The organism is Streptomyces sp. NPDC085946 (assembly GCF_044540485.1).
Classification (GTDB): Bacteria; Actinomycetota; Actinomycetes; order Streptomycetales; family Streptomycetaceae; genus Streptomyces.
The window spans coordinates 1-40,988 of sequence record NZ_JBITSF010000018.1 but is presented as its reverse complement, the minus strand read 5'-3'; the positions used below and the strand labels follow the sequence as shown (position 1 = coordinate 40,988).

Annotated in this window: 43 protein-coding genes, 1 tRNA gene and 1 pseudogene; 22 read left to right on the top strand and 23 right to left on the bottom strand. The window is 70.1% G+C overall.

The genetic code is table 11. The annotated features are described in order from the left end of the window. Window positions 1-697: 697 nt before the first annotated feature. From acs to ACIF8T_RS29350, 5 genes are all read left to right on the top strand, one after another. The gene (gene acs, locus ACIF8T_RS29370) at window positions 698-2,653 is read left to right on the top strand and encodes an acetate--CoA ligase (RefSeq protein WP_400039127.1); all 1,956 of its coding nucleotides are present in this window, start codon (window positions 698-700) and stop codon (window positions 2,651-2,653) included. Between the two features lie 264 nt (window positions 2,654-2,917). Beyond that, a complete protein-coding gene (gene nhaA / locus ACIF8T_RS29365; protein WP_400039126.1) occupies window positions 2,918-4,351 on the top strand; it encodes a Na+/H+ antiporter NhaA in 1,434 nt (477 codons plus the stop codon). Window positions 4,352-4,440: 89 nt separating this feature from the next. Beyond that, on the top strand, window positions 4,441-4,929 hold the full coding sequence (locus ACIF8T_RS29360; protein WP_400039125.1) for a phage holin family protein: 489 nt from the start codon (window positions 4,441-4,443) through the stop codon (window positions 4,927-4,929). Beyond that, complete coding sequence (locus ACIF8T_RS29355) at window positions 4,926-5,900, top strand: alpha/beta fold hydrolase (RefSeq protein WP_400039124.1); 975 nt, start codon at window positions 4,926-4,928, stop codon at window positions 5,898-5,900. The genes ACIF8T_RS29360 and ACIF8T_RS29355 overlap by 4 nt, the downstream gene beginning before the upstream one ends. 128 nt (window positions 5,901-6,028) lie before the next feature. Further along, complete coding sequence (locus tag ACIF8T_RS29350) at window positions 6,029-6,211, top strand: hypothetical protein (RefSeq protein WP_400039123.1); 183 nt, start codon at window positions 6,029-6,031, stop codon at window positions 6,209-6,211. Window positions 6,212-6,257: 46 nt separating this feature from the next. Here the strand turns inward: ACIF8T_RS29350 and ACIF8T_RS29345 are convergent, their stop codons facing one another. The 3 genes from ACIF8T_RS29345 to nth all read right to left on the bottom strand — a co-directional run bounded on the left by ACIF8T_RS29345 (window position 6,258) and on the right by nth (window position 9,268). Then, window positions 6,258-7,457 (bottom strand): MarP family serine protease, encoded by a 1,200-nt coding sequence (locus ACIF8T_RS29345; RefSeq protein ID WP_400039122.1) that lies wholly within the window; start codon window positions 7,455-7,457, stop codon window positions 6,258-6,260. A 13-nt stretch (window positions 7,458-7,470) separates the two neighbouring features. After that, window positions 7,471-8,166: an NUDIX hydrolase gene (locus ACIF8T_RS29340; protein WP_400039233.1), complete on the bottom strand. Its 696-nt coding sequence runs from the start codon at window positions 8,164-8,166 to the stop codon at window positions 7,471-7,473. Between the two features lie 112 nt (window positions 8,167-8,278). Further along, window positions 8,279-9,268 carry an endonuclease III gene (gene nth / locus ACIF8T_RS29335; protein WP_400039232.1) on the bottom strand — a complete coding sequence of 330 codons (990 nt, stop codon included), beginning with the start codon at window positions 9,266-9,268 and terminating at the stop codon, window positions 8,279-8,281. A 392-nt stretch (window positions 9,269-9,660) separates the two neighbouring features. On the opposite strand from nth, the gene ACIF8T_RS29330 reads away from it, so the two are divergent. After that, window positions 9,661-10,335, top strand: a complete 675-nt coding sequence (locus ACIF8T_RS29330; protein ID WP_029382547.1) for a Crp/Fnr family transcriptional regulator — start codon at window positions 9,661-9,663, stop codon at window positions 10,333-10,335. A gap of 471 nt (window positions 10,336-10,806) precedes the next feature. Beyond that, on the top strand, window positions 10,807-11,247 hold the full coding sequence (locus tag ACIF8T_RS29325; RefSeq protein ID WP_400039121.1) for a hypothetical protein: 441 nt from the start codon (window positions 10,807-10,809) through the stop codon (window positions 11,245-11,247). Between the two features lie 193 nt (window positions 11,248-11,440). Here ACIF8T_RS29325 and ACIF8T_RS29320 read toward each other — a convergent pair whose 3' ends face one another. From ACIF8T_RS29320 to ACIF8T_RS29305, 4 genes are read right to left on the bottom strand one after another with little or no spacing between them, the layout of a single operon-like run. Next, window positions 11,441-12,271: an MBL fold metallo-hydrolase gene (locus ACIF8T_RS29320; RefSeq protein ID WP_400039120.1), complete on the bottom strand. Its 831-nt coding sequence runs from the start codon at window positions 12,269-12,271 to the stop codon at window positions 11,441-11,443. Then, window positions 12,268-13,146, bottom strand: coding sequence for an NUDIX hydrolase (locus ACIF8T_RS29315; protein WP_400039119.1), 879 nt, complete (start codon window positions 13,144-13,146; stop codon window positions 12,268-12,270). The genes ACIF8T_RS29320 and ACIF8T_RS29315 overlap by 4 nt, the downstream gene beginning before the upstream one ends. Window positions 13,147-13,196: 50 nt before the next feature. Further along, a complete protein-coding gene (locus ACIF8T_RS29310) occupies window positions 13,197-13,658 on the bottom strand; it encodes a RidA family protein (protein WP_400039118.1) in 462 nt (153 codons plus the stop codon). Beyond that, window positions 13,658-13,816, bottom strand: coding sequence for a DUF4177 domain-containing protein (locus ACIF8T_RS29305; protein ID WP_003991873.1), 159 nt, complete (start codon window positions 13,814-13,816; stop codon window positions 13,658-13,660). Before ACIF8T_RS29305 ends, ACIF8T_RS29310 begins: the two co-directional genes overlap by 1 nt. A gap of 107 nt (window positions 13,817-13,923) precedes the next feature. Here ACIF8T_RS29305 and ACIF8T_RS29300 point away from each other — a divergent pair, with 107 nt between their 5' ends. Both ACIF8T_RS29300 and ACIF8T_RS29295 read left to right on the top strand, forming a co-directional pair. Further along, window positions 13,924-14,901: an ArsA family ATPase gene (locus tag ACIF8T_RS29300; protein WP_400039117.1), complete on the top strand. Its 978-nt coding sequence runs from the start codon at window positions 13,924-13,926 to the stop codon at window positions 14,899-14,901. Between the two features lie 127 nt (window positions 14,902-15,028). Next, complete coding sequence (locus ACIF8T_RS29295; RefSeq protein ID WP_400039116.1) at window positions 15,029-16,420, top strand: ArsA family ATPase; 1,392 nt, start codon at window positions 15,029-15,031, stop codon at window positions 16,418-16,420. A 234-nt stretch (window positions 16,421-16,654) separates the two neighbouring features. On the opposite strand, the gene wblA is transcribed toward ACIF8T_RS29295, so the two are convergent. Beyond that, window positions 16,655-16,993, bottom strand: coding sequence for a transcriptional regulator WblA (gene wblA, locus ACIF8T_RS29290; protein ID WP_208818272.1), 339 nt, complete (start codon window positions 16,991-16,993; stop codon window positions 16,655-16,657). Window positions 16,994-17,475: 482 nt separating this feature from the next. Between wblA and ACIF8T_RS29285 the strand changes: the two are divergent. Beyond that, window positions 17,476-18,246: pseudogene (locus ACIF8T_RS29285) on the top strand (transglycosylase domain-containing protein); the annotation flags it as partial. A gap of 261 nt (window positions 18,247-18,507) precedes the next feature. Beyond that, entirely contained in the window at window positions 18,508-19,803 is a 1,296-nt protein-coding gene (locus ACIF8T_RS29280) for a transglycosylase domain-containing protein (protein WP_400039231.1), read from the top strand. Window positions 19,804-19,911: 108 nt separating this feature from the next. Here ACIF8T_RS29280 and ACIF8T_RS29275 read toward each other — a convergent pair whose 3' ends face one another. Further along, window positions 19,912-20,376 (bottom strand): GatB/YqeY domain-containing protein, encoded by a 465-nt coding sequence (locus ACIF8T_RS29275; RefSeq protein WP_400039115.1) that lies wholly within the window; start codon window positions 20,374-20,376, stop codon window positions 19,912-19,914. 119 nt (window positions 20,377-20,495) lie between these two features. Here ACIF8T_RS29275 and ACIF8T_RS29270 point away from each other — a divergent pair, with 119 nt between their 5' ends. The 3 genes from ACIF8T_RS29270 (at window position 20,496) to ACIF8T_RS29260 (ending at window position 22,447) form a co-directional block, all read left to right on the top strand. After that, window positions 20,496-21,422: a metallophosphoesterase gene (locus ACIF8T_RS29270; protein ID WP_400039114.1), complete on the top strand. Its 927-nt coding sequence runs from the start codon at window positions 20,496-20,498 to the stop codon at window positions 21,420-21,422. Window positions 21,423-21,544: 122 nt separating this feature from the next. Further along, complete coding sequence (locus ACIF8T_RS29265) at window positions 21,545-22,339, top strand: Pr6Pr family membrane protein (RefSeq protein WP_400039113.1); 795 nt, start codon at window positions 21,545-21,547, stop codon at window positions 22,337-22,339. 34 nt (window positions 22,340-22,373) lie between these two features. Then, window positions 22,374-22,447 (top strand) — tRNA-Pro (locus tag ACIF8T_RS29260). A 97-nt stretch (window positions 22,448-22,544) separates the two neighbouring features. On the opposite strand, the gene xerC is transcribed toward ACIF8T_RS29260, so the two are convergent. The 13 genes from xerC to ACIF8T_RS29195 all read right to left on the bottom strand — a co-directional run bounded on the left by xerC (window position 22,545) and on the right by ACIF8T_RS29195 (window position 31,046). Continuing rightward, the gene (xerC, locus tag ACIF8T_RS29255; RefSeq protein ID WP_400039112.1) at window positions 22,545-23,714 is read right to left on the bottom strand and encodes a tyrosine recombinase XerC; all 1,170 of its coding nucleotides are present in this window, start codon (window positions 23,712-23,714) and stop codon (window positions 22,545-22,547) included. Then, window positions 23,714-23,896 carry a helix-turn-helix domain-containing protein gene (locus ACIF8T_RS29250; protein WP_189405396.1) on the bottom strand — a complete coding sequence of 61 codons (183 nt, stop codon included), beginning with the start codon at window positions 23,894-23,896 and terminating at the stop codon, window positions 23,714-23,716. The genes xerC and ACIF8T_RS29250 overlap by 1 nt, the downstream gene beginning before the upstream one ends. Next, on the bottom strand, window positions 23,889-25,193 hold the full coding sequence (locus tag ACIF8T_RS29245; RefSeq protein ID WP_400039111.1) for a replication initiator: 1,305 nt from the start codon (window positions 25,191-25,193) through the stop codon (window positions 23,889-23,891). Before ACIF8T_RS29245 ends, ACIF8T_RS29250 begins: the two co-directional genes overlap by 8 nt. Before the next feature lie 132 nt (window positions 25,194-25,325). Next, window positions 25,326-25,583 (bottom strand): SpdD protein, encoded by a 258-nt coding sequence (locus ACIF8T_RS29240; protein ID WP_400039110.1) that lies wholly within the window; start codon window positions 25,581-25,583, stop codon window positions 25,326-25,328. 14 nt (window positions 25,584-25,597) lie between these two features. Further along, window positions 25,598-25,792, bottom strand: a complete 195-nt coding sequence (locus tag ACIF8T_RS29235) for a hypothetical protein (protein WP_023588145.1) — start codon at window positions 25,790-25,792, stop codon at window positions 25,598-25,600. Window positions 25,793-25,802: 10 nt separating this feature from the next. Beyond that, window positions 25,803-25,994 carry a mobile element transfer protein gene (locus tag ACIF8T_RS29230; RefSeq protein ID WP_355562024.1) on the bottom strand — a complete coding sequence of 64 codons (192 nt, stop codon included), beginning with the start codon at window positions 25,992-25,994 and terminating at the stop codon, window positions 25,803-25,805. Next, window positions 25,994-26,185 (bottom strand): hypothetical protein, encoded by a 192-nt coding sequence (locus ACIF8T_RS29225; protein ID WP_004985516.1) that lies wholly within the window; start codon window positions 26,183-26,185, stop codon window positions 25,994-25,996. Before ACIF8T_RS29225 ends, ACIF8T_RS29230 begins: the two co-directional genes overlap by 1 nt. Before the next feature lie 18 nt (window positions 26,186-26,203). After that, window positions 26,204-26,833, bottom strand: coding sequence for a DUF2637 domain-containing protein (locus ACIF8T_RS29220; RefSeq protein ID WP_400039109.1), 630 nt, complete (start codon window positions 26,831-26,833; stop codon window positions 26,204-26,206). A gap of 82 nt (window positions 26,834-26,915) precedes the next feature. Then, the gene (locus tag ACIF8T_RS29215) at window positions 26,916-28,289 is read right to left on the bottom strand and encodes an FtsK/SpoIIIE domain-containing protein (RefSeq protein WP_400039108.1); all 1,374 of its coding nucleotides are present in this window, start codon (window positions 28,287-28,289) and stop codon (window positions 26,916-26,918) included. A 5-nt stretch (window positions 28,290-28,294) separates the two neighbouring features. Beyond that, entirely contained in the window at window positions 28,295-28,645 is a 351-nt protein-coding gene (locus ACIF8T_RS29210; protein WP_400039107.1) for a hypothetical protein, read from the bottom strand. Between the two features lie 126 nt (window positions 28,646-28,771). Further along, on the bottom strand, window positions 28,772-29,500 hold the full coding sequence (locus tag ACIF8T_RS29205; protein ID WP_400039106.1) for a GntR family transcriptional regulator: 729 nt from the start codon (window positions 29,498-29,500) through the stop codon (window positions 28,772-28,774). A gap of 89 nt (window positions 29,501-29,589) precedes the next feature. Then, window positions 29,590-30,027: an ATP-binding protein gene (locus ACIF8T_RS29200; protein WP_400039105.1), complete on the bottom strand. Its 438-nt coding sequence runs from the start codon at window positions 30,025-30,027 to the stop codon at window positions 29,590-29,592. Window positions 30,028-30,305: 278 nt separating this feature from the next. Further along, window positions 30,306-31,046 carry a GntR family transcriptional regulator gene (locus ACIF8T_RS29195; RefSeq protein WP_400039104.1) on the bottom strand — a complete coding sequence of 247 codons (741 nt, stop codon included), beginning with the start codon at window positions 31,044-31,046 and terminating at the stop codon, window positions 30,306-30,308. Window positions 31,047-31,131: 85 nt separating this feature from the next. Between ACIF8T_RS29195 and ACIF8T_RS29190 the strand changes: the two genes are divergently transcribed. From ACIF8T_RS29190 to ACIF8T_RS29165, 6 genes are all read left to right on the top strand, one after another. Continuing rightward, entirely contained in the window at window positions 31,132-32,220 is a 1,089-nt protein-coding gene (locus tag ACIF8T_RS29190) for a DUF1152 domain-containing protein (protein WP_400039103.1), read from the top strand. After that, the gene (locus tag ACIF8T_RS29185; RefSeq protein WP_400039102.1) at window positions 32,217-32,468 is read left to right on the top strand and encodes a hypothetical protein; all 252 of its coding nucleotides are present in this window, start codon (window positions 32,217-32,219) and stop codon (window positions 32,466-32,468) included. Before ACIF8T_RS29190 ends, ACIF8T_RS29185 begins: the two co-directional genes overlap by 4 nt. Before the next feature lie 365 nt (window positions 32,469-32,833). Further along, window positions 32,834-34,198: a hypothetical protein gene (locus ACIF8T_RS29180; protein WP_400039101.1), complete on the top strand. Its 1,365-nt coding sequence runs from the start codon at window positions 32,834-32,836 to the stop codon at window positions 34,196-34,198. Next, on the top strand, window positions 34,195-34,692 hold the full coding sequence (locus ACIF8T_RS29175) for a hypothetical protein (protein WP_400039100.1): 498 nt from the start codon (window positions 34,195-34,197) through the stop codon (window positions 34,690-34,692). The genes ACIF8T_RS29180 and ACIF8T_RS29175 overlap by 4 nt, the downstream gene beginning before the upstream one ends. 530 nt (window positions 34,693-35,222) lie before the next feature. Next, on the top strand, window positions 35,223-35,711 hold the full coding sequence (locus tag ACIF8T_RS29170; RefSeq protein WP_400039099.1) for a hypothetical protein: 489 nt from the start codon (window positions 35,223-35,225) through the stop codon (window positions 35,709-35,711). A gap of 488 nt (window positions 35,712-36,199) precedes the next feature. Beyond that, window positions 36,200-36,400 carry a hypothetical protein gene (locus ACIF8T_RS29165; RefSeq protein ID WP_400039098.1) on the top strand — a complete coding sequence of 67 codons (201 nt, stop codon included), beginning with the start codon at window positions 36,200-36,202 and terminating at the stop codon, window positions 36,398-36,400. 363 nt (window positions 36,401-36,763) lie between these two features. On the opposite strand, the gene ACIF8T_RS29160 is transcribed toward ACIF8T_RS29165, so the two are convergent. Continuing rightward, window positions 36,764-39,655, bottom strand: coding sequence for a helix-turn-helix domain-containing protein (locus tag ACIF8T_RS29160; protein ID WP_400039097.1), 2,892 nt, complete (start codon window positions 39,653-39,655; stop codon window positions 36,764-36,766). An 802-nt stretch (window positions 39,656-40,457) separates the two neighbouring features. On the opposite strand from ACIF8T_RS29160, the gene ACIF8T_RS29155 reads away from it, so the two are divergent. Beyond that, the gene (locus ACIF8T_RS29155; protein WP_400039096.1) at window positions 40,458-40,889 is read left to right on the top strand and encodes a hypothetical protein; all 432 of its coding nucleotides are present in this window, start codon (window positions 40,458-40,460) and stop codon (window positions 40,887-40,889) included. 22 nt (window positions 40,890-40,911) lie between these two features. Further along, on the top strand, window positions 40,912-40,988 hold a 77-nt coding region (locus ACIF8T_RS29150), incomplete at its 3' end, for a transposase (RefSeq protein ID WP_400039230.1).

Genomic DNA, 40,988 nt, shown 5'->3' with positions numbered 1-40,988 from the left:
GGGGGCGGCCGCGGGGGGGGGGGGGCGGGGGGGGGGGGGGGGGGGGGGGGGGGGGGGGGGGGGCGCCGCGGGGGCCGGCCCCCCCCCCCGCCGGCGGGGCAGCCGGCTGCCCCGCTCCTTGAGGGATCCCTCCCCCGGCCGTGGTCCCTTCTCCCGGCCCCTTCTCCCGGCCGCGGCCCCGCGCCGCCGGCACGCCGGGAGCCGGCCCGGCCGGCGGCCGGGGGGCGGCGGCCCTCCGGACCAGCAGGACAACCCAACCGGCAGAGCCAGCAGGGCCGACAGGGCCGACAGGGCCGACAGGGCCGACAGGGCCGACAGGGCCGACAGGACATCCCAGCCCGGCAGAACGCCCCGTACCAGTGGGACCCCGACCCGGCAAAACACTCCGGCCCGGCAGGACACCCCCACGCGAATCCCAGCCCCGCTCCCGGCAAGCGGCCCGCCCCGCCCGCTCCTCCCCCAGCACACCCGCGCCCGCCCCGCCGGCCCCCGGATGTGAGAGGCGTTACAGACCTGAACCGGCTGTTCACGCCGCCCGTGGACAGGGGTGACCCCATGCCGCGCACGGACCCGGAGCACCCCGCACCACCCGCCTGACAGGTCTAAACCAATTATCGATCGGCCCTTGTCAGCGCACCCCCGGGTCTGATGAGCTGTGGCCTGGGACACAACGGACACCCTGGGAAAGGCAGATGCCGTGAGCAACGAAAGCCTGGCCAACCTGCTCAAGGAAGAGCGCAGGTTCGCACCCCCCGCCGACCTGGCCGCAGGTGCCAACGTCACCGCGGAGGCGTATGAACGGGCCACGGCTGACAGGCTCGGTTTCTGGGCCGAGCAGGCCCGTCGGCTGACCTGGGCCAAGGAGCCGACGGAGACGCTGGACTGGTCGAATCCGCCGTTCGCCAAGTGGTTCCAGGACGGCGAGCTGAACGTCGCGTACAACTGTGTGGACCGGCACGTGGAGGCCGGGCACGGCGACCGGGTCGCGATCCACTTCGAGGGGGAGCCCGGCGACAGCCGTGCGATCACCTACGCGCAGCTGAAGGACGAGGTCTCCAAGGCGGCCAACGCACTGCTGGAACTCGGCGTGCAGAAGGGCGACCGGGTCGCCGTCTACATGCCGATGATCCCGGAGACCGCGGTGGCGATGCTGGCCTGCGCCCGGATCGGCGCCGCGCACTCGGTCGTCTTCGGCGGTTTCTCCGCGGACGCGCTCGCCACCCGGATCCAGGACGCCGACGCCAAGGTGGTCATCACCGCCGACGGCGGTTACCGGCGCGGCAAGCCGTCCGCGCTCAAGCCGGCCGTGGACGAGGCGGTCGAGCGCGTCGGCACCGTGGAGCACGTCCTGGTGGTGCGCCGCACCGGCCAGGAGGTCGCCTGGCACGAGGGCCGCGACCTGTGGTGGCACGACCTCGTCGAGCGGCAGTCCGCCGCGCACACCCCGGAGGCGTTCGGGGCCGAGCACCCGCTGTTCATCCTGTACACGTCGGGCACGACGGGGAAGCCGAAGGGCATCCTGCACACCTCCGGCGGCTACCTCACCCAGACCGCCTACACCCACTGGGCGGTCTTCGACCTCAAGCCGGAGACCGACGTCTACTGGTGCACCGCTGACGTCGGCTGGGTCACCGGGCACTCCTACATCGTGTACGGGCCGCTGGCCAACGGCGCCACCCAGGTCATGTACGAGGGCACGCCGGACACCCCGCACCAGGGGCGCTTCTGGGAGATCGTGCAGAAGTACGGCGTGACCATCCTCTACACCGCGCCGACCGCGATCCGCACGTTCATGAAGTGGGGCGACGACATCCCCGCCAAGTTCGACCTGTCCAGCCTGCGGGTGCTGGGCTCGGTGGGCGAGCCGATCAACCCCGAGGCGTGGGTCTGGTACCGCAAGCACATCGGCGCCGACCGCACCCCGGTCGTGGACACCTGGTGGCAGACCGAGACCGGCGCCATGATGATCACTCCGCTGCCGGGCGTCACCGAGACCAAGCCCGGCTCGGCACAGCGCCCGCTGCCGGGCATCAGCGCCACGGTCGTGGACGACGAGGCCAACGAGGTGCCGGACGGCGGGGGCGGCTACCTGGTGCTGACCGAGCCGTGGCCGTCGATGCTGCGCACCATCTGGGGCGACGACCAGCGGTTCCTCGACACGTACTGGTCGCGTTTCGAGGGCAGGTACTTCGCCGGTGACGGCGCGAAGAAGGACGACGACGGCGACATCTGGCTGCTGGGCCGGGTGGACGACGTGATGCTGGTGTCCGGCCACAACATCTCCACCACCGAGGTGGAGTCGGCGCTGGTCTCCCACCCGTCGGTGGCCGAGGCGGCCGTGGTGGGCGCGGCGGACGAGACGACCGGGCAGGCGATCGTCGCCTTCGTGATCCTGCGCGGCACGGCCGCGGAGACCGAGGACCTGGCCGCCGAGCTGCGCAACCACGTCGGCGCCGCACTCGGCCCGATCGCCAAGCCCAAGCGGATCCTGCCGGTCGCCGAGCTCCCCAAGACCCGCTCCGGCAAGATCATGCGGCGCCTGCTGCGCGACGTCGCCGAGAACCGCCAGCTGGGCGACGTCACCACCCTGACGGACTCCACCGTCATGGACCTCATCCAGGCCAAGCTCCCCGCGGCACCCAGCGAGGACTGAGCACACCACGTCAGGGGCACTCGGCAGCACACCGGCGCCGGGTGCCCCTTCGGCGTCCCGTGCGCGGCCGGGCCGGTCCACGGCCCTCGCCCCGCCGTGCGACGGCCCGGGGCTGCTCGGGGCAGGCCTCGGGGCGGCCCGGAGCGCCGTGCGCACAGGTCGGGCGATGCGCCCGGCCTACACGTTAGATAAGCTAAACATCAGGTGAGCCGGGAAGTCTGGTCGGCACGTGTTCCGTCCTGCCCCCGACCGGAGGTTCCGCCCGTGACCGCCCCCCGCACCACCCCCCGCAAGGTCCTCGGACGCCTCTCCCTCCCGGAGCGCACCTTCGTCGCGGACGCGCTGCGCACCGAGACCGTCGGCGGCGTGCTGCTGCTCATCGCCGCGATAGCTGCGCTGACCTGGGCGAACATCCCCGCGCTGCACGACGGCTACGAGACGGTCAGCCACTACCACCTGGGCCCCGCGTCCCTCGGCCTGAACATGTCCGTCGCCCATTGGGCCGCCGACGGACTCCTCGCCGTCTTCTTCTTCGTGGCCGGCATCGAGCTCAAACGCGAACTCGTCGCCGGCGACCTCAAGGACCCCAGGGCCGCCGCGCTGCCCGTCGTCGCCGCGCTGTGCGGCATGGCCGTACCGGCGCTCGTCTACACCCTCGTCAACGTCACCGGCGGCGGCTCCCTGGCCGGCTGGGCCGTGCCCACCGCCACCGACATCGCCTTCGCGCTCGCCGTCCTGGCTGTCATCGGCACCTCCCTGCCGAGCGCGCTGCGCGCCTTCCTGCTCACCCTCGCCGTCGTCGACGACCTCTTCGCGATCCTGATCATCGCCGTCTTCTTCACGGACGACCTGGACTTCGCCGCGCTCGGCGGTGCCGCCGCCGCCCTGGCGGTCTTCTGGCTGCTGCTGCGCAAGGGGGTGCGCGGCTGGTACGTGTACGTGCCGCTCGCCGTAGTCGTCTGGGCGCTGATGTACAACAGCGGCGTCCACGCCACCATCGCCGGCGTCGCGATGGGCCTGATGCTGCGCTGCCACCGGCGTGACGGGGAGGCGCACTCCCCCGGCGAGCGCATCGAGCACCGCGTGCGCCCGCTCTCGGCGGGTCTGGCCGTGCCGCTGTTCGCGCTGTTCAGCGCGGGAGTGCCGGTCTCCGGCCGCGCGCTCGGCGAGGTGTTCGGCCAGCCGGAGACCCTCGGCGTGGTCCTGGGGCTCGTGGTCGGCAAGGCGGTCGGCATCTTCGGCGGCACCTGGCTGACGGCCCGCTTCACCCGGGCCTCCCTCAACGAGGACCTGGCCTGGGCGGACGTGTTCGCGGTGGCGGCCCTGGCGGGCATCGGCTTCACCGTCTCGCTGCTCATCGGCGAGCTCGCCTTCGAGGGCGACGCGGCCATGACCGGCGAGGTCAAGGCCGCCGTCCTGGTCGGTTCGCTGATCGCCGCGGCCCTGGCCACCGTCCTGCTGAAGATCCGCAACGCCCGGTACCGCCGGCTGTGGGAGGCCGAGGAGCGCGACGAGGACGACGACGGCGTCCCGGACGTCTACGAGGAGGACGACCCGGAGTACCACCTGCGGATGGCGCGGCTGCACGAGCGCAAGGCCGCCGAGCACCGCCGGATCGCCGAGGAGAAGGCCGCCGAGCGACGCGCGCTTGCCGAAGTGCCGGGCGGGGCAGGCGATGACCACGACGGTCCGGCATGATCTGACGAGACGGTACAGAAGACGGGACCGTACGCAGTCAGACACGCGACGACCGAACGACGGAACCGCACGCACAAGAGGAGACCGCGATGAGCGCACCCGACGGCAGCCCGGTCGGCGCCGAACGCAGCATCGGCCAGCTGTTCGCCTCGGCGACGGCGGACTTGTCGGCCCTGGTGCACGACGAGATCGCGCTGGCGAAGGCGCAGCTCAAGCAGGACGTCAAGCGCGGCGCGACGAGCGGCGGCGCGTTCTCGCTGGCCGGTGCCGTCCTGGTGTTCTCCCTGCCGATGCTGAACTTCGCGCTGGCCTACGGCATCCGCACCTGGACCGAGTGGAACCTCGCCCTCTGCTTCCTGCTGTCCTTCGCGGCGAACGTCCTGGTCGCGCTCGTCCTCGTGCTGATCGGCGTGACCTTCGCGAAGAAGGCCAAGAAGAGCCAGGGCCCGCAGAAGGTGGCGGCCTCCATGAAGCAGAGCGCGGGCGTGCTGCAGAACGCCAGGCCGCACCCGCGCCCGGAGCCGGCGCGGGACCGGGGCCCCGAGGCCATCGAGGCTGTGGCACGCTCGTCGTCATGACGGACCCCGCCCTCCCCCCGGCGCAGCCCTCCCTCCCGGCGCCGCACGCCGCGTCGGCACAGCCCACCTCGGTCGTCCGGCCGGAGGGCCCCTGGACGCACCGGGACGTCGCCGCGAACGGCGCCCGCTTCCACATCGCGGAGGCCGGCGACGGCCCGCTGGTGCTGCTGCTGCACGGCTTCCCGCAGTTCTGGTGGACCTGGCGGCACCAGCTCGTCGCGCTCGCCGACGCGGGCTTCCGGGCCGTCGCCATGGACCTGCGGGGCGTCGGCGGCAGCGACCGCACGCCGCGCGGTTACGACCCCGCCAACCTGGCGCTCGACGTCACCGGCGTGATCCGCTCCCTCGGCGAGCCGGACGCCGCGCTGGTCGGCCACGACCTGGGCGGCTACCTCGCCTGGACGGCCGCCGCGATGCGTCCGAAGCTGGTGCGGCGGCTCGCGGTCGCCTCCATGCCGCACCCGCGGCGCTGGCGCGCGGCGATGCTCAAGGACGTCAGGCAGACCCGCGCGGGCTCCTACATCTGGGGGTTCCAGCGGCCCTGGATCCCGGAGCGGCAGCTCACCGCCGACGACGGCGCGCTCGCCGCCCGGCTGATCCGGGAGTGGTCCGGGCCGCGCCTGCCGGACGAGGAGGCTCTGGAGACCTACCGGCGTGCCGTGTGCATCCCCTCCACGGCCCACTGCTCCATCGAGCCGTACCGCTGGATGGTGCGCTCCCTGGCCCGCCCGGACGGCATCCAGTTCAACCGCCGGATGAAGCGGCCCGTGCGCGTGCCGACGCTGCACCTGCACGGCTCGCTGGACCCGGTGATGCGCACGCGCAGCGCCGCGGGCTCCGGGGAGTACGTCGAAGCCCCCTACCGCTGGCGGCTGTTCGACGGACTCGGGCACTTCCCGCACGAGGAGGACCCGGTGGCCTTCTCGACGGAACTCATCAACTGGCTGAAGGATCCCGAACCCGACCGGTGACCGCGCGGGCGCGTCCGGTGCCCGCCGGGTGAACACCTGTCCTGCGCACGGCCACTTGCCCGCCGCATAGGCCAATTGGGTTCCCCCCGAACGGTTATCGACCTTGGGGCGGGGGCACACGTCGGGGTATGGGCTGGACGCACGACTACAGTGACGCAAGCCGCAATCGCCGCTCGGCGAGCGGCGCGGGTACCCACCAGCGAGGCGGTGCACCGCAGATGGCGGGCACGGACCTGAGGGTGGGGATCCCGCGCATCCTCCGCCGCCGGGCCCGCTGGGTCTCGGTACGTCTGCGCCATCCGCGCGGCTGAGCCGGCACCGCTCCCGGCAACCGCCGCGCACTCCACGCCGTACGCCTCACAGGGCGCAGCTGTCGCTGCCCACCTGCTGGTCGGCGGTGCGCCCCTTGGCGATGTCCTCCCGGATCTCGTCCACGGTCAGCGCGTACCCCGTCTCGGCGTCGTCGAGGGACTTGGCGAAGACCACGCCGTAGACCTTGCCGTCCGGAGTGAGCAGCGGGCCGCCGGAGTTGCCCTGGCGGACCGTCGCGTACAGCGAGTAGACGTCGCGGCGGACGGTGTCGCGGTGGTAGATGTCCGGGCCGTTGGCGGTGATCCGCCCGCGCACGCGCGCGGCGCGCACGTCGTACGCCCCGTTCTCCGGGAAGCCCGCGACGATCGCGCCGTCGCCGCTGTTCGCGTCCTCGTCCGTGAACCGCAGCGCGGGCGCGTCCAGGTCCGGGACGTCGAGGACGGCGATGTCGCGCCGCCAGTCGTACAGCACGACCGTGGCGTCGTACTTGCGGCCCTCGCCGCCTATCTGCACGGTCGGCTCGTCGACGCCGCCCACCACGTGCGCGTTGGTCATGACGCGGCGCTCGGCGAAGACGAAGCCGGTGCCCTCCAGGACCTTGCCGCAACTCTGGGCGGTGCCCATCACCTTGACGATGGAGCGCTGGGCGCGGGTGGCGACCGGGCTGGCGGCGAGCGCCGGATCGGGTGGACGGACGTCGGTGATGGGCTCGTTGGCGAACGGGCTGAAGACCTGCGGGAAGCCGTTCTGCGCGAGGACGGCGGAGAAGTCCGCGAACCAGGTGCCCGCCTGGTCGGGCAGTGCCCGCGAAACCCCCAGCAGCACCTTGGAGTTGCGGACCTCCTTGCCGAGCGTGGGCAGGGTGGTGCCGGCGAGCGCGGACCCGATCAGCCAGGCGACGAGCAGCATGGCGACGACGTTGACCAGCGCGCCGCCGGTGGCGTCCAGGGCGCGGGCCGGGGACCAGGTGATGTACCGGCGCAGCTTGTTGCCGAGGTGGGTGGTCAGCGCCTGGCCGACGGAGGCGCAGACGATGACGACGACGACCGCGACGACGGCGGCGGTCGTGCTCACCTCCGCACTGTCCGTCAGGGCGTCCCAGATCACGGGCAGCACGTAGACGGCGGCGAGACCGCCGCCCAGGAAGCCGATCACCGACAGGATGCCGACGACGAACCCCTGGCGGTACCCCACGACCGCGAACCACACGGCGGCGACCAGCAACAAGATGTCCAGCACGTTCACGAAGGCCACCCTGTCATGACCGCCAGTCGAGCGGGACCTGCTTCTCCCGGTCCCAGGGCCGCTCCCAGCCCGCGTAGTGCAGCAGCCGGTCGATGAGTCCCGCCGTGAAGCCCCAGACGAGGGCCGATTCGACCAGGAATGCCGGACCCCGGTGGCCGCTGGGGTGGACGGCGGTGGCGCGGTGGGCGGGGTCCGTGAGATCCGCCACGGGGACCGTGAAGACGCGGGCCGTCTCGTTGGGGTCGACGACCCCGACCGGGCTCGGCTCGCGCCACCAGCCCAGCACCGGCGTCACGACGAAGCCGCTGACCGGGATGTAGAGCTTGGGCAGGACGCCGAAGAGCTGCACCCCGGACGGGTCCAGTCCGGTCTCCTCCTCGGCCTCGCGCAGGGCGGCCCGCAGCGGCCCGTCGGCGTGCGGGTCGCCGTCCTCGGGGTCGAGGGCGCCGCCGGGGAAGGAGGGCTGCCCGGCGTGCGACCGCAGCGAGCTCGCGCGCTCCATGAGCAGCAGCTCCGGCCCGCGTTCGCCCTCCCCGAACAGGATGAGGACGGCCGACTGGCGGCCCGTGCCGTTCTCCGGCGGCAGGAAGCGGCTCAGCTGGCCGGGGGCGACCGTCTCCACGGCGCGCACCACCGGGTCCAGCCAGTCGGGCAGGCCGTCCTTGCCGATCGCCACCGGGCCGCCTTGGGCATTGCTCGCTCGCGTCATCGTCACCCCCGTCGTCCTGCCCGTTCCAACGCCCGGCCATCCGCGGATCGTTCCGCGGACCGTGTCCGGGGCCGCCCGCGGAGCCGCCGGCGGGCGGCCCCCGGCCCGCGCGTCACCCGGCCCCCAGCGGCGGGGCCGGCCTGCCGCCCGCGTCGAGGTAGGCCTGCGGGGGCTTCAGGCGCTGCCCCGGGAAGCCGCCCTTCTCGTACTTGAGCAGCTTCTTCGCCTTCTCCGGATCGGTCTCGCCCTCTCCGTACGCCGGGCAGAGCGGGGCGATGGGGCAGGCGCCGCAGGCGGGCTTGCGGGCGTGGCAGATGCGGCGGCCGTGCCAGATCACGTGGTGCGAGAGGTCCGTCCAGTCGCTCTTGGGGAAGAGCGCGCCGACGGCGGCCTCGATCTTGTCGGGGTCCGTCTCCCCGGTCCACCGCCAGCGGCGCACCAGGCGCTGGAAGTGGGTGTCCACGGTGATGCCGGGCCGCCCGAAGGCGTTGCCCAGCACGACGAAGGCGGTCTTGCGGCCGACGCCGGGCAGCTTGACCAGGTCCTCCAGCCGGCCGGGCACCTCCCCGCCGAAGTCCTCCGCCAGGGCCTTGGACAGCCCTATGACCGACCTGGTCTTGGCGCGGAAGAAGCCGCACGGGCGCAGGATCGCCTCGACCTCCTCCGGGTCGGCGGCGGCCAGGTCCTCGGGGGTGGGGTACTTGGCGAAGAGGGCGGGGGTCGTCTGGTTGACGCGCAGGTCGGTGGTCTGCGCGGACAGGACGGTGGCGACGAGCAGTTGGAAGGGGTTCTCGAAGTCGAGCTCGGGGTGGGCGTACGGGAAGACCTCGGCCAGTTCGCGGTTGATGCGGCGGGCGCGGCGGACCAGGGCGGTGCGCGACTCGCCGCCCGGCGGCTTCGCGACGGTCCGCGCGGGGCCGCCGCCGACGGCGGCGCCGGCCTTCCGGGGCGCGGCCGCGGCCTTCTCGGGAACGGGAGCCTTTTCCGCGGAGGCTTTCCCCGCGGGGACCTTCCCGGCAGTGGCCTTGCCGGCAGTGGCTTTGCCGGCCGGAGCCTTCCTCGCCTTCGCGCTCCCCTTCCGCTCCGGGGGCGCCTCCTCCACCGGCTCCTCGGGGTTCACCGACGACTCCTCGGGGTTCACCGACGGCTCCTCCCGGACCGGAGCCCGCTTTGTCGCTTTCGTCGTTTTCCTACCTCCATCGGGGCCTCGTTCGCCCACAGCGGAATCACGACGTACACCCACCCGCGCAGCCCCCTCGGCCTGTGTTCTCACCGGCGATTTGGACACCCGGCCAGCCTACGACCCGGTACCGACATCCGCCCCGGACCCCGAAGATCGGCGTCCAATTGGACCCCTGCCGCGTACCCCGGGACACCTGTGCGGCATCCTTGTGACAGATCACACTGTTTGGACCGTCCGGCAAAATGGGCACCACGGTCCCCTGGTAGACGGGGGAGCAAGATCCCCTGAGCAGGTCGACAAGGAGAGAACTCGTGGACGACGTTCTGCGGCGCAATCCGCTCTTCGCGGCTCTCGACGACGAGCAGGCCGCGGAGCTTCGCGCCTCCATGAGCGAGGTGACCCTCGCGCGGGGCGACTCCCTGTTCCACGAGGGCGACCCCGGCGACCGGCTCTACGTGGTCACCGAGGGCAAGGTCAAGCTCCACCGGACCTCCCCCGACGGCCGCGAGAACATGCTGGCCGTCGTCGGACCCGGCGAGCTCATCGGCGAGCTGTCGCTGTTCGACCCGGGCCCGCGCACCGCGACGGCCACCGCGCTGACGGAGGTCAAGCTGCTCGGCCTGGGCCACGGCGACCTCCAGCCCTGGCTGAACGCCCGCCCCGAGGTGGCCGCGGCGCTGCTGCGCGCGGTCGCGCGCCGGCTGCGCAAGACCAACGACGCCATGTCGGACCTGGTCTTCTCGGACGTCCCGGGCCGTGTCGCCCGCGCCCTGCTGGACCTCTCGCGCCGCTTCGGCGTGCAGTCCGAGGAGGGCATCCACGTCGTGCACGACCTGACGCAGGAGGAGCTGGCCCAGCTGGTCGGCGCCTCCCGCGAGACGGTCAACAAGGCGCTGGCGGACTTCGCGCAGCGCGGGTGGCTCCGCCTGGAGGCCCGCGCGGTGATCCTGCTGGACGTGGAGCGCCTGGCCAAGCGCTCGCGCTGACGCCCCACCGGTTCCGCGCTGTCGGGCCCCGTCTCCTTCCGAGGCGGGGCCCGATGCCGTACCGGCACCGGAAACGGGCCGCGCCCGCACGTCGCCTCGCGGCACAGGAGCCGTACGGCCGATTCCACCGCTCGCCCCGGACTCGACGCCCGGGGGTTCCCTCGCCCGGGGGTTCCCTCGCCCGGGCCCCCGGTCCCTTCCGTCCCGTCGTCGCCGCCGCGCGGGACCGGCTCGGGGAGGTGTCCGGGGCGCGGCCGCACAGCGCGTACCTCCACGACTCGGTTCCGCGCGGGACACAGCGACCCACCTGCCGGTGGCCCCGCGCGAGGAGCCGGCCGACGCGGACCGGGCCGCCGCCCGCGCGCTCGACGCGGCGCTGGACGAGGAGTTCCCGCGGATCGACGGGGCCGCCACGCTGCTGTCCGGCCGGGCGCGCCTGCCGGGCGCGAGCGGTACGGCCCGGGCCGGTCCGTGGCCTGCCTGTGCACGCCCCTGCCGGGCGAGGACCCGGCCGCGCGGCTGCCGCCCTGCCGGCCCCGCTCCCTGCCGTCCCGCGAGCCCGGCGGCGGCCTCACCGCGCTCCTGCCCGGCCGGCGCGAGCGCATCGCCGCCGCAGGCGACGCCGCGGAGGCCCCGCGGCCCCTGGTCCGCTCCCTGTCGCGGCACCTGGTGCGCACCGCCTTCACCCTCGTCGTGCCCCACCGCGGCGGCCGGACCGGTGAGCCGCACGAGACGGCCGAGGCGTTCGCCCCGCACGGCCCCGAACGGGCCCGGCAGGTGTCGCCGCGGCCGTCCGCGGCCGTCCGCCGGCCGGGGGGACCGCCGCGCTCCGCTCCCCCGTCGACGATCGGGCCCTGGCTCGCGCGCGTGCACGGCGCCGAAGCGCCGCGTCCGGACCGGCCGGACCGGTGAGCCGCACGAGACGGCCGAGGCGTTCGCCCCGCACGGCCCCGAACGGGCCCGGCAGGTGCCGCCGCGGCCGTCTTCGGCCGTCCGCCGGCCGGGGGGGACCGCCGCGCTCCGCTCCTCCGTCGACGATCGGGCCCTGGCTCGCGCGGGAGCACGCGCGCGTGCACGGCGTCGGGGCGCCGCGTCCGGACCGGCCCTAGATGAGCCCGTGCTCCTCCAGGTAGTCCATCTGCGCCCGCACCGACAGCTCCGCCGCCGGCCACAGGGAGCGGTCGACGTCGGCGTACACGTGGGCGACGACCTCGGCGGGGGTGCGGTAGCCGTCCTCGACGGCCGTCTCGACCTGGGCGAGGCGGTGGGCGCGGTGGGCGAGGTAGTACTCGACGGCGCCCTGGGCGTCCTCCAGGACCGGGCCGTGGCCGGGCAGGACGGTGTGGACGCCGTCGTCGACCGTGAGGGACCTCAGGCGCCGCAGGGAGTCCAGGTAGTCGCCGAGGCGGCCGTCGGGGTGGGCGACGACGCTGGTGCCGCGCCCGAGGACCGTGTCGCCGGTCAGGACGGCCCGGTCGGCCGGCAGGTGGAAGGAGAGCGAGTCGGCGGTGTGCCCGGGGGTCGGCACGACCCGCAGCTCCAGGCCGCCGACGGTGATCACGTTCCCGGCGGACAGGCCCTCGTCGCCCAGCCGCAGCGCCGGGTCGAGGGCACGCACGCGCGTGCCGGTCAGCTCGGCGAAGCGGGCGGCGCCCTCGGCGTGGTCCGGGTGACCGTGCGTCAGCAGGGTCAGGGCGACGCGCTTGCCGGCCCGCTCGGCCGTGGCGATCACGTTGCGCAGGTGCCCCTCGTCGAGCGGACCCGGGTCGACGACGACCGCCGACGCGGAGTCCGGCTCGGACAGGATCCAGGTGTTCGTGCCGTCCAGGGTCATCGCCGAGGCGTTGGGGGCCAGGACGTTGACGGCCCGTGCGGTGGCGGGGCCGGAGAGGACCCCGCCGCGGGGCCGGCCGGGAAGGGCTGCTGCGTCCGTCATGCGAGGGCTCCACCGGTCGGAGGCGTCGGGATGTGCCGGGTGAACTCGTCGTGGCCCGGCCAGGACAGCACGATCTCGCCGTCCTGGAGGCGGGCGGCGGCCAGGACGGGCGTCAGGTCCCGCTCCGGCGCCGCGGCCAGCGCGTCGGCCGCCGTGCCGTACGGCAGCAGCTGGCGCAGGGTGGCGATGGTGGGCGGCATCATCAGCAGCTCGCCCTTGTCGTACCCGGCGGCCGCCTCGCCCGGCGTGATCCACACCGTGCGGTCGGCCTCCGTGGAGGCGTTGCGGGTGCGCTGCCCGGCGGGGAGCGCGGCGACGAAGAACCAGGTGTCGTAGCGGCGGGGCTCGAACTCCGGGGTGATCCAGCGTGTCCAGGCGCCCAGCAGGTCCGAGCGCAGCACCAGGCCCCGGCGCTCCAGGAACTCGGCGAAGGACGTCTCGCGGGCGACCAGCGCGGCGCGGTCGGCCTCCCAGTCGTCGCCGGTGGTGTCGCCGACCACGGTGTCGGGCGTCGGGCCGGCGAGCAGGACGCCCGCCTCCTCGTACGTCTCCCGCACGGCCGCGCAGACGATCGCCTGGGCCGCCGCCCCGTCCACCCCGAGCCGCTCGGCCCACCAGGCGCGCGGGGGGCCCGTCCAGCCGATGCGGCGGTCGTCGTCCCGCGGGTCGACGCCGCCGCCCGGGTACGCGTACGCGCCTCCGGCGAAGGCCATGGAGGCGCGTCGGCGCAGCATGTGGACGGCGGGTCCGGTGCCGGTGTCCTTCAGGAGCATGACGGTGGCCGCGCGCTTCGGGACCACCGGGGTGAGGGTGCCTGCCGCGAGCGCGCGGATGCGGTCCGGCCACTCCGGGGGGTACCACTGCCCATTCGCCATGGCCGGAGGCTATCCCGTGGTGCGCGGATGTTCGAGAGGGGCCAGGGGCGCTACGCGAGCTCGACCTGGATCTCGACCTCCACCGGCGCGTCCAGGGGCAGCACCGCGACGCCCACCGCGCTGCGCGCGTGCACGCCCTTGTCCCCGAGGACGGCGCCCAGCAGCTCGCTCGCGCCGTTGAGGACCGCCGGCTGGCCGGTGAAGTCGGACGCGGAGGCGACGTAGCCGACGACCTTCACCACGCGCGCGACGCGGTCCAGGTCGCCGGCGACGGACTTCACCGCGGCCAGGGCGTTCAGCGCGCAGGTCCGCGCCAGCTCCTTGGCCTCCTCGGGCGTGACCTCGGCGCCGACCTTGCCGGTCACCGGCAGCTTGCCCTCGACCATCGGCAGCTGCCCGGCCGTGTACACGTACGGGCCGGACTGCACGGCCGGCTGGTAGGCGGCGAGCGGCGGAACCACCTCGGGCAGGGTCAGGCCGAGTTCGGCCAGTTTCGCCTCGACGGCGCCCATCACTGCTTCTCCCGCTTCAGGTAGGCCACGAGCTGCTCGGGGTTGTTCGGCCCGGGCACGACCTGGACGAGCTCCCAGCCGTCCTCGCCCCAGGTGTCCAGAATCTGCTTCGTGGCGTGGACGAGCAGCGGCACGGTTGCGTATTCCCACTTGGTCATGCGGCCGACTCTAGCCGCTGCCGGGCACGGTTCCGGTGGCCGACCACGACCCCCGTTGTCCACAGCCTCCCGCCCGGTCCGCGCCCGGACTGGTTACGCTCGAAGACGTGAGCAGGCTCCAGGTCGTCAGCGGCAAGGGCGGTACCGGCAAGACCACGGTGGCCGCGGCCCTCGCGCTGGCCTTGGCCACGCAGGGGAAGCGGACGCTTCTCGTCGAGGTCGAGGGCCGCCAGGGCATCGCGCAGCTCTTCGAGACAGAGGCGCTGCCTTATGAGGAACGGAAGGTCGCCGTCGCTCCCGGGGGCGGGGAGGTGTACGCCCTGGCCATAGACCCCGAGTTGGCCCTTCTGGAATACCTCCAGATGTTCTACAAGCTGGGGAGCGCCGGACGGGCCCTGAAGAAGATCGGCGCCATCGACTTCGCGACCACCATCGCGCCGGGTGTCAGGGACGTCCTGCTGACCGGCAAGGCGTGCGAGGCGGTCCGGCGCAAGGACAAGGACGGACGGTTCGTCTACGACTACGTGGTCATGGACGCGCCACCGACCGGGCGCATCACCCGCTTCCTCAACGTCAACGACGAGGTCGCCGGGCTCGCCAAGATCGGCCCGATACACAATCAGGCGCAGGCCGTGATGCGGGTGCTCAAGTCGCCCGAGACGGCCGTGCACCTGGTGACGCTGCTGGAGGAGATGCCCGTCCAGGAGACCGCGGACGGCATCGCCGAGCTGCGGGCGGCGCGGCTGCCGGTGGGGCGGGTCATCGTGAACATGGTGCGGCCGGAGGTGCTGGACGAGACCGACCTCGACCTCGTGCGGACGGTCCCGCGCTCCGACGTCGCCCGGGCGCTGTCGGCGGCCGGGCTCGGCGGGGCCCGGCGCGGCGGGCACGCCGAGCGGCTGGTGGACCCGCTGCTCGCGCAGGCCGAGGAGTACGCCGAGCGCTACACGCTGGAACAGGAACAGCGCGCGGTGCTGGGCGAGCTGGCCCTGCCCCTGCACGAACTGCCGCTGCTCGCCGAGGGCATGGACCTGGCGGGCCTGTACGAGCTGGCCCGCGCGCTGCGCGACCAGGGCGTGTCATGAGCCGCCGCACCGGGGCCGCGACGAGCCCGGCACGGGTGCCGGGGCCGTCACGGCCCGCCGTGAGCCATCGGGAGAGGTCCGTCAGCCACCGGGCGAGGCCCGTCAGAAGTCGGAAGCAGGGGATGTCATGAGTCGTCCGGACCCGGCGCACACGCCCGACCCGGCCCGTCACCAGCTCGCCCCGGCGCGCGTGCTCGACGTCGATCCGCTGATCGCGGATCCGGCGACGCGGATCGTGGTGTGCTGCGGCTCGGGCGGCGTCGGCAAGACGACCACGGCGGCGGCCCTGGGCCTGCGCGCGGCCGAGCGCGGCCGCAAGGTGGTCGTCCTCACCATCGACCCGGCGCGCCGGCTGGCCCAGTCCATGGGCATCGACTCGCTGGACAACATCCCGCGCCGGGTGAAGGGCATCGACGACTCCGCGGGCGGCGAGCTGCACGCGATGATGCTCGACATGAAGCGCACCTTCGACGAGATCGTCGAGGCGCACGCGGATCCCGCGCGGGCGGCCGCGATCCTGGGCAACCCCTTCTACCAGTCGCTCTCGGCGGGCTTCGCGGGCACGCAGGAGTACATGGCGATGGAGAAGCTGGGGCAGCTGCGGGCCCGGGACGAGTGGGACCTGATCGTGGTCGACACCCCGCCGTCCCGTTCCGCGCTGGACTTCCTGGACGCCCCCAAGCGCCTCGGGTCGTTCCTGGACGGGCGGCTGATCCGGCTGCTGACGGCCCCGGCGAAGCTGGGCGGCCGGGCCGGCATGAAGTTCCTCAACGTCGGCATGTCGATGATGACCGGCACCCTCGGCAAGCTGCTCGGCGGGCAGCTCCTGAAGGACGTCCAGACGTTCGTGGCCGCGATGGACACCACCTTCGGCGGCTTCCGCACGCGCGCGGACGCGACGTACAAGCTGCTCCAGGCGCCCGGGACGGCGTTCCTGGTGGTCGCGGCGCCGGAGCGGGACGCACTGCGCGAGGCCGCCTACTTCGTGGAGCGCCTGGCCGCCGAGAAGATGCCGCTGGCCGGTCTGGTCCTCAACCGGGTGCACGGCAGCGGCGCCGACCGGCTGTCGGCCGAGCGGGCGCTGGCCGCCGCGGAAAATCTTGAGGACTCCCGCATTGTGGATCAGGAGGCCGGGAAAGCTGGACTTCGTAACTCCCCCGACACGTACGACAGTTCAGCCTCTCCCGTGTCCGGCGCACCGGTTCCCGACGACGGCTCCCCCGCCGAGACGGACCAGGCCGCGGCCGCCGGCGCGGAGACCGGCGCGGACGCCGTCGCCACGGACCCGGAGCGGTCCGTCGACCGGCTCGCCGCGGGTCTGCTGAGGCTGCACGCCGACCGTATGCAGTTGCTCGCCCGCGAGCAGCGCACCCGGGACCGGTTCACCGCGCTGCACCCCGAGGTGGCGGTCGCGGAAGTGGCCGCGCTCCCCGGTGACGTGCACGACCTCGCGGGACTGCGCGACATCGGCGAGCGGCTGGCGGACAACCGGCCGGAGCTGCCCCAGGCGAGCGCCTGAGCCCGGGCGGCCTCGGAGCGCGCCCGGCGCCCGAGGCGTACGCGTACGCGCGCGCCGAGGCGTCCTCACGCCCCGTGCCCTGACGCGTGCTCAGGCACGGGGAGACCGTACGCCGTGCGGACCTGGGGCGGGCCCCCGCGGACGGCCGCGAGGGGCCGACGGACGCGCCCAGGGTGCGAACCGCGGGAAGGCCGGAGACCAGGGGGGAGGCCGAGGAGGGACCCGGTGGGGCCCTCAGCTCACCGCCGCGTAGTTCTCGTACACCTCGTCGTCGTTGAGGGGCACCACACCGGTCCCCCGCTCGTACTCCGACCGCGCGGTCTCCAGGAGACGGCGCCAGGAGGTGACCGTCGGCCGCCGGCGCAGCAGTGCGCGGCGCTCCCGCTCCGTCATCCCTCCCCACACGCCGAACTCGACGCGGTTGTCCAGCGCGTCGGCCAGGCACTCCGTGCGCACCGGGCATCCGGTGCACACCGCCTTGGCCCTGTTCTGCGCTGCTCCCTGAACGAACAGTTCATCCGGATCGGTAGTGCGGCAGGCCGCCTGCGCACTCCAGTCGGTTACCCAGCCCATACCGGCGCCGTCCTCTCCCGAATCGAGGCTCCCCCACGGCGGCAGCGGCATATTCACCGCCGCCAGTTGAGGACGTTACGGAAGGCGGGCACAGCGCAACACCCCCAGCGGGCCCAATCTTGAATGGTCCGAACGGACTATGGGTAAGCGGCAGATCACCCGGGGGAGTGACCTGGCGACATACGCGACCATCCCGGCACACCAGGACAGTTCTGCTGCGTCACAACGGACGCCGGGTGACACACGAGGCGGATTCGGACACGCCCCGCCAAGAAAATCGGCTCCGTCCGGAACGCTTCGGGGTCGCCGGACGTATGGATACGTGACGGTGCCGTTGTGACAGTCGAGAGCAGCTTAGGCCAAGGCCTGGGCGCCTGTCCGGCGAATACGCAGGGAGCCGCACCGCCGGTCCGTGACCTGCCCCACGCGCGCAGGCAGGGTGCTCCCTCGGATCCGCCATCGCCACGGATTAGGCTGCACCCATGCCAAAGAAGCGCTCGGGCGGCGGACTGTCCCCCACGCAGCAGGCCGCGAAGTTCCTCGGTGTCAGCGTGCTCTCGGGAGCCGTGCTGGCCGGCATCGCGCTGCCGGCCGTCGGCGTGCTGGGACTCGCGGCGAAGGGATCGGTCGAGAGCTTCGACGAGCTCCCGGCCAACCTCAGGACGCCTCCGCTGAGTCAGCGCACCACGATCCTCGACGCCGACGGCGGCGCCATCGCCTCGGTCTACTCGCGCGACCGCACGGTGGTCGAGCTGAAGGACATCTCGCCGTACATGCAGAAGGCGATCGTCGCGATCGAGGACTCGCGCTTCTACCAGCACGGCGCGGTCGACCTGAAGGGCATCCTGCGCGCGCTCAACCGCAACGCGCAGAGCGGCGGCGTCGCCGAGGGCGCGTCCACGCTCACCCAGCAGTACGTGAAGAACGTCTTCGTGGAGGAGGCCGGCGACGACCCGACGAAGGTCGCGCAGGCCACCCAGCAGACCCTCGGCCGCAAGATCCGCGAGCTGAAGTACGCGATCCAGGTCGAGGAGGAGCTCGGCAAGAAGAAGATCCTCGAGAACTACCTGAACATCACGTTCTTCGGCCAGCAGGCGTACGGCGTGGAGGCCGCGGCCCAGCGCTACTTCTCCAAGCCGGCCAAGGACCTCACCCTCCCGGAGTCGGCCCTGCTGGCCGGCATCGTCCAGTCGCCCAGCCGCTACGACCCGGTCAACGACGAGGCGGAGGCGAAGAAGCGGCGCAACGTCGTCCTCCAGCGGATGGCCGAGGTCGGCGACATCTCGCGGGCGGAGGCCGCCGAGGCGAAGCGGGCGCCGCTCGGCCTGAAGGTCAGCCGGGCGAAGAACGGCTGCATCACCGCGGTCAAGGGCGCCGGCTTCTTCTGCGACTACGTGCGCGAGATCTTCCTGAACGACCCGGTCTTCGGCCAGACCAGGGAGGCCCGCGCCAAGGTGTGGAACCAGGGCGGCCTGACCGTCCGCACCACCCTCGACCCGCAGGCCCAGGAGTCCGTGCAGGACTCCATCAAGGACCACGTCTACAAGAGCGACGACGTGGCGACCGCCGCCACCATCGTCGAGCCCGGCACCGGCAAGATCCTCGCGATGGGCCAGTCGCGTCCGTACGGCTTCGGGAAGAACGAGACGGAGATCAACCTCTCCGTCGACCAGGACATGGGCGGCGGCCTCGGCTACCAGCCCGGTTCGACGTTCAAGCCGATCGTGGCCGCCGCCGCCATCGAGGACGGCATGCCGCCGACGAAGGTGTACTCCTCGCCCTACGAGATGGACTACCCGAGCCCGGTCCAGGCCTGCGACGGCAAGGTCTGGAAGAACGACCCGGCGAACCCGGCCGAGCTGGAGAACGAGAACGAGTCGGAGGTCGGGCCGTACGGCATGAAGGAGGCGACCGCCAAGTCGGTCAACACCTACTACGTGCAGTTGATCAGCGACATCGGCATCTGCCCGGTCACGACCATGGCGAAGAAGATGGGCGTCGAGCGGGCCGACGGCAACACCATGCCCCAGGTGCCGTCCATCGCCCTCGGCACGCAGGAGATGTCGCCCCTGACCATGGCGAACGCGTACGCCACCTTCGCCTCGCGCGGCATGTACTGCACGCCGGTCGCCATCGAGTCGGTCAGCCAGCGCATCGGCAACAAGTCGAAGTCGCTGCCGGTCCCGAAGTCGACCTGCTCGCGCGCCATGTCCGAGACCACCGCCGACACGATCAACACGCTGCTCAGGGGCGTCGTCGAGGACGGTACGGGCACGAAGGCGGGCCTCGGCAGCCGGCCCAGCGCCGGCAAGACCGGTACGACGGACGAGCGCTACGCGGCCTGGTTCGTGGGCTACACGCCGAACATGGCCGGTGCCGTGTGGGTCGGCGACCCGGCGCACAAGCGCAAGATGGTCAACATCTCCATCGGCGGCGTCCCGCACAGCAAGGTCTTCGGTGGCGAGGTGCCCGGCCCGATCTGGCGGGACATGATGTCCGGCGCGCTGGAGGGCAAGGAGGCGCCCGACTTCAACACCGTCCACATCCCCGACGGCCCCGACCGTGACCGCGACCGCGGCGAGGGCGACGAGGACGACGAGGGCGACGGCAACAACGGCGACGGGAACGGCAACGGCAACGGCGGGTTCCTCGGCGGCCTGATCGGCGGCACGAACGGCGGCGGCGACGGCGGCACGGACGGCGGTACGGACGGCGGCACCGACGGCGGCACCTTCCCGACGCCCTCCTTCTCCTTCCCGGAGGACCTCTTCCAGGGACAGGGCAACGGGAACGGCGGCGGACGCGGCTGAGCCTCCGCCCGGCCCGCCCGGACAGCGGTCGGCCCCTTCCTCCCGGTACGCGCGTACCGGGAGGAAGGGGCCGACCGCTGTCCGCGGGTACGGCGGCGGACCGGGTGGTCAGCCGGCGAGCAACCGCTTCACCACGGCGGCGACCCGGCCGCCCTCGGCCTGCCCGGCCACCTTCGGGTTCACGATCTTCATGACCGCGCCCATCGCCCGCGGCCCCTCGGCACCGGCGGCCCTGGCCTCCTCGACCGCCTGGGCGACGATCTCGTGGAGCTGCTCGTCGGACAGCTGCCGGGGCAGGTACCCGGCGAGCACCTCGCCCTCCGCCTTCTCCCGCTCGGCCTGCTCGGCGCGGCCACCCTGCGCGAAGGCGTCCGCGGCCTCGCGCCGCTTCTTCGCCTCCCGGGTGATCACCTTGAGGACCTCGTCGTCGGAGAGCTCGCGCTTCTCCTTGCCCGCGACCTCCTCCTTGGTGATCGCGGCGAGCGTCAGCCGGAGCGTCGAGGAGCGGAGCTCGTCGCGCTCCTTGATCGCGGCGTTGAGGTCTTCCTGCAGCTTCGACTTGAGCGTGGTCATGCGGTCGATTGTCGCAGGTGCCGGGGGCCCGACGCCCGTTCATTAACGGGGCGCCGGGCGAGGGCCCGTACGGGACCGCGCGGGACGGGACCCGCCCGGGGTCTGACACGATGGGAGGCATGCGCGCGCGATACGGAATCCCCCTGGGAATCGCGGCGGCTGGCGCCGCCGGTCTGGTGTACGCGGCGGGTTTCGAGGCCCGCTCCTTCCGCCTCCGCCGGGTCACCGTCCCGGTGCTGCCCTCCGGCATGCGGCCCCTGCGCGTGCTGCAGGTCTCGGACATCCACATGGTCGGCGGCCAGCGCAAGAAGCAGCGCTGGCTGCGCTCGCTGGCGGGCCTGCGCCCCGACTTCGTGATCAACACGGGCGACAACCTCTCCGACCCGGAGGGCGTCCCGGAGGTCCTGGACGCGCTGGGCCCGCTGATGGAGTTCCCCGGCGCGTACGTCTTCGGCTCCAACGACTACTACGGCCCCAAGCTCCGCAACCCCGCCCGCTACCTGGTCGAGAAGGCCCAGGGCCGGCACGGCCTGAACGGCAACGCGCCGGCCGTCGGCGTGGTCCACAACCCGTGGGAGGACCTGCGGGACGGCTTCGACGCGGCGGGCTGGCTCAACCTGACCAACACCCGGGGCACGCTGAAGATCGACGGCGTCCCGATCGAGCTGACCGGCCTGGACGACCCGCACATCAAGCGGGACCGGTACGACGAGGTGGCGGGCGGCCCGTCCGGCACCGCCGACTTCGCGATGGGCGTCGTGCACGCCCCCTACCTGCGCGCCCTGGACGCCTTCACCGCCGACGGCTACCCCCTGGTCCTGGCCGGCCACACCCACGGCGGCCAGCTGTGCATCCCGTTCTACGGGGCGCTGGTGACCAACTGCGACCTGGACACCGACCGGGTCAAGGGCCTGTCCACGCACACGGCGGGCGGGCGCACCTCCTACCTCCACGTGTCGGCGGGCTGCGGGACGAACCGGTACACGCCGGTACGGTTCGCGTGCCCGCCGGAGGCGACGCTGCTGACGCTGGTGGGGCGGGAGTAGGCGGGGCCGGCAGGGCGGGAGCGGCAGACCGGGCCGGGAACGGGGCGGACGCACGGCGGACGCGTCACCCGTACGGCCCGCCCCGTATCGCCCGCATTGCACCCTTTGCCTAGCGTGAGGGCATGACCGCCCCGATACCCAGGGACATCCCGGACCTCCCCGCGATCCCGTTGCCGGGCACATCGACGCTGCTGTCCTCCACGGTCCCGGCCACGGCCGTGATGACCCCCGTACGCCGCCCCCTCGCCGCCGTCTTCCGTCTGCTGACCGCCCTGACGGCGGCCACGGCCGTAACGATCGTGCTGCTCCTCGGCGACCCGGCGCTGGTCCTGAGCGACTTCACGGTCCAGAGCACCCTCCTGCTGACGCCGGTCCTCGCCGTCTCGGCGCGCCGCGCCTGGAAGGCCCGCCGGCCCCTGCCGGGAGCACTGACCGGGGCCGCCCTGCTCTACGTGGTGATCGGCGCCCTGGTCCACCACCTGCTGCTGGACAACGCGGCGAGCCCCTTCGCCGCCCCGGCCCCGGCCGCCGCGCCGACGGCCCGGTCGGGCACGGCCGCCCACCACATCCTCCACACCGTCGTCCCCGCCGCGGCGGTACTGGACTGGCTTCTGCTGAGCGTCCCCGGCCGCCTGCACCTGCGCCAGGCCAGCGCGTGGCTGCTGTACCCGCTGGCCTACCTGGCCTTCTCCCTGGCCCGCGGCGAGCTGCCGCTGCCCGGCACGCCGCCCCGCTACCTCTACCCCTTCCTGGACGTCGCCCGGCACGGCTACAAGGACGTCCTCGGCAACGCCCTGCTCCTGGGCCTGTCCTTCTACGCCCTGGCCGTCCTCCTCGTGGCCCTCGACCACGTCCGCCCGAACCCCATCCGCCACCGCGCCAAAACCGGATTTCGTCTCCAGCCCCCGGTGGGCTAAAGTAAACGACGTCGCCGCGACAAGCAGCGACGATCGGGGTGTAGCGCAGCTTGGCAGCGCGCTTCGTTCGGGACGAAGAGGTCGTGGGTTCAAATCCCGCCACCCCGACAGCCGAAACACCAGGTGAGGCACCTAGGAACGTTCCTAGGTGCCTCACCTGTTTTCGTGTGCGTGTCTATCTGCGTGACTACCGGTTCCCGCGTGCCTACGGGCGCTGCGGATCAGCGCCGAAGATCCCGTCCATGACCACGGCGCCGGTCTGGATCACGGGCCGGATCTGCTTCCGGTAGACCTCCTCGGTCACGGCCGTCCCGGAGTGCCCGACGAGCCGGGAGATCACTTCCAGCGGTACGCCGCGGTCGGACAGCAGGGACACGAAGCTGTGCCGGAGCTCCCGGGGCGTCCACTCGTCGGCGTTGATCCCGTCGATGCCCTTGAGCGCCTGGCGGAAGGCACGGCGGACGTTGGCCGCGTCCAGCGGCTTGCCCACGGCCGAGGAGAAGACGAGTCCGTGTTCCTCCCACTTGTCGCCGGCCGCCAGCCGATCCCATCCCTGATCTTCGAACTGCTGCCAGAGGGCTTCGACGCAGCGCGCCGGCAGAGCGAGCGTGCGCCGGGACTTCCGGGTCTTGGTGTCCCCGCCCCGCCGGACCGAGCGCCACACCGCGATGTGCGGAGGCTGCGGCGGGTCCGCGTCCGGCTTGCCCTTGAGGAAGACGTGGTCCCAGGTGAGCGCCCGCAGCTCCTCGGTCCGGGCACCGGTCAGCAGGGCCACGACGATGTACGCGTACATCGAGGTCCCCTCGGCACCCTTGAGCACGGCCTCGGCCTGAGCGAAGGTGAGCGCCTTGGAGGGGCGCCCGGCTCGCCCCTGGGGCACCGAGCACAGCTCGACGACGTTCCGCTTCACCTTGTCCCGGGCCATGGCCCGCTTGACCGCACGGTTGAGGCACGAGTGGATCGCCTGGAGAGTGCGCGTGCTGAGCGTCTTCGCCTTGGAGGCCAGCCAGCGGTCTACGTCCTCCGCGCTCAGGTCGCGGAGCTTGCGGGCACCGAGCGACGGAATGACGTGCTTCTGGCTCAGGAGCGTGGTGGTCTCGACGGTGCTGGGGTCGAGGCCCGCCAAGCCGTACGTGAGCCAGTCCGTCACCGCGTCCTTGACCGTGTAGTTGGTGGGCGCGATGGCGAGGCCGTCCTCGTGGTCCCGCAACACCTCCTTGAGCTTGTTCTTCGCCTCCGTCTTTGTCTTGCCACTCCCCCGCTTGACGATCCGCTTGCCGCTCGGATCGAACCCGAGGTTCGCCGTGGCGATCCACCGTTGCCGTCTCTCGTCCCAGTGCAGGCCGCCGTCACCGCGGCTCCGACGCTTGGTCATCAGGCCGCCCGCTCCATCTGCTCCGCGATGAAGTCACCCAGGGCGGAGGCCGGGATACGCCGGCACCGGCCGATGGTGACCGAGGGCAGCCGTCGCGTGCGGATCAGGTCGTACACCGTGGACCGACCGAGCCTGAGGCGAGCCATCACCTCGGTGACGGTGAGCAGTTCGTCATCACGCACGGATCGGTTCTCCTTCGGTTCCGGGGGCGGGCTGAAGTGATGCGGCGAGCCAGGCCTCACCGACGCTCAGGCCCGTGCCGGCGAAGACCCAGTGAGCGAGGACGAGCGTGGTCTCGCCTTCCTGAGGCGTGGCGGGAGCGGCTTGGGCACGGCGCCAGTCGGCGCGGGCGTCGCGGAGGGCGCCGAGGGTGGTGGAGTAGCGGCGGGACTTGGTGGAGAAGTGGCCGCGGAAGCCGAGCATGTGGGCCCAGGCCCGCAGGCGGAGGTCTGCCAGCTCGGGGCGTGCGCCCAGGGTCCAGGCGGTGCGGATCATGCGCCGGGCGTGGTCGGTGATCCTCGCTTGCGCCAGCTCGGCGAGGAAGCGGATCGGCCGGTCGAGGGTGCCCGTCGCCGTCTCGGCGCCTTTGGTTGCGTACTTGGCGACGTACGCCGCTACGGCCCGCTCGGTCAGGTCCTGGCCGTCGTTGAAGTCGGTGGACCGGATCGTACGGACGTCGAGCTGTCGGCCGAAGACGAAGGTGTGCGGCCGGCCGTCGACCTCCGGGCCGTCGACGCGAGCGGCAGCGGCGGCAGCGCGGATGGCGTCGGTCAGCAGCTCGGCCGTTGCCCAGGCCGGGGGCGCGGTCTCGCCGCCGTCGGGACCGTCGAGGCGGATGACCCCGTGGAAGTGGACGGCACCCCGCTTCTGGTACTCGGCCACCTTGGCGAAGGAGACCCGGGCGTGGTCGCGGAAGGCGCGCTGGGTGAGGCCGGCTCGCTTGGCGACCTCCCGGCGGAGGTAGATCGAGAAGCGTTGCCAGAGGGCTCCGGCGTGCGCGTTCCACAGCACGGCCGCTTCGTAGTCGTACGTGTCCGGGTCGAGGGGCGTGCCCAGGGCCGGGTCCTGGTCGTCGTGGCGGATGCCGCAGCGGCAGGGGCGATCACCGGAGGGGCGGTTGTGGACCGGGCCGAAGCCGGGGGCGGTGAAGGTGGCGAAGACGCGCGGGTGGGTGGCGACCCGTTCGGGGGTGCCCTTGCCGCCGCGGAGTCCGGCGGTGATCAGGTGGTAGGTGTCGCGGCGGTAGGTCTCGGCGCAGGCCGCGCACCGGGTGGCGCGGCGGTTGTTGCAGCGGACGAGAAGCTGGCCGGCCGGGAGGGCGGAGGAGTCCAGATGGTGCAGGACGCGGCCGATCTCCCCGGTCGTCCGGTCCACCGCGTATTCGGTGCGGTGGCCGTCGAGGCGTACCGGGCGGGTGCAGCCGCCCAGGCCGGACAGTTGGCGGCCCAGCTCGGGCAGGGTGCCGAGGGAGGCCAGCATGGAGAGTTCCGCCAGCGGAGGCGGAGTCTGCCGGGTGATGATGGGAGTTCCTTTCGGCTGTCGTGACGGTTCGGAAGGGACGGCCCCGGGGCGGCGGGATGCTTGGCGGCTTGTTGCCGCCCCGGCGGCCGGTCAGCGCTTGTGCGCGCCGTTGACGAGCGAGCGCAGGACCACGGCGGCGATGGCCACGGAAACGGCCGAGACGGCGACCGCCGCCAGGAGCGCGGTGAGCACGATCCCGACGACGACCACGGCGGCGACCGCGCCGGCACCGACGCCCACGTACGGGGCGATCGAGCGACCGGCCGAGAAAGCCGGAGCCTGCGTCTGCCGAGGCGTGACGGTCACAGTCGGCAGAGTCGGGACGTCGGGCAGCTTGGGACGGAACACAGCGGATCTCCTTGTCACTCGTGGGTGCCGTTGACGACGTCGACCCCGGAGCGGGTGCCGGACTCGATGGCGGGGGCGAGGAAGGTGTGGGAGAGCCAGAAGCCGAAGAGCGCGATCACGACGGCGACCCAGAGCCGGACGCCGAGGAACTTGATCGCGGCCCAGGCGATGACGCCCAGGACGAAGACGAGCGGCAGCGAGACGGTCACGGGAGCTCCTTCAGCGGACGGCGCAGCGGTGGGTACGGGCGGCCAGCTCGGCGGCGGCGCGGCTGTCGTAGTCCGCGGCGAAGCCGCAGCGCGGAGCCGTGCAGGCGGCGGTGTGCTTCTCGCGGCCCCGGCCGTCGTAGTAGGTGGCGACCTGCACGGGGCCGATGCGGACGACGCGGCGGAAGCGGCGGTTGGTGGTCATCAGGGGGTCTCCTTCGGGTCTTCGCCGGTGAAGTCGGTGACGTGCTCGGCCAGCCAGCGCAAGATCTCGTCGCCCTCGTACTCGTCGGCGGCGAGGATCACGGGCTCGGCGATGAGCACGGCTTCGGTGAGGCGGTTCTGTCGGGTCAGCTCGGCGGCGCGCTTCAGCGCGCGGAGCGTGGACGGGCGCACGGGGGAAAGTCCTCCGGGTCAGGTCAGGTGGGCGGAGAGGGCTTCGGCCAGCGGCAGCGGGACGCCGAGCCGGGCGCGAAGGGTCGAGGTGTCGATGGGTGTTCCGGTCCGGGCGCGGTGTTCGTCGGCGACCTTGCGCGCGAGCGTGACGAGCGCCGGCGGGACCGGGACCGTGGAGGACGGAGCCGGTTCCAGCTCCGCAGCGGTCAACTCGGCTGCGGAGACAGGCGCTTCGGGCGTGATGGGTTCCGGGGCCGACTCGCGTTCCCCCGTCGAGGCGTCCGCGGTTGCTCCGTGGGCGAGCAGCGTCCCGCCGAGGAAGGCAACCGCAGGCCATCCGGCGACGAGGATGCGCAGCCAGTCCGGCACCTCGTGCAGGTCGAGGAGTCCGGCCGTGGCGACGTTGGCACCGAGCGAGGCGGTCAGGGCGACGAGGAACCAGCACCACCCGGCCGTTTTCGCCTCACCGGAGCGCAGTCGCCGCCAAGCCGCGACCAGCAGCAGGTCGACGGAGACCGGATAGGCCCACGCCTTCCAGCCGTCCTGCCCGGCAGCCAACGCCAGGTCGTGCAGGTGGGCGAAGGACAGCGCGGCGGCGATCAGCGCTTGGACGAGTACGGCGTCGATGCGGACGGGCAGGGCACGCACGGCGCAGCTCCTTCCGGTTCCAGGCATGGAGGGGGTAGGGACGTGGCACGGGACGGCCGTGCCGGCCGTGGGCGGGGTGCGCTTACTCGGTGACCGGGCGAGCCGTGGCCACGGGCCCGGACGCCTCCACCGGCACCGGCGGGACGTACGGCCGGAAGGGATCGAGCGCCGGTACGTCGGGGGCGAGGTCCGCCGTCGCGCGGCAGGTGGCCGCAGCGTCGGCGAGGGAGAGGTAGGGGGTGCGGATGCGGGACCAGCCGCCGGAGGTGTCGCCGACGACGGCCAGGCCGGGCAGCTCGGGGGCGATGGCGCAGGCCGCGAAGACGGCCTCGGGGGCGATGTCGCCGAGTGCCATCTTGGCCGAGGCTTCGTCGTTCACGCGGTGGCAGACGCGACCGGTGAGCTGGGCGCGGAGCATGGTCGCGCCCTTGCCCAGTTCGGCGCCGAAGCGCTGTCCGCAGACTTCGAGGTAGATGCCGGCGGCCCGGCCGAGTTGAGCGAGCCGGATGAGGTGGGTGACCATCTCGTCCCGTCGCTCCTCCTCCTTCCGCGTGGCGACGAGGAAGAGTTCGGCCACCTCGTCGATGAACAGCACGATCGGGGCCGGGCGTTCGTCCTCCGGCAGTCCCCAGACGTCCGAGGTGATCAGCTCTTCCGGGGTGCCGGGCGCGATGCCCTGCCGGGCCTTGATCAAGTCGTATCGGTCCTCCATTTCCTTGACGAGCGCGGGAAGCAGCTCGGCCGCCTGGTCCGGGTCGGTCGCCAGGGCGGAGAGCCGGGGTGCGAAGGGCGCCAGCTCGACCCCGCGCTTGCAGTCGATGCCGACCAGGGCCACCGGCTGAGCGGCGAGCCCGGTCAGCAGGTTCCGCAGGTACATGGACTTGCCCGAGAGCGTGGCACCGAGCACCAGCTCATGCGGTACGGCCCGGTAGTCCCGCACGAACGCGGTCGCGTCCTCCCGTAACGCCACCGGAATCCGAAGCGGTCCGCCGTCGAGTCGCCGGGGCATCCGCACCTTCCGCAGCACGTCGAAGCCGACGAGCCGCAGTTCGACGACGCCGGGCTTGACGTCCCGCACGTGGACGGCGTGGACACCCCAGGCGTGCCGGAGACGTTCGGCGGAGGCCGCCACGTCCGCCGGCTCCTGGCCCGGGGCCAGCCTCAGCCGTATGCGCAGGCCGGTCGTGGTGGGACGGATGACGCCCCGGCGAGGAGACACCGGCCGGACCTCACGGCGGGTGGTCGCCCGGACGGCCAGTGCCCGCCACCGGGACGGTTCGACGGTCAGGCCGCAGGCGTCCATGGTCGAGGAGTACGAGGCCAGCAGCCGGACCACCGAGACCGGCAGCCCGACCGCGGACCAGTACGCCGCCGGGCAGGCGTGCCGGGCGTAGGCGGCGCCGCCTATCGCAGTGAGCGCCCCGCCCAGCTCGGCCCACGTCACCAGGTCCGTCACGGCGATCAGCCCGCCTGAGCCATCGGGAAGGCACCCGGAGCGACGGCGGTCGCCCGGTAAGCGATGCCGTGCCGCTGCTGGCCGTTGAAGACGCTCTGCCACGGCCGCGCCACCAGACCCGGAAGTGAGACCGGAGCACCGACCGTCAGGCCCTCGGTCACGCCGCTCTCCGGGACGGTGACCTGGATCAGCGACGACTCGCCCTCGTCGATGTAGACGATGCCGACGGTCATCAGCGCCTCACCGGTCACCGCGTCCTTCGCGATCTCACCGGTCTGCCGGTCGCGCACCTTCGGCGCCGGAGCCTCGGTGAGCAGGATCGTGGCGGTCGAGGCGTCAACGCGGATCACACGCACAGGGATTGCTCCTTCTGAGAGTCGATCAACCTGCCAACCTGACAAGTTGACTTAGCAAGTTCGAAGCTAGAGACGACAGGTTGACTTGTCAAGTTGCTGTCGCGAGGAACCTGCCCCAGGTGAGGGTCAGTTCAGACGGTAGGTGTCTTCGAGTTCTTGCCGGTCAGCCGGAAGGAGAACGTCGGAGACCTGCAAGGCTCGGCCGGAGGCGTCGCACGCGACGACCAGGACACTCAGCACGGGAACGCCGTCCGGCAGGTCCAGCAGCTCGGCTTCACGCGCTCCGGGCAGACGAGCGGAGACCCGCTCGGTCACGTGGTCGAAGCGAATCTTCTTCCGCGCTTCGAGGTGTTCGCGGGGACTCCCCCGCAAGGGCTCACCGGACCCCAATTCGGTTCCTTCGACCAGGCCGGCGGGGAAGTACGACGAGACCAGCTCGACAGCTTCACCGTCCTCCTCGACCAGGAAGCGACGCATGAGAGCTTCGGCCCGCTTCGGCAGACCGAGCACCGAGCCGACCCGAGCCGGGACAGGGACTTGCCCGACTTCGATCAGACGGCCCGCACCCTGCGACTCGTCGCGCTCCAGCGCTTCACGCCCTCGCCGGTCCTTCTGCTCGACAACTTCCGGGCGACCCCGGACGATCGTGCCGTACCCCTGCCGGGATTCGAGCCAGCCGTCCCGCTTCAGCAGTTCCAGGGCCCGGACGACGGTCGGACGGGACATCCCGAACGCCTGCACCAGCTGGTTCTCACTGGGGACGCGGGTGCCGGGTGCGTACGTGCCGTCCTCGATGCGCCGCTGAAGCGTCTGCGCGAGGCGCACGTACTTCGGTGGCTCCACTTCATACGCCATGAGCGCCGCCCGTCGAGATTGGCCAAGTCAACTGGTCAACCAGCCTAGCGACAGATTCGAGGTGGCAGTAGGAGAGGTGAGCTATCCCATCACGCCGGCCAGGCATCGGCGACCACGAAGGAGACGACCGTTCCGCCGAAGCGGCTGGGCCCGGAGCGCCAGGAGTCGGCGATGTAGTCGACCAAGAGCAGCCCTCGCCCATGGGCGTCGTTCACCTCCGGATGCCGCAGCCGCACGTTCGCCGGGAAGCCCGGGTTGTGCACGTCGACGCGGAGCGAGGTCCCCTCGCGGTACCACTCGACCCGCACCACCCACGGGTCGTCCGACCTCCCGTAGCGGATGGCGTTGGTCACCAGCTCCGAGATCATCAGCGCGCAGTCATCGACCGAGCAGGCCGGGTTGTACGGAGCGATGAACTTCCGGAACCAGCGCCGGGCGCGGGGGACCGACTCGGGCTCTGGATGCAAGGTCATCGCTCCGAGCCGCGGCGAGTCCTCACAAGGGTGACGGTCGATCGTGTAAGCCATGCGTGTTCACTCCTTGCCGCTGCCGTCGCAGTCGAGGCAGCGCCGCTTCGACGTGGCACGGCTGCGGTCGTTGGCCATGGAGAGCGCCAGCGCCGTTCGGGAGCCGACGCGCTTCCATCCACGCCCCCGACACCCCCGGCAAGCTGACCGCGCGTCCTGCACCGGCCGCCGACTCGTCACGTCGTGCCCCCTTCTCCTCCAAGTGGCCTTAGCCACTTTCTGGATAGTGGCATTAGCCACTTCGGAGGCGCAAGCGGTTCGCCGCAACTGGCGAGCCGTCAGGTGAGGGGGTAGCCCTGCTCGAACGCCCAGCGGTGCGGCGGATAGGTGGCCTCGGCGAACTCCAGAGGACGGTCCTGGAGGTCGAAGACGACGTGATGAACGATGAGAACCGCGGACCCCGGCTCCAACCGCAGGTCGGCCGCTTCCTCGTCCGTGGCGGCCCGAGCGCACATCCGGTCCTCGGCATAGCTGCCTTGGCGCCCCGTCATCCGCTCGACGTACATGAGCGTCCCTTCCTGGATCCGCTCGGGATCCGTGAGCTTGGGAGCGCGCTGGCCGACGTCCGCGGCGAACCACGAGGTGGACAGGTTGATCGGACCGTCCTGGTTGTTCGTCACCCGCCGGCGGTGCACGGCTTGGCGGTCCTTCACCAGCCCCAGGGCCTCGGCGACGTAGTCCGGAGCCTCCAGCCACCCAGCCGAGGTGATCACCGCGTACTCTCCGGGCGTGTAGATCTTCCCGGTCTGCCGGGCACGCCCGTACAACTCGCGTGCACGCCGGTTCACTTCCAGGCTGCGCACGTACGTTCCCGAGCCCTGGCGCTTCTCGACCAGGCCCTGGTGGCTCAGCGCCTCCAGCGACCGCGCGGCCGTGGGCCGGGACACCTTCCAGTCCGCGGCGAGCTGCCGTTCCGAGGGAACCTCGTCCCCGGGCCGCAGGTCACCCCGAAGGATCTGGTCCCGGATGTAGTGGGCGATCTGGAGATACTTCGGTTGAGCCTCTTCGATCTGCGGCATCCCCCCTCCCTTCCTTCTCCAAGTGGCTATGGCCTTTAGCCACTATAGGGTGAGTGGCCAACCCTTGAACCCGTAGTCTGAACGCATGACGCGGTTGATCGTCGCAGCAGGAGGAGGGGGCGACGCAGTCGCCGCCTCCATGCTTCACGCCGCCCTCTACGGCGACGAGGATCAGGCGGTGATCCTCACGTACGCATGGGACCGCCTCCTGATCGACCCGCTCCCGGGACCGCGAGGAGCCGACAGCTTCACGGGACTCGAACCCGTCACTCAGTCCGTCTGGTCGGTGTTGGCCGAGGCCCAGCCGATCGCCCCGGCGGGCTCCACCCTCCCCCGCCTCGCGGCAGAGCTCCCGCACATGCTGGCCCTGCTCGATCCTCACCACGGCGCCGAGGGCATCACCCGCCAGCTCGAAGAGCTGGTGTCCCACCTGGCGCCGGCATCGATCGATCTGCTCGACGTCGGCGGCGACATCCTCGCCCAGGGCGACGAACCCACCCTCAAGAGCCCGCTCGCCGACGCCCTCACCCTCGCCGCCTGCTGCCAGGTCAACGCCCCGATCCGGCTCCTGGTGGCAGGCCCCGGGCTGGACGGCGAGATCTCCCCCGCCGACCTGCGCCCCCTGCTCGGCACCCTCGTCCACACCTTCACCGCCGAGGACGTGGAGACGATCGGCAGCATCCTGGAGTGGCACCCCTCCGAGGCCACCGCCATGCTCGCCGCAACAGCCCGAGGAGCCCGCGGCATCTGCGAGGTACGCGACGCCGGCCTCCCCGTCCCCCTCACCGACGAAGGCCCCACGGTCCACGAGGTCGACCTGGACGACGCGGTCAGCCGCAACAGCCTGGCTCGCGCCATCATGACGACCGCCACCCTGGACGAGGCCGAGGCGTACAGTCGCGAGATCTGCGGCTTCTCGGAGATCGACTACGAACGCAACAAGGCAGCCTGGCTCAAGGACCAGCCACCGGTCCCCCTCGCCCCCGAAGACGTCCTCTCCCAGCTCGACCGGTTCCAGGCAGACGCCCGCGCCCGTGGCATCACCCACACCACGTTCCGCCACCTCACCGAGGCACTGAAACTCAACGGCTCCCAGCGCGACGAGCTACGCCGGCTCCTCATCCACAGCCGACCGGACCAGTACGACGCCCCGCTGTGGAACATCGGAGCATGAGCGCGTTCGCAAGCGACCCAGGCCTGGACGACATCCGGGACGCAGCAGGCCGCGGCACAGAAGTCGACGTAGCCGTACACCTGCACGACGGCACCGTCAGGCTCTCGATCCTCTGGACACAAGAGATCCTGCTGAGCGCCGACGACGCCGACCAGGTGGCCCAGGCACTCCAACGTGCCGCGGAACAAGCGCGCAAGATCACAGAAGCCAGGCCGCTGGCTAGCCAACCGACGCCTGAATCCAACTGAGTTACAACCTTCTCTACGGGTTCAAGGCGGCTCGCTCCGCTCACCGCGCACGGCCCGGCCCCCGGCCGGGCCTGCGCTCCTGTCTCCGCCCCGCTCCAGCCCGGCCGGCGCCCGCGCCGCGCGCATGGCGATCAGCCGCCGAAGCGGGCGCGCGCTCCGCCGGCCACGGGACTACTCGTTACCAGGCGACGTTAATCGGCCTAGGCGACCACGGGCGGGACCACTCGCAGGGGTTACGCGGAACGGCCGGATCTTCTTGAAGACCTGTGCGACGCGTGGCACATGTTCTATGGTGAACCGTCTCCACCCTCCCTACTTATAGCCGCACGACTAATCTGAGGAAGAGCAAGATGAAACCTTGGAATGTGCAGTGGGAGAACTTCCGCGGGTTCTCCAAGCCTACTTCGCTAAGCTTTCCTCGTCTAACTCTCCTCATCGGCAGGAATAACGTAGGGAAAACCTCAGCTTATGCACCGCTTCTAATTCTAAGGCAGACACTCGAAGCCAGGAACCCGCGGACTGCTCTACTTACACGCGGGGAAATCTTTGACGCTGGAACATATCGCGACTTGATCACCGATCACAATCAAGATAAGCGACTCGTCTTTGCGATCGGGTTGACCCAGGACGGCTGGATTGGCTCCCGTCGAAACAAAAACATCCAGCCGGGCATTTTGGAAGTATCATTCGCTGAGGCCGAATCGGGCGAGGTGCTTCTCGTGAAATACAGGGTCCTCGCACCTGACGGCACCCCGTTGGTCACACGCACATTGGCAGGAAACGGGCCCTCTTACACAGTCACTTCGCCCATTCTGCCAACCTCTGAATCCATCGGCCGCCCCCTAAGGGAGGTGTCAGAGCTCCGAAAGTCACTCAGAGAGGAGCGGCCCGTCGGCTTTATGTTCAGCGGGTATGGTGCGCTAGGTATGCCTAGCTCATGGAGAGAGAACGAGGAAAGGTGGAAGAAGGCTCGACGTTGGTATATCGCAGCAAACAATCTCGTCGAGTTGCACATGCTTGTAAACCAAGAGATCGAGCGTAGCCTCAAAGGAATTTCTTACCTTGGACCGCTCAGGTCACTTCCAAAGCGCATCTATCGACTCTCTGCCGAGGTTCCTACGGACGTCGGGCGCGACGGCGAGTATGCCCCCGAACTGCTGTTCCGACGAGGAACTGACCGAGTTCACGCGTCCGTGAACAAGTGGCTCAAGGAGCTAGGTTACGGCCAGCTTGAGTTTGCGGCCCAGGGAGAGGAGTTTTTCCAAGTGAATCTCCGGCAAGAGGGGAAGGGTGGAATTCAGGTAAACTTGGCTCACTGCGGAATTGGACTATCCCAGCTCCTGCCCATGCTGGTCCAAGGTGCAATTACGCCTACCGGTGGAACCTTGATTTCTCAGCAGCCAGAGATCCATTTGAACCCAGCTCAACAGTGCAAGATTGCGGACTTCTTGGTTGAGACTGCGGCTCAGAATAAGCGTGTCATTGTAGAGACGCATAGCGAGCACGTCCTGCTGAGGGTTAGGCGTAGAATCGCGGAGGGTAGAATCAGTAGCGACGATGTGGCCGTTTACTTTCTCGACAAAGAAGAGGGACGTACAGTCGCAGAACGCATCCCGATGGGCGGATTGGCTGAAGTTGCGCCGTCAACTTGGCCAACAGGCTTTTTTGAAGAGCAACTTGAGGACTCCTTCGCACTTGCGCTAGCTCAATCAAGAAAGAAGGATGCGTGACCGAAAGTATTGGCGAAATCTGCCCAAAAGACTTCGTGATAGACACGTGTGTGCTCGCTCATGCATGTCAAGCAAATTACCCTCTCCATGAATCCGCCTTCTCTCTGATTGAGTGGCTCGGGGGGCAGTCGAAATCGCAGTGGGTTCTAGATGACAACGGAAAGAAAGCACCCGCAGCGGAGACAAGTCTGCTTTATGCTGAATACCACAGCACTCTGTCACCGCAAAGTCTGCCGCTTGTGCTGCTCGCCCGCTACATGCGGTTCGGCCTTGTGAAGTTTTCACCCAGGCCGCGGCAGCAGCTACGCGATCAGATCCGAGGAATGGTCCCCAAAAACAAGAAGGATCAGGTGGTTCTCGGTGCTGCCGCTGGGGCTGAAGATAAGGTGCTCTTCAGCAATGATGAGGATGACTTTACGCAAGAAGTCAGGCGTGATGCAGAGGCTGACTTGGGCGTAAGAATCTACTTTTCGGACGAGGTGCATTTTGGCTGAAGCGAATGAGACGCACGGAGCGCACGATGGGGCGGGCAAAGCTGGTCTTGCCGTCACATCACTTGCGCTTCGCAAGGTGTGAGCTCCTTCGCCGTGGTCACCAGCCTGCCTTCGCGGGTTCCGCTGGTAGGCACCCCGAAAGCGTGGCTGACGCCGGTTGGGGTGCAGCGAGGCATACGCGCGCCTGACCGTTCGACGGACTCGCCGTCGTGGCTGACCGTCGTCGGCTGTGGTTCAGTCGTTCCGGGCCAGCGCTCTCAGCACACTGCCGGTTGCCCTCGAAGAGGTGCCCCTCACGCTGACCGGGGCGGTCCACTCAGCCGAAGAGCTGGGCCGTCCCTGGGCCGTCCGAGGCCGCTTGACAGTGGCCAATGACGACCAACGACGACCACTAGGCGCACGACCCCACCACCCCTGACCAGCAAAAACCCAGCTCCCCAAGATCCCTGACAAGACCCAGGGCAAGAAGAAGCCGAGGCCACAGCGGCAATCGGCTGGCCAGGACGTCTCATCACCCCCACGATGGCCGCATGGACCGGTTGCAGCACAGCGCTTGGCAGCACGTGGCGGAGGTACTCCCTCCCGAAGAATTTCCGATGCTCGCTGCGCATGCGCTCGTTGACGGACGTGATTCCCCTTCCCTGCGCGAACTGGCTGGCCTGCCGCGCAGGAGCGACGAGACCGAAATCCGTGAACTGTACGTCCGAGCCCTGCACGAACTCGGCATACCCCTACCCGACGAGGAGACAGCCGGCCGACACCTTCTCGTGAGCCTTGCGTTCGGTCTCGTGAAGGGCGAGCTGAGCCCCAAGGACGTGGCCGACCAACTGTTGATGACGGTCGCAGCCCGCACCCGGGAGGAGACACGGTTCCTCTCCGTCGCAGCGGACTACAGCGAATGGATCAGCCCCGACGAGCTCCCTGGATGGGAGAACGACCTGAAAGCCGCGGCCCACTCGTTGACCACCTCCACCGACCTCGGCCCCGGCATCGGCGTGCCGGGTCCGCGGCGCCACTGACTCACCCTCCTGAACACGCCCCCATGTCAACCCGTGCCAGACAGTGCGGGAACTACGGGGACAGCGGTCATCCACCCAGCACGCCCTCAGGTCGTGAGGCCGCTCCGCAGCAGGTCAGCAAGCCCATCGACTCCGTGGAACCCGAGCTTCCCAAGCTGATGGCGCCACCGGAGTTGGCGGAGGCAAGTGGCTTCAGCCCTGCCCTCGCAGTGTTCGAGTGCCTACGATCGCGCGGTGAGCTACGACATCTACTTCTTGCGCCGGCGTGACGGGCAGTCCTGGGATGAGGTCCTGGAGGCGATGGAGGCAGCCGACGACAGCGAGCCGATTCCTGCTCGGCTCCTCGAAGCCTGGGGCCGAATAGTCCCGCAGGCCCGGGCCCTGCTGGGTGAAGTGGACATCACGGAGTATGAGCAGGAGTCACGGGACCTGAGCCACTCGGACACGGGCATCGACCTGTCTGTCTTCGGTGATGAGGTGAGCATCACGTGCCTTACTGGCATGCGGGGGACAACGCTGCGGTCGTGCTTGGTAAGGTCTTCGCCCTTTCGACCATCGTCGAGAAGGAGACCGGGCTGACTGCCTACGACCCCCAGGTGGAGCGTCCGCTGGCCGAGGCGTCGCCGCAAGGCGTGATCGGGCTGATGTCTCGGACCACCGAGGACTTGCGCAGCCGATACGGTGGCTGACCACCCGGCAACGGAAGAACCGGCGAAACCCCGGGCCGCCTGTTCGCCGCGTGCCACAGCCGTGCCAGATACAGAGGTCAACCACGGTCAATAGGAGTAACTAGCGGGTGTATCCCCACCTGTTAGCTCGGCCGGTGAAGCCGCAGGTTACCCGCAGGGCGCCCCAGCCTCTCTCCTAAACCGGTGGTTCGCGGCGGCAACGTGTACCAGTCTGCTTTCTGGGGTCAAGATGCAAGTTTGAATGTGGCGCTGGCACTTGATGCAATCAGGCGCGCGGTTCACTACACCTATCCCCGAAAGTTTTTCACTCTTCGGCAGCCTTCCCCCAGGCTCCTTGACAGGGTTGCCATAAAAATGCTCATTCTAGTCGACGGTCTGACCTTTCCTTAGTTCTGCCAGACGGGTGAGAGCACTGGGGTTGCCGGCGTCAGCAGCGATTCGCGCGAGTTGGTCGGCTTGACGTCTGTCTCCCGCTATTTCACGCATGACCGCAACCCGCGCCATGGCATGCGTATCCCCTGTATCAGCCGCAAGCCGAGCGAGTCCTTCGGCACCTTCTAGGTCCCCCGCAGCTTCCCGCATTTCGGCCATTCGCACTAGGGCAGTGGTACTTCCTCTTTGGGCAGCCTGCCGAGCAAGAAGCACTGCTCCTTCCGGGTTTCCGGTAAGTTCACGCATTTCGGCGAGCCGAGTGAAGGCGCTGGCATCACCGGCATCAGCAGCCAGCCGCGCCAGCTCCTCCGCTCCCCTCTGGTCTCCGGCTGCTTCCTTCAGGTCAGCCAGACGGGCTGCGGCGCTTGGGTTACCCGATTCGGCAGCCTTCCGGGCCAGGTATTCCGCTTCCTCCGGCTCACCGGCGGCCACTTTCACCTCAGCGAGTCGTGCTACTGCGGTGGGATTTCCCGATGCTGCGGCCTGCTGATACAGGCGCTCAGCTCCTTTCAGGTCTCCGGTCGCTTCGCGGATGGCAGCGATGCGGATCAGAGCGAAGCGGTGCCCCGCCTCGATGGCTTGCTGCGCAAGTTTCTCGGCTTCCTCGTGGGCACCGGCTACCTCACGCATTTCGGCGAGTCGGACCAGGGCGAAGGACTGGCCAGCATGTGCGGCTCGCCGAGCAAGTTGTTCGGCTTCTTCTCGGCGGCCGGACGTCTCCCGCTCGGCCGCTAGCCGGGCAAGCGCGCTCGCGTTTCCCACACGGCCAGCGCGTTGGTAAAGACGCTGGGCTTCGTTGCGAGCTGTCGGCCCGCCAGTTTCTCGGATCGCGGCAAGCCTGACCAGGGCCGTGGTGTCGCCAGCTTTGGCGGCCAGTTGCCCCAGTCTCTCGGCTCCGTGAGTCGCTCCTGCCAGTTCTCTCATCTCGGCGAGGCGGACGAGCGGGCCAGTGTCGCCTGCCGCAGCAGACCGTATTGCGAGTTCTTCGGCCTTCTTGCGATTCCCGTAGACCTCGTGAATCTCGGCGAGCTGGCCCAGCCCTCTGGTGTCGCCCACGTCTGCGGCCCGTTGGGCAAGCACCTCGGCCTCTTTACTGAGGCCGGCCTTTTGCCGTATGCGGGCGAGACGGATGAGCGCAATGGTGCTGCCTGCGTCGGCGGCTTGCTGGAGGAGCTGGTCGGCTTCCTGCCAAGCACCGTTTGCCCGTCGGATCTCGGCAAGCTGTGCAATGGCGTCGGCGTTACCCGAATCAGCGGCCTGTTGAGCGAGTCGTTCGGCCCAGTAGAAGCGATGGCGGATCCGGGCGGCGTCAGCGAGGTTGATGAGGCTCTCAGGAGCGAGATGGTCGCGCGCTGCCTGCCAGAACGACTCCGGAGGGCACAGACGTGCGCGGTTACGTCGTCCGTGTTGTTCCAGGTAATCAGCGAGCCGGTACGAGTGTGACGGGGCAGCCTCCATCGCGGAGGATCTTCGAGCGGGACGTGGCCGGACTCGACGCAAAGGAGCCAGGCGTCCATGAACAGGCGAGGTCACGTCGGCAAACGCCTGATCAAGCCAGTTATCCGCGAGATCGTCGTACTCGTCGTCGCTGAGGTAGTCGTCTACAGCTTGTTCCAAAAAGCCGACCGGCAAATGCAGTTCGGCTCCGAGACGTCGAGCGTCCATGGCAACTTCGAGCAGGGCACGAACAGGCGGGTCGGCTGTCCCATAGCGGCGCAAGAGCTCTGGTGCTCCCGCAAGGAATTGAGTCAGCCGACCACTATCGGTATGTTGCAAGGCATGAGCGAGCTGGCGATCACCAGCGACAGCAAGAACTTTCGCCTTGTTTAGGGCGATGTGGTCGAAGCGATCTGGCATGGTGATGAGGCGTCCAGCCAGCAGCGCACGAGCCTGCGGATGCGGGTCAGGACTTCCCGGATGAGGCAGGGCCATGTAGTCGTTTTGGTACTCGGGCCATAAGGTTCCCAGGACCAGTACAGGGCTGCGCGATACGTCGGTGAGCAGCCTATGGATTGCGGCGGCGATTTGTTCCCCGCTCTCACCGCCAAGGTACTGCTGGGCATCGTTCAGCCAGACTACGGTTCGCTGCTCGACTCGATGCAGATCAGCAAGCGCGGCATCGGCCCGTGTGGGATCGAAGGGATGCCACAGCCGCCATCCGAGAGCAGCTAGAGGCTGCACGGCCTCCCAACAGGCACGCGTCTTACCCGTGGAAGACGACCCGACAAGAACAGCCATCCCGCTGTGCCCCTCGTCGGCGGCCTCGACGACTGTTGCAAGATGCTCATCATGCGGGCGACGCACGTAGGCAGGCAATGTCCCAGCCCGCCCCTGCCAGCTTTGGTCTCTGACTCCGCTGGGGCCGGAGCCCAAGGTCGGCGGCTCGACGGCAAAGTGGACCTCTAGATCGTGGGGGTCCCACATATGGATCGGGCTACCCAGTGCTCCGGTATCGGCAGTGGCGGCGGAACCGCGCCCGTACGCGGTGTCGAGGAGCCCTAGCAACACACTCACGTCAAGACGCAAGGCCCGGCCCAGCGCTCCCACAGTGTCCGCGGATGGCCCTGGCGCGCCGGAGCTCAAGGCTCGGCTGACCGTTGTGCGCCCAAGCCTGGCCGCACGCGCAAGTTCAGTCTGGTTGATCCCCCGAGCTACCCGCGCTGTTTCAAGGCGAGACCGCAACTGTGCCAGTGCCGCAGGGTCGTGCACTTCTTCCATCCCCATGCGGAGCCCCCCGCCCCTCGCTGTGCTCAGTTGTTCGCCCATGTTCATCTTCGACCAGCGAACCGCGATGAACGTGGCAACGCCGAAGGTCAGTGACACCAAGCAGTTATGCCGAATCGTAGGAGTGTTCGACAATGTCTGACCACTGTGCCGTGATTCTTATGGCGTGTGCCCTGGTGACCTTGACCGGGGTCCTCATCGCAGCAGCAGCCGGCTACCTTGCCCGCCGTGACCATGCCTCCTATCCAGCGGCACTCACCCGGGCAGCAGTCGCTTTCACCACCACCCTCACTCTGACCATCGCTCTGGTAACAGCTCTCACCAACCTGGTACGAGGGTGATGGAACATCCCGCCCAAGGCACGCTCACCACGACTCTGACCGAGACCGCCCTGCGGCGACCCACAGGGTGCTCGCAGTCGACTATTCGACTGCGAGCACCCGGCTCCTCTGCTGTTCCTGGAAGACACGACGCAGTATGCCGAGCCCCTCCGAACAAGACTGGCCCTGGGCCCAGCACTCTCGGTGCCGGGCCTGAGGGCATCGACACAGTGACGCACCCTGAAGGAGCCAGTCTGCTGCCCTACGTCGACGGAGCAGCCACCGAGGGCGGGTTGCACCACCTGGGCACCGGATCGCGCGAGGGGCCAGCGGTAGATTACGAAGGCACTTCCGCACTATGAGGGCTTGTGACGAGCGATGTATGCGGTTCGTACGCACCCATCAACCGAACGAACACCTCACGGTCTGACATCACCAATTGACATCAACGGTGCCGGACGAAGGGGTACACCAGCACCCCTGTCCGGCTGTCGCCCTCGCCGACGACGGCCTCCTGAGCGGACTCGGACCGAACTCCTAAAGCGGTGGTCGGCGACTGTCAGCGTCGGCACTCTGTACTCATGCTTGCCGAGGATGACTACTTGATTCGCATAGGTCGCTACTCCTACCTGGTCACCTACCTTGAGTGGCAGGTTCTAGGCGATCTTCCGCGTATTCCTGGCCTGCCTGCCGAACTGGACCTGCGGAAGCTGATCGGCATGACCACTGGCCGCCTGGCACGGACCTTCAAGAGCGAGGCAGTTCTTAACCAGGTCTCTGATGCCTCGACCCGAGACTGGCTTCGGCGGTCCGGCGAGTTGCTGGCGATCACCGCTCGTGACCGCAACGCCGTTCTGCATGCTCGTCCCGCCACTCTCGACGGCAAGCAAGTGCTGTACCGCTGGCATCCCGACGGGAACGAAATTTTCGCCGTCGACGATGCCTGGCTCGAGGCTGCAGAGCAGCGGCTGCGGGACGCTATCGGTGAGCTGTCTGGCATGCGCGTGGCCTAGGCCGTGTCTGATAATTGATCTTGTGGTGGGTCGTGGTGAGCTGACGGATGCGGCGTGGGAGCGGATAGCGCCCCTGTTGCCGGGTGTTGACGGGCGGGG

Bases quoted from the DNA above. Each gene is read 5' to 3' on its own strand.
- ACIF8T_RS29245 (WP_400039111.1), bottom strand. From the start codon at position 25,193: ATGCTGGCCTCCCTCGGCACCCTGCCCGAGCTGGGCCGCCAACTGTCC.
- ACIF8T_RS29350 (WP_400039123.1), top strand. From the start codon at position 6,029: ATGGGCTGGACGCACGACTACAGTGACGCAAGCCGCAATCGCCGCTCG.
- ACIF8T_RS29200 (WP_400039105.1), bottom strand. From the start codon at position 30,027: ATGGCTTACACGATCGACCGTCACCCTTGTGAGGACTCGCCGCGGCTC.
- ACIF8T_RS29275 (WP_400039115.1), bottom strand. From the start codon at position 20,376: ATGACCACGCTCAAGTCGAAGCTGCAGGAAGACCTCAACGCCGCGATC.
- ACIF8T_RS29355 (WP_400039124.1), top strand. From the start codon at position 4,926: ATGACGGACCCCGCCCTCCCCCCGGCGCAGCCCTCCCTCCCGGCGCCG.
- ACIF8T_RS29230 (WP_355562024.1), bottom strand. From the start codon at position 25,994: ATGACCACCAACCGCCGCTTCCGCCGCGTCGTCCGCATCGGCCCCGTG.
- ACIF8T_RS29170 (WP_400039099.1), top strand. From the start codon at position 35,223: ATGGACCGGTTGCAGCACAGCGCTTGGCAGCACGTGGCGGAGGTACTC.
- ACIF8T_RS29310 (WP_400039118.1), bottom strand. From the start codon at position 13,658: ATGGGCGCCGTCGAGGCGAAACTGGCCGAACTCGGCCTGACCCTGCCC.
- ACIF8T_RS29205 (WP_400039106.1), bottom strand. From the start codon at position 29,500: ATGGCGTATGAAGTGGAGCCACCGAAGTACGTGCGCCTCGCGCAGACG.
- ACIF8T_RS29340 (WP_400039233.1), bottom strand. From the start codon at position 8,166: ATGACGCGAGCGAGCAATGCCCAAGGCGGCCCGGTGGCGATCGGCAAG.
- wblA (WP_208818272.1), bottom strand. From the start codon at position 16,993: ATGGGCTGGGTAACCGACTGGAGTGCGCAGGCGGCCTGCCGCACTACC.
- ACIF8T_RS29195 (WP_400039104.1), bottom strand. From the start codon at position 31,046: ATGCCGCAGATCGAAGAGGCTCAACCGAAGTATCTCCAGATCGCCCAC.
- ACIF8T_RS29185 (WP_400039102.1), top strand. From the start codon at position 32,217: ATGAGCGCGTTCGCAAGCGACCCAGGCCTGGACGACATCCGGGACGCA.
- ACIF8T_RS29320 (WP_400039120.1), bottom strand. From the start codon at position 12,271: ATGACGGACGCAGCAGCCCTTCCCGGCCGGCCCCGCGGCGGGGTCCTC.
- xerC (WP_400039112.1), bottom strand. From the start codon at position 23,714: ATGACCAAGCGTCGGAGCCGCGGTGACGGCGGCCTGCACTGGGACGAG.
- ACIF8T_RS29155 (WP_400039096.1), top strand. From the start codon at position 40,458: ATGCTTGCCGAGGATGACTACTTGATTCGCATAGGTCGCTACTCCTAC.
- ACIF8T_RS29190 (WP_400039103.1), top strand. From the start codon at position 31,132: ATGACGCGGTTGATCGTCGCAGCAGGAGGAGGGGGCGACGCAGTCGCC.
- ACIF8T_RS29315 (WP_400039119.1), bottom strand. From the start codon at position 13,146: ATGGCGAATGGGCAGTGGTACCCCCCGGAGTGGCCGGACCGCATCCGC.
- ACIF8T_RS29270 (WP_400039114.1), top strand. From the start codon at position 20,496: ATGCGCGCGCGATACGGAATCCCCCTGGGAATCGCGGCGGCTGGCGCC.
- ACIF8T_RS29305 (WP_003991873.1), bottom strand. From the start codon at position 13,816: ATGACCAAGTGGGAATACGCAACCGTGCCGCTGCTCGTCCACGCCACG.
- ACIF8T_RS29265 (WP_400039113.1), top strand. From the start codon at position 21,545: ATGACCGCCCCGATACCCAGGGACATCCCGGACCTCCCCGCGATCCCG.
- ACIF8T_RS29295 (WP_400039116.1), top strand. From the start codon at position 15,029: ATGAGTCGTCCGGACCCGGCGCACACGCCCGACCCGGCCCGTCACCAG.
- ACIF8T_RS29360 (WP_400039125.1), top strand. From the start codon at position 4,441: ATGAGCGCACCCGACGGCAGCCCGGTCGGCGCCGAACGCAGCATCGGC.